Genomic DNA, 57671 nt, shown 5'->3' with positions numbered 1-57671 from the left:
TGGAATGATCTATATAGAGCTGTTTCGCAAAGTTCAATTGTCATTAATCTTAGTAGCCAGGTAGAATTTCCGGAAGGCGATATTGAAGAAGCGAATCATTTTATTGGTGAAGCCTACGCACTTAGAGCTTTATCCTATTTACAACTACAAAAAATGTTTTCGCAACCTTATAATTTCACTACAGAAGCAAGTCATTTAGGAGCGATTTTACCTAATTTTGATTTAGTTGGATTTGAAATACAATTTCCACCAAGAGCTACGACCAATGAAGTTTATCAACGAATTGTAGAGGATTTAGAGACAGCAATACGTCTTATGGATGATAGAAATGGTAATCTGCGATTCACTAAAAATGCTGTGCGTGCTTTATTGTCTAGAGTAATGCTTCATATGGAAAATTGGAGAGCCTCAGAAATACTTGCCACTGAAGTGATTAATTCTTCAGGTATATCTCTTGAAGAGCCTTCGGAATACTTAGAGCAATGGAATTTAGGGGCGAGTCCAGAAAGCCTACTATCGCTAGTCACTGTTCCAGAAGATATACCAGGAGAGGCTTCTTTAGGATTTTTCTTTCTTGGAGATGATGAGGCTTTTGTTACTCAGAACCTCATAGACACTTTTACTGATAGTGATATAAGAAAATCATTATATCCTTTTAATGAAGATCTCGGACAATTTAGAATGGCGAAATTTCCCAACGTAGCAGGAACCGATAATATTCCTGTGATTAGAATTTCTGAAGTCTATCTTCTTAAAGCAGAATCACACGCGAGATTAGGGGAGGATACGCAGGCTCAAGATGCGCTAAACGAAGTAATACAAGCTAGAGATGAAAACGCAGCACCTATAACAGATACGGGTAATACTCTTATTAATAGGATATTATTAGAAAGGAGAAAAGAGCTTGCATTTGAAGGGTTGCGATTATTTGATCTTACGAGAACTATGTCAACTTTTACCAAATTTAGAATTAACGAAGATGATATTATAGTTGATGCTCCTTTTAACTTTACAATATTACCGATTCCTTTAGATGAAATTAATAGAAACACGGCAATTCGTGAATTAAATCAACAAAATCCTGGTTACTAATTTAATTTGAATTATTATGAAATTATTTTTATATGGTTGCATTGCCGCTATGATATTTTCTTTGTGTAGCTGCGATACCGATTCAGAAAATACCCCAATTTTACCATCTCCACAATTTGATTACATTTCTTTTGAAAGTGATAAAATATCTATTGCTGAAGACAATGAAGATTCAATAGCTGTTGCTAGATTTATCTATTCTTCTGCTACTTTGTTTGATCAGGATATGACATTTAATTATGTTATTTCGTCTCCTGCTACAAACGCTGCTCAAGAAGGAGTAGATTATGAGTTAATATCTGATTCATCATCCTTTATCCTCCCTGCGGGAGAGGCAATAGTTGATGTACCTCTTATAAAAATTTTAAATAACAGTATATCTTCCGGAACACGATCCATAGTTTTTACGCTTCAACCTTCAGGTGACTTATCATTAGGAAGACCCGGATTAAGAGCCGCTAAGAGTGTAGAGATTAGCATTCAAGAAGACGATTTATTCGAATTTGGATATACCAGTTTTGAAGAAGTTCCAACTTTTAATATGCTTACTAGGTATCCAAGACCTGCAGAATCACAAGATCCTTTGCCTAATATTCAGGATGCTGATCCTACCTCAAATGTGCCTTATGTAAATTATATCAGTACCAACTCAAGCCAGGAGTTAGGTTTTACCGCTTCTTATGTTTATGCTGATACTGCAGATCCTCCTGTGATAGAAAATGAATACGTTGGGGTATACAATACAACGGTGATTGAGAGTAATGGTAGCATCTTTCAAACTAATCTTGTTGAAGGAAATCAAGCCTTTATTAGCTCTGATTTAGATGGAACATTAACTCTAGTCTTTGATGAGATTACAGGCTTAAACCCTGAGGTTACCGGTGCGGTACTGGATGTGAGCTTGTATTTTGTTAATTCTACCTACGAAGCAGAAGATGGTATAGTTATTTTCTTCGAAACTGATGAGGGGCTCGGCCAGCCATTATTATCTCTATTAGATGATGACGTAGATAGTCGAGTTGGGGTTTGGCAGAACCTTCGTATTCCTATACCTGATGATAGATTAGATACAGGTAGAATTGTAATTACTTTGAAAAATGGAGCCACCTCTGAAATGATCATACTGGATTCTATTTCAATAAAAGGAATCCAGTGATTTAACTTTGAACAACTTGAGTTAGCCCAAAGTAACGAGTTCAATTTATTCTATACACAAGAATGGGTTGGACTCGTTTAATGACTGGCAGGTATGCTTTATTAGTTAAAAAAAGCATAAAAAAGCTTCTAAATTGTGCTTTATCGGTTTTTTTATATTAAGAGTTTTTATTTTAGATCAAAATAATTTTCAATTCGAATGTAATCAATCGCATAGGATTTGCGGGTGACTATTTTAACAATATTAATATGGCTTATCAAAAAATTACGCTGTTATTACTTTTAACGTCTGTAATCACTATCGCACAAAAAAAACCTATTACACATAAGGATTACGATCTCTGGAAAAAAATTAATAAAGTTACTATATCTGATCAGGGTAAATTAATTGTTTCTGTAATAGAAACCACTACGGGAAGAGGAGACGGGTATATCGAAATATATGATACCTCGACAGCAAAAAAAACTACTTTTTTTAACGGTTATGATCCTACAATTTCTTTTGATGAAAAATACGTGGTTTTCAAAGTTAAACCCAAATATGAAGACGTTAGAAATGTTAAGAAAAAAAGCAAGAAAAAGGTCAAAGAAGAAGATTTACCTAAGGATAAGTTGTTCATTTATGATGTGCTAAATATTAGGATTCATGATTCTATTTCTAGAGTATCTCAATATAATTTACCCAAAAAATCATCAAAATGGATGATTATAGAGAAATTTAAAAACAAAAATAAAAAAAACGTTCTTAAAAAAACTAAAATAGAAGACACTACCGCTAAGAAAAAGGTTCCCTTGGATTTTAAACAGAAGTATGGTTTGGTATATACATTTGAAACTAAAAGAAAAGATACTCTTCTACAATTAAAAGACTTAACCATTCCCGAAAAAGGTAATGTCTTTTATTTTTCGAGAACTTCCAAAAGTTCAAAAAAAACAGCTGAAGCAAAAGAAAGAGATCTTGGCGTTTATCAATTCAATGTCGAAAAAGCGATAGAAACCGCAGTAGACACCTCAAAATACTTGTACAGTCAACTTGCGCTCAGTACAATGGGAAATCATTTTACCTATATTTCTGCAAAAGACTCGACTGCCGTAGATTCTCTTTCGTACGAACTTTTTCATTACACTAAAGAAACATTGAGTAAACTGGTTGATTTTTCAGGAAAAAATCTAGTAAAAGGTTGGGAGCTAAGTGGTGATCAGGCTCCATTTTTTTCTGAAAACGAAGAGAAACTTTATTTTTATTCAAAACCGAAAAAGAAATACAACAGAGACACTACACTTTTAAAAGAAGAAATTCCTCAGGTTGATGTTTGGCACTGGCAGGACAAAATGATACAACCAGAACAAAAATCAAAATCCAAAGAGCTAGATAAAAAAGCTTTTCTTTCTTATTATTCTCTTACTAATGATAAAGTGGTACATCTTCAAGATGAGCAGATAGATGAGCTTATTTTTGATAAAGACGAGAATCAGGCCTATATTTTAGGAGCCACAGGAAACCCATACGATATCGAACGTTCATGGAATAGCCCTTGGTCACGGGATTTTTATGTAATTAATACAGTAACGGGTCAGAAACGCTTAGGAATCAAAAACATACCGTTAAGACCCTATATTTCAAAAGATGGCAGATATGCGTTATATTTCGACATTCGTGCGCAACATTGGTTTTCGCTTAATTTACAAACATTAGAAACTCAAAATCTTACCAAAGATATTCAAGTTCCCCTGTATGACGAGGATGATGATCATCCCATGCTACCATATCCACATGGTTTTGGTGGTTTTGATACAGAAGGTCGTGCGTTGATTTTTGATAAATTCGACATTTGGAGAGTGTCTCTAAAAGGCGACAAATCTCCAGAAAATATCACCAAAACTGGAAGAAAAAAAAATATTGAATATAGAACAAAAAAACTAAATCCTGAGTATGAGAACAATGCTTCTTATATTAACAACGGCTTATTAATCTCAGGATTTGATAAAAATTCAAAAGCATCAGGAATATTTGTACTAAAAAAAGGTAAATTAATAGAGAAAATTAAGCCAAAAAACTTTTTAATTAGAAGATTCACCAAAGCAAAAGATGCTGATGTATTGACATTTACACAAGAAAATTTTAATACCTACCCCGATCTTTATTATTCAAAAAAGAGTTTGGATACTTACGAGAAAATTACAGCTATTAATTCTCAGCAAAAGAACTTTAAATGGGGTAGTGCCGAGCTATTTTCATGGACAGCTTATGACGGTACACCTTTAGAAGGGATATTGTATAAACCAGAAAATTTTGATGCATCAAAAAAATATCCCATGATCACTTATTTCTACGAAAAGCGTTCTGATAGATACCATAATTACATAGCTCCTCAACCAAGTGCCTCAACAGTTAATCCAACGTATTTAGTAAGTAACGATTATATTATGTTTGTTCCTGATATTGTCTATAAAGAAGGAGAACCTGGTCCAAGTGCTTATAATTGCGTTGTCTCTGGTGTAGAGGCTGTCGAAAAGCTTGGATTCATAGATACTAATAATATGGCATTACAAGGACAAAGTTGGGGAGGATATCAAGTGGCTTATCTAATAACTGTGACCGATAAGTTTAAAGCTGCAATGGCTGGGGCCCCGGTGAGTAATATGTTTTCGGCTTATGGTGGGATTCGTTGGAAAACGGGATTAAGTAGAGCTTTTCAGTATGAAAAAACACAAAGTCGTATAGGAAAAAACATATGGGAAGGTTTTGATCTTTATGTGAAGAATTCCCCTCTTTTTGGAATTCCTAAAATTGAAACTCCATTATTGATGATGCATAATGATAAAGATGGTGCTGTACCATATTATCAGGGTATAGAAATGTTTATGGGCATGAGAAGACTTCAAAAACCTGTCTGGTTATTAGTTTACAATGATGAAGCTCACAATCTTAAAAAAGTAAAAAATAAACAGGATCTCTCTATTAGAATGATGCAGTTTTTTGATCATTATTTAAAAGGTCAATCAGCACCAGAATGGATGACCAAAGGTGTTTCTCGAACGCAAAAAGGAAAAGATTTTGGATATGCCACTGATAAATAACCAGAATTATTCCATATTGAATTACCGATTAGAATAATATATCAGACAAATATTAAAATTCAAACGTGTGAAATATAAAGTAAGTAAAGAATCCTTGGTTTATAATGGTTTTTTAAAAATTAAAAAGGCTTTGATTACTCACGATCGCTTTCACAATCGTAGTTCTATAACATATAGTCGAGAAGTTCTGGATAAAGGAGCTTTTGCTGCCGTTTTACTATATGAAAAAGATACAGAGCAAATTATTCTTATCAAACAATTTAGATATCCTACTATAAAAGAGGGTAGCGGGTGGCTTCTGGAGATTCCGGCGGGTGCAATAGAAGAAGGAGAAAATCCAGAGCAAAGTGCAATACGTGAAGTAGAAGAAGAAACAGGATATGTCATAAATCAACTTGAGCATGTTTTTAGCTGTTTTTTAACACCTGGCATTTCATCAGAGCAGATGCATTTGTATTATGCCGAAGTCTGTCAAAGTGATCAGAAAAATGAAGGCGGAGGCGCTTCTGATGAAGATGAAGATATTAAAATATGTAAATACCCTATCGATACTATAGTATCGATGTTAGAATCGGCCACAATCGAAGACGCAAAATCTATAATTGCTTTACAATGGTTTTTACTGCATAAATTGGTGAAACTGTAATACGATATGGTATTTCATTCTCATGTGTTTCGATACACAATTACTCGCAGTTTATATCTATAGTTATCATATTCATTTTTTTCCAAATGGGATGATCTATGGATAAGGGGATATAGTATATAGAATGAAATGTTAATTACGTGGTACACAAGTTGTGTCTCTGATGTTTACGCTCGACCTGTTGCAAATCTAACATATCTTGTACCTGAATATGGTAGGGAAGGTGCAAATTTTAATGGAAATTGCAATACTTCTCCAGTCCAATCATTTGGTGCAAGAAGTAAGTTTTTAACTTGTTTTTGTGTTTTACATTGTGTAATTAATAAAAGTATCACAAAAAAAGGTATGGTTTTTGAATAATTCATATTTATTACGTTATAGCGTATTAAACCCGCTTTATGAATTGGAAAATCTATTACGGTTTGAAAATACATAAACCCAGTTCAACCTAATAAATTGTAATATATTAGAATTTTCCTAAATTTGTGTTAATAGCATGGAATACAAAATCTACAAAATGAATAATTTTAAAACACTTTTGCTGCTTTTCTTTCTAATATTTCAAACCGTTCCGGCGCAAACCGAACAAGATCGAAGAGAAGCTGAGATTATCAATATCGAAAAAGATATTGTGGCCAAATTAACCGGTCATGAACCTATTAAGGGCAAAAAGAAGTTGACTAGTAGAGCAAGCAAATCTGAGAGAAAGCTAGTAGCCGATTTTCTATTCGAGTCTCTTAAAGATACGGGTCTTAAACCAGAAAGGCATACATATAACGTACAAGACAAGAAAAAAAATCAATATAACGGTACAAATATTTATGCTGAAATACCTGCTACTAATGGTAGTGATGAATGGATCATTATTTGTGCACATTATGATACAGTAGAAGGTAGTCCTGGCGCAGTTCATAATGCTACTGGAGTGGCAATTGCATACTATGTAGCTAAAAAAATAGCTGAACTACCTACACGAAATAAAAATTTTATGGTCGTATTTTTTGATCATTGGAAAAGCAATATGATTGGAACGCGATTATTTACCAAGAAATTACAAACTGACGGTTATAATGTACATTCTATGCATAGATCAGATTATATGGGTTGGGATAACGATGAAGATCGAGCGATTGAGCTGCTCGCCTCTAATTTAAGTTTAGAATCTCAATACCGCTTAGAGTCACCCGTACCCATCTATAAAAGAATTGTAGCGACGCCAGAAAGTCGTTTTTTCTCTAATTTTGGTTATGATACGGTTACACTAACCGCAGAGCTCAAAAATGCAGATAACTCTCCTTTTGTTCGTCAAAGCGAAGATAAATACACAACGGTCAATTTTAAATATCTCGCCTCAACTACTGAAATAGTGTATAAAGTAATGAGAGCATACGCCACGCAATAATGAAGTGTCATATTTTAAAAGGGTTCTTATGCTAATAAGAACTCTTTTAACTCTTCGTAATTATGTATAGAGATGCTTTTCTTTTTTTTATGAATAATTTCTGCGATCTGTTCGGGTATAGAAATTTCTATATTTAATGTATTTTCAACTACGTCTAAAAATTTTACAGGGTGTGCAGTTTCTAGAAAAATTCCAAATTCATCTTCGCGAATCCCTTTTTCTTTAAGTCCTAGATAACCTACGGCGCCATGAGGGTCTGCTATATATCCTGTGGTATTAAAGATATTTTTCATAGCTTCTTTGGTTTGTTCATCACTAAAACTGTAGGCCGAAAAAGAATGCTTTAATTCTTCAAAATTATGATTAAAAAGTTTTTGTATTCTAATAAAATTACTGGGATTTCCTACATCCATTGCATTAGAAATAGTTGCTTTTGATGATCTAGGCTCATAATTTAAGGTTTTTAAATAGCGTACTACAGTATCATTACTATTTGTAGAAGCGACAAAATGCTTTACTGGTAATCCTAGTTGTTTTGCAACTATACCGGCACATATGTTACCAAAATTACCACTAGGTACCGAAAAAATAATATTTTTTCCTTTATGTTTTACTTGCTTATAGGCGAATAAAAAATAAAACAATTGCGGAAGCCATCTGGCTACATTAATTGAATTGGCAGAGGTAAGTTGTTTCTGATTCGTTATTTCTTTATCCAAAAATGCTGTTTTTACCATATCCTGACAGTCGTCGAAAACTCCATCTGTTTCTAAAGCTGTAATATTTTGTCCTAATGTGGTCAATTGTTTTTCCTGAATAGTACTTACTTTTCCACTTGGATACAGAATAACAACATCAACACCTTGTACTCCCAAGAAACCTTTTGCCACTGCACCGCCAGTATCACCAGAGGTGGCAACTAATACTGTGACATTATTTTTATTATTTTGGTTAAAGTACCCCAGACATCGAGCCATAAAACGTGCCCCTACATCTTTAAAAGCCATGGTAGGACCGTGAAATAGTTCTAGGGTTCCTATACGATCTTCAATAGGGACTACAGGAAATTCGAAGCTAAGAACATCAGCAAGGATAGCTCTTAGTTCAGATTCTGGAATTTCATCTCCAACAAATTGTTGTATGGCCTGGTACGCAATTTCTACAGTATCCATTTCTTCAATATTTTCAAAAAATGAAGAAGGAAGCGGTTGTATATTTTCAGGAAAATATAAACCTCTATCTGGTGCCAAACCAGTAATTACAGCTTCTGAAAAAGATACCTTTGAAGCTTTATTATTTAAACTGTAATAACGCATTTTTCATTTTATTAATTAGTTTACAATTGCAGAAAATTCGATTTCTACTAAAATTTCCGGAGTAATTAATCTAGAAACTTCGATCATAGTAGTCACTGGTTTTATGGCGCCAAAAAACTCATGATGCGCAGTACCAATCTGTTTCCAATTTGAAATGTTAGTACAGTAGATTCTTGTTCGTACAACATCATGTAAGCTCGCATTTAATTTTTCTAACGCATCTTTCGCAATTTTAATAATTTCAACGGTTTGTTCATATTCGTCCTTTCCCTGAGCAGTCGTACCGGCAATCTCTATGTTGTTACCAACTTTAATAGCTCTAGAGTAGCCTACGGTTTCTTCCCATGGAGCACCGCTGGCTATTTTTTTAATTTCTATCATCTTATAAAATAATTTTCACTCCTTCTGTGTTAATTTTAGAAACATGAATATCGAATTCAAGCCCCGTTTTTTTATAAACATGATCGATGCCTTCTGCAACGTTTTTAGCCACTTGTAATCCTTTACTTAATGCAAAAATAGAAGGTCCAGATCCCGAAATACCACAACCTAAAGCTCCTTTTTCGAGCGCAATATTCTTTACTTTTTCAAACTCTGGAATTAAGATAGATCGCAGGGGTTCAATAATAACATCCTCTAAACTTCTACCGATTAACTGGTAATCATTAGTGCACAAACCAGCAACGAATCCACCAACATTTCCCCATTGTTGTATTGCCTTTTGTAACGAAATTTTGTTTTTAATTACTGATCGGGAATCAGAAGTCTTCACCTCGATTTGTGGATGGATTATAGTCATCACGATATCTTTTGGAGTATTCAGTTTTATGATATCCAAGGGGTGATAACTTCGAACTAATGTAAATCCGCCAAAAAGGGCAGGAGCCACATTATCGGCATGGGCGTTACCACTAGCTAATTTTTCTCCTTCCATAGCAAATGAAACGAGCTGTTGCTTGGTAAATGGCCGACCAAGTAAGTAATTCACGGCCCAAACTGCCCCCGCACTACTGGCAGCACTACTTCCAATTCCACTACCTGCTTTAATTTTTTTATAGATTTCTATAGTTGCACCAATGTTTTGGTCATATTGGCGTAATAATGCTTCGACTGCAACTCCGGCTACATTTTTATGGGTTTCTAGCGGAAGATCGGCACCTTCAATTTTGGTAATAGTCACATTTGGGTCTTGTGTTAAGGCAATTACCATTTCATCTCCAACGGTGTCAAGACAACAACCCAAAACATCAAATCCACAGGAAAGGTTAGCAACCGTTGCGGGAGCAAATACTTTTAGGCTTTTTGTAGTCATTCTTTCTTATTTTTTACCAATTCGAATAATATCTGCAAAAATTCCTGAAGCAGTAACTTCTGCTCCGGCACCTGCTCCCTTAACAATTAATGGCTGTTCTGCATATCGATCAGTGTAAAATAATACGATATTGTCACTTCCTTCGAGATTATAAAAAGGATGATCTGGTGAAATGTGTTGTAATCCAACTTTTGCCATCTCATTTTCATATTGTGCAACATATTTTAGTCGACAATTTTGCTCATCAGCTTTTGTTAATAGCTCGTTGAAATGAGATTCATTCGCTTTTAACGAATCAAAAAAATCGTCAACATTATCGGTATCAAGACTTTCTTGCGGTAAGAAGGCATCGTTCTCTATATTTTCCAACTCCATCACTCTACCACTTTCTCTGGCTAAAATAAGTATTTTGCGCGCTACATCGATTCCACTTAGATCAATTTTCGGATCAGGTTCTGTATACCCTTCTTCTTGTGCCTGCTTTACAATATCATAAAAATTTGTACCTTGTTTGTAGTTGTTAAAAACAAAATTAAGGCTACCAGATAGTACTGCTTGTATTTTATGAATAGTATCGCCTGATGCAATCAAGTTGCTAAGGGTGTTTATTATTGGTAAACCTGCGCCTACATTAGTTTCGTATAAAAAAGAGGCATCAAACTTTCTAGATAGATCTTGTAACTCTTCATAATTGCTGTACTCATCTGCACAAGCTATTTTATTGCAAGTTACCACAGCCATACTTTCACTTAAATAATACCTATAGATTTTGGCAATATCGGGATTTGCAGTGTTATCGACGAATATAGAGTTTCTTAGGTTCATTTTTTTGGCAGTTTCGAAAAACTCCTGTGCATTTGCTTTCTTACCTTGTTTTAATAATTCTGACCACTGATTTAGGGCTATCCCCGTTTCCTTAAAAATCATTTTTTTGGAATTGGATAAACCCACAACTCTTATTTTTAGGCGTAATTTATTTTTGAGATACTCATTTTGCTGATCTAACTGTTCTAAAAGTTTGCTTCCAACATTTCCGACTCCGGTGACAAATAGATTTAATTGTTTCGTTTTGACCTCAAAAAAACGCTCATGTAAGGTATTCAATGCCTTTTTGATATCTTTATCTTCAATCACTACCGATATATTTTTTTCGGAAGCCCCTTGTGCAATTGCTCGAATATTTACATTATTTTTTCCTAGAGTACTAAACATTTTACCGCTCAAACCCTGATGCTGATACATATTATCACCTACCAAAGCAACAATTGCGTTATTATTTTCAATTTTGATAGGTTCTAATTTATTTTTAGAAATTTCAAATTCAAAAGTTGTACTTAACACATGTTTTGCCCTTTCGGCATAGTGTGTTTCGATAGCCAGACAAATAGAATGCTCAGACGAAGCTTGTGTTATCAAAATCACATTAATATTTTCAAAAAACAGGGCTTCGAACAAACGTTTTGAAAATCCAGGAATACCTACCATGCCGCTCCCTTCAATAGAAAGTATAGAAATGTGATCAATATGACTAATTCCGGTTACGGATTTTTTTCTGGTTTCAACGTTTCGAGTAATCAACGTACCCTTATCTTTGGGTTCGAATGTATTTTTAATGAGAATAGGAATATTTTTTTCGAGTACCGGATGAATGGTAGGAGGGTAGATCACTTTGGCTCCAAAATGAGAAAGTTCCATAGCCTCGTGGTACGAAATATGATCGACTGGTTTTGCTTGCTTTACAAGCTTTGGATTTGCGGTAAACATCCCACTAACGTCTGTCCAGATCTGTAATTCTTTTGTATTCAAGGCTGCAGCCAGTATCGCTGCTGTAAAGTCAGACCCACCTCGACCCAGCGTAGCAGGTTCGCCATCTGACGTTTTGGCTACAAAGCCAGGAAGTAGACATATGTCATTTTTAAATTGCGATGCGAAGGCTGTGATTCTTTTATTAGTTTCTGTATAATCTACGGCAACTTTCGAATCGGGTGTTTTTACGATGATCTCCCGTGCATCTTTTAATGCGATATCTAGTCCCTTTACTTTGGCAGCTTCTGTAATGATATATGAAGAAAGTAATTCGCCAAAACTTGATATGACAGCAGCAGTTTTTTCTGATAACTCACTTAATAAAAATGCGCCCTCACATAGTGATTCTAAAGTATTAAATTCTGCTTTTACCTTACTCATAATGGCACTTCGAGAAGCTACCGGGATGAGCGTTTTTATGATATCAAAATGGCGTCTTTCTATTTCGGCAAGAGTATCTTTATATTCCTCATTATTACTCGAAGCTTGTTTACCTGCCAAAAGAAGCAGATCGGTTACCCCGCCCAGGGCAGAAACCACGACAAATAAAGATTCACGCTTTGCTTGTTCTTTAATAATAGCTATCACTTTTTCGATGGTTGCCGCATTGGCTACTGAAGAACCTCCAAATTTTAGAACGTTCATAATAAAATTTTGATTGAAATTGATGATGTAAATTTTCTACTGTACCTTACGTTTATGATAAACTTATGTACTTTTTGCGGTGGTGATATATCATATAATTAACCCCTAAGGGTAATATTCGTAGAAGTACCAATAATAGCAGAAATCTCAGATCCAGCAGTAGTTTCTGACAAAAGAGACAAATTTTTGAAGTAAAAGGTACTCATCATTACTAGTTTCTAAAACTGATTCAAATGTATACTTTTTTATTTTTACAGAAAATTAAATACGTATAAACCTTAAATTTTTGTTAATCAGAAGCTATATTTCAAAATTCATTGCATAATTTTTAAAATTGAAATGAAATAGCACTACTTTTTGAAGATATGAAAATATTGTCTGCACAACAAATGCGAAAAGCTGATGAAGCTACGCTTAAAATCGAACAGATAAGTTCTCTAGAATTAATGGAACGCGCTGCCACAAAAGTATTCGATACTATACATCGTCGTCTACAAAGTGCTCCTGTGCATATTCATGTTTTTTGCGGTATTGGTAATAATGGGGGAGATGGTCTTGTTATTTCCAGGTTGCTAGAAGAACACGGTTATTACGTGCGCACATACATCGTTAACTTTAGTGAAAATAGATCAAAAAATTTCTTATCGAATTATGATAGGCTTAAAAGCATGTCAAAAGAATGGCCGACACAATTACGGTCTGAGAACGACCTTCCTACACTTTCACAGCACGATATCGTAATTGATGCCATGTTTGGAATAGGTCTGAATAGGCCTTTGGTGCCCTGGGTAAAGCAATTGATAAAACATATTAATACGTTTAAAAGTTTTGTTATTGCTGTTGACATTCCTTCTGGTTTGTATACCGATAAAGCGCCCGATGATCCAGAAAGTATACTATATTGTGATAGTACAATCACCTTTCAACTTCCCAAATTAGTATTCTTTTTACCAAATACAGGAATATATACCAGAGATATAGAGGTTATAGATATAGGGTTAGATCGAGAATTTCTTCAGCAAAGTGAAAGTGTTGCTCAATTAATCGGTAAAAATGAGGTATTGCCTCTCTATCGTTCTCGTAATACGTATACTCACAAAGGTACTTACGGGCATTGTGTGTTAATTGGAGGAAGTTATGGTAAAATAGGAAGTGTACTACTCTGCACTAAAGCGGCTTTAAAAATCGGTACTGGTCTGGCTACGGCTTATATTCCAGAATGCGGTTATACTACGATGCAAACCGCAGTGCCAGAAGCTATGGTAATCACAGATGATGATGATGAATTATCTGAAATTCATTTGGATTTTGAAGTTTCTGCCATAGGGATCGGAATAGGAATGGGAACGCATGAGAAAACAGTAAAAGCTTTTTATAAATTCTTAGAAAAAAATACTACACCTATGGTTATCGACGCCGATGGCCTTAACATTCTAGCAAAAAATCCTGGTTTTTTGAAAGAACTACCACCAAAAACGATTTTAACTCCGCACCCCAAGGAATTAGAGCGGTTAATAGGTGAATGGAAAGACGATTTTGATAAATTGAATAAAATCAAAGCGTTTTCAACTACATATGACTGTATTATTGTTGCCAAAGAAGCGCATACTATCACTATTTACGAAGATCAATTATATATAAATACCACAGGAAACCCAGGTATGGCCACGGCAGGAAGTGGTGATGTCTTAACCGGAATCATAACGGGTCTATTATCCCAAGGTTATGAACCTTTACACGCCGCGATGTTTGGAGTTTATATTCATGGAAGTGCCGGGGATTTAGCTGCTTATAAACAAGGATTTGAAGCTACTTTGGCAAGCGACATTATTACTAACCTGGGAGCAGCTTATTTGAAGCTTTTTGAACAATCCAAAAAATAGCACCATAGCCCCGTTGCAATCAGGTTAAATATTATGGTTATAGTAACAATTTAATATATAATTTAGAGTTATTTTCGTATATATATATAATCTTAAAAGCAAAAACGATGATCAAAAGGATGTTTATAATAGCAGTTGCTATACTTGCTGTATCATGTTCTAGTGATGATGGACCACCAACATCTACTCTAGAAGTAAATGCATTAAATGTGGTAACGTTACAAGGATCAGCTATTTATCAAGCTTGGTTGAGAACAAACGGTAACACTATTTCTTTAGGAACTTTTCAAGACAATAGTTTTCCAAAGACCTTTAGTGTGTTAACAGAGGATTTAAATAATGCAAATGAATTTTTTATTACCATAGAAAGTAGCGCTAGCAATACCCCTTCAAACACTCGTCTTGCTTCAGCGAGTTTTAACGGCAGTAGTAACACAGCACAGTTAAGTTCGTTGCAAACCATAGGGGATTTTAATGGAATTAGTGGAAACTTCGTATTACGAACCTTTACGGGAGCCACAGCAAATGGCGATCCTAACGGAATTTGGTTTACCAACACCTTAAATGGATCTCAAACCATAACACCCGGTTTAAATCTTCCCCAATTGTCTTCGGGATGGAGTTATGAAGCATGGGTAGTATTACAAGATCGAAACGGTGCTAATCTTAATGTTTCTTTAGGAAAATTTTCTCAAGCTAATCAAAGTGATACTAGTGATATATTTAGTGGGCAAACTGATGGACCTTCTGTTCCAGGTGAAGACTTTCTTAATGAAGCTGCCGGAAATTTAATTAATATTGATGTTCCCGTGAATCTAGCTGGAAAAAGTGGATTTATTACCATAGAACCTACTACCTCTGATAATAGTTCTGAACCATTCTACATCGAATTGCTATCCTTTCAAAATGCGCAAGCTAATGAATTGAATGGTATGAATACAAACAATTTTTTCATTACAGGTAGTGTTAGACGTTAATCATAGCATATGATTTTTCTAATTTGTTTTACATTTTAAAAGGAGCAGGTAAAAGAGCATTTCAAGCCCATTAATTACAATTATTATTTTTACAGACATAGTTATTGATGGGCTATAAGATTGTGTTATTAATCTTGTATCGTCTGCCAGGTAGGTATTAACCAAAGTTTGATTTTAAACAAATCGGTTTTTAAAAATAGCACTTTGGTGCTATCACCTCGAAAGCCCTAGAATACTTTACTTGTAAGCATCGCGTAAAGCAGGTAAAAGAATGTCTATAGAACTAAATACTATAGTTATTTAATTCACCTTCTTGGATGAAAAGTGTTCATCACTTCAGTCAGGTGGGTTCGATCTACATGCATGTAAATTTCTGTGGTTGTAATACTTTCATGGCCCAACATTAATTGAATAGCCCTTAAATCAGCTCCATTTTCAAGAAGATGTGTTGCAAAAGAGTGTCTAAAGGTGTGCGGACTTACTTTTTTTTGAAGTCCGGTTTGTGCTACTAATCTCTTAATGATGGTAAAAATCATGGCTCTAGTGAGCTGGCTGCCTCTACGATTCAAAAATAGCGTATCCTCATGACCTGATTTTATGACCATATGATTTCTTATTTCACGAATATAGATATTGATATATTTCTGCGTGGTGTTACCAATAGGTACAAAGCGTTGCTTATCACCTTTACCTGTGACACTTATAAAACCTTCATCAAAAAATAGATTCGATAATTTTAGTTCGGTCAATTCGCTAACTCGAAGTCCGCAACCATATAACGTTTCAATAATCGCTCTGTTACGCTCTCCTTCAGGCGTACTTAGATCAATTTGTGCAATGATGTTATCAATTTCATCAACAGATAAGGTATCAGGCAGTTTTCTGCCAATTTTTGGAGATTCAATGAGATCCATCGGATTCGTTTCTCTATAGTCCTCGAAAACCAGATAATTAAAAAAACTTCGTAATCCGGAAATAATCCGGGATTGTGAACGTGCATTGACCAATTTTGCCGTTTCGAAGACAAATTGTTGTAAAGTTTCTTTATTTATAGCTAAAGGCGAATCTTTAATTTCTGATTTTTCTAAAAATGTTAGCAATCGTTGAAGATCTAAAGCGTAATTGATAATAGAATTTTCAGAAAGGCCTCGTTCTATTTTTAAATAGTGTATATAATCCTTAATGGCATGATTCCAATTCATGAAGCTAAGATAAAAAGAAAACCATCCCTGATTGGGATGGCTCTTTTAAATGTAAAGATTTTTTATTAAAATTTATAGACCAGACCTAAAGTGATATCATCCAGGTCTAATCCAATTTCAAAAGTGTCTGTAGATTCAGCACCTTCAAAATCTGGCTCTACTGTAACGTATGATAGCGCACCCCAAGCTGCTTCTATAGCTATATTAGGACTAAGAAAATAGTTTATTCCAGGGCTGAAACCGATACCAAAACCATCTGTTTTAAAATCTCCGGTTCCAAAATCAGTATCAGTACTCAAATAACTTATTGCCAGTTCTCCAAAGAATGAGAATTTATCGGCAGGGGTACTATAATATCTACCAAAACCACCTATTTCTAGTGTGTTGATATCTAATTCTTCTACAAATGTATCTTCAATTACCGTATTCTCCAAAGACTCACTCACGTATCCGGCTCTTAATCCAATAACGAAATTGGAATCAACAAAATACCCTACACGAGGTGTTAAAGTCAATGTATTTGACTTTGTGTCTCCTGTTTTAGTTGATCCATAGCCTACGGCACCAGAGATAAAGACATCTCCATTAGCAAATCCTTCAGATCCAATAGCATCCTGAGCTTTTGCAGTTACAAAACTTACTACCGCCATTGCAGTTAACATTACTTTTTTCATGATTGTTGTTTATTAAATATTAGTACTTAACTAGTATTATCTGGTAAAAAACGCTTAAAAGTTTATATTATTTTATGATTATTATTGTAGATTATAATGGTATTGATAATCAATACTATAACTATCAAATTTTGTTAAATTGTGAAAAAAAGTAACATAAAAATTAGTTATATCGACAAAAACTGTAGTTTTGCCGACTAATTTATAATTCAATCATAAAATGAAAAAAATTTTAGTATTTGCAGTTTTAGCTTCACTAGGTATAGTAGCAACTGCGCAAGAAGAAAACATTAGATTTGGAGCCAAGGCAGGAGTAAACTTTGCTAGTATTGGTGGTGATGAGACTGATGATCTTGATGGTCGTACCTCATTTCATCTAGGTGCAATAGTGGAAATTCCAATTTCAGAAAAATTTGCTTTTGCTCCAGAATTGCTTTATTCCTCTCAAGGTGCAAAGTTTGATGATTTTGAGTTCGATTCTACTAGTGGTGAAGAGTTTTCTACTGAAAATACCATTAGGCTAAATTACATTAATGTACCTTTAATGGCTAAGTTTTATGCCGCTGAAGGTTTTAGTCTTCAGGCAGGACCTCAAATAGGATTTTTAACTTCAGCTAAAGAAAAAGTTGAAGGAGAAGGTATTGATGCAGAAGAAGATATCGATGAATTTTACAAAAGTATAGATTTAGGTCTTAATTTTGGTGCAGGATATCAACTACCAGCGGGTATTTTCTTTGATGCTCGTTATAATTTAGGGTTATCTGATCTTGCCGATGACAGGGAAGATGGTGATGACAATAGAATATCCAACAATGTATTTCAAATTTCTGTAGGATATAAGTTCTAATACCTTATTTAAATAACGTTTGTAAAGCATCTTGAATTTTCATCAAGATGCTTTTTTATTTGGCTACATTTAAAAAATAAACCTACTTTTGAGTAGTAATCAAAAATGTTATGCAAAAACAGACTGTTTTATTCATTCTTATGCTTACGTATTCGGCCTTAGTTTTGGCACAACAAGATGAGGATCCCTTGTATACGCGAGCTGGATTTAAAATCGGATTAAATTATGCCAATTTAGCAGGAGATATTGATGACACAGAGGCAAGAATACGTATGCACCTAGGGGCGGTAATCGAATTTCCGGTTTCTTCACGATTCTATGTTCAAACAGAAATCTTATATTCGGCACAGGGCTATACAGTAGATGAAAACGGTATAGATAATAAAGTAAGTCTTAATTATTTGGCACTACCTATTATTGCTAAGTATTATTTTACCCCAAGATTTAGTCTCGAAACGGGCCCTAGATTTGCAACTCTAGCCAGTAGTTCGCAATCAGAAGGAGAAGAAACCGACGCGTTTTTTGATACTTTCGAAAATTTTGATTTTGGATGGAATTTTGGAGTTGGATATAAAGCGGAGAGTGGTTTGTTTTTTCAGCTTCATTATGTTTTGGGCATTAATGAAGTAATCGATACCAATGTTCTAGATATATCGGCAAATACTTCGATGTTTCAGTTATCTGTAGGCTATTTATTCAAAACAAAAAATAACCGAAGACAACAACCGGCTGTACAGCAATAAGGAAGTAAACAACTTCCAAATAAAAATGATAAACGCTACAGATAGAAGTTGACATTACAAAAAATATAACCGGCTAATCTCTAATCCTCAATTTTACAAACATATAGCGAATGAAACTCATCATTATTAATGGCCCCAACTTAAACTTGTTAGGAAAGCGAGAACCGGGAATTTATGGAAATCAGACATTTACTGAATTCTTTACAGCCCTTCAATTTAAATTCAAAGAAGTTGAACTGGCTTATTTTCAATCCAATATAGAGGGAGAAATGATTACCAAAATACAAGAGGCCGATGAGGATTATGAGGGCGTTATCCTGAATGCAGGAGCCTATACGCATACTTCTATAGGAATTGCTGACGCGATCAAGGCTATTACTACGCCTGTTGTAGAAGTTCATATTTCAAACACTTTCGGAAGGGAAGAATTTCGACATCAATCCTACATATCACCCCATGCCAAAGGTGTTATTCTAGGATTCGGATTGCAAAGCTACGTACTTGCCATTCAAAGTTTTATAGATCAAAAATGAATCAGACCTATATGAATTGGAGTAGTGGTAAGGATGCTGCTCTTTCGCTATATCATATACAAAAACAGAAGAAATTTCATGTTTCTGAACTAGTTACGACTATAAACCAAGATTACAAACGGGTCTCAATGCATGGTTTAAGAATAGCATTACTAGAACAACAAGCCAGGCAATTGGGTATATCTTTGAGAACCATACCTTTTCCTGCACAGGTATCTATGGAAACCTATACTAAAACCATGGCCATTGCCGTAAAAGCTCTAAAAGAAAGTGGATATACACATTGCGTTTTTGGTGACATTTTTTTGGAAGATTTGCGTGATTATAGAGAAAATGAGTTAAAAAAAGTGGGTATTCAACCGATATTTCCACTTTGGAAACGAGATACAAAAGAGGTCTTTCAGGAATGTATACAGTTAGGATTTAAAGCCATCACTGTTTGTGTAAATGCAAAGTATCTGGATGAGTCTTTCTGCGGAAGGATTTTGGATCAACAATTTTTAAATGATTTGCCAGAAAATGTAGATCCTTGTGGTGAACATGGTGAATTTCACACCTTTGTTTTCGACGGTCCCATTTTTAGCAATCCTATCCATTTCGAAATAGGAGAGAAGGTACTTCGTAGCTATCAACCGGCAACAGATACTAAAGACGATTGTTTTACAGATAACCAGGATCATAGTTGGGACACTTCTTTCTGGTATTGTGATCTTGTGCCTAAAAGATAAAAGAGGATGTCTAAAAAGTTGTCATTCCGAGAGAAGCGAAGGAATCTGTTGAACTTAAATTTTTGATAAACAGATTACTTCAAAATTAAAATTTTTCGTAATGACGTTTTTTAATACTTTTTAGACACCCTCTTTAGTGTATACAAATAAGATTTTCTTCTTTATTACAAGTGGATGACCTCGTCATACGCATCGGCCACAGCTTCCATCACTGCTTCACTCATTGTAGGGTGTGGGTGTACTGCTTTAAGTACTTCATGTCCTGTAGTTTCTAATTTTCTACCTAAAACTGCTTCGGCAATCATATCTGTGACTCCTGCACCAATCATATGACACCCCAACCATTCACCATATTTGGCATCAAAAATAACTTTTACAAAACCGTCTTTTGTACCCGCAGCACTGGCTTTACCTGATGCAGAAAAAGGAAATTTACCAATTTTAAGGTCAAAACCAGCTTCTTTGGCTTGCTTTTCAGTCATTCCGACACTGGCGATTTCAGGAGAAGCATACGTACATCCTGGTATATTACCATAATCGATAGGTTCTACATGCATACCGGCGATTTTTTCTACACAGGTTATTCCTTCCGCAGAGGCTACATGAGCTAAAGCAGGGCCTTTTACCACATCTCCAATAGCATATACTCCGGGGATATTGGTTTGGTACCAATCATTGACTACGATCTTATCTTTATCAATTGCTATTCCTAATTCTTCAAGACCAATATTCTCGATATTGGTTTTAATACCAACAGCAGATAAGAGAATATCTGCTTCTAATGTTTCTTCGCCCTTTTTAGTTTTGACTGTAGCTTTTACACCCTCGCCACTGGTATCTACACTTTCTACAGAAGCATTGGTCATTACCTTAATACCTGATTTTTTAAAGTTTCGCTCGAATTGCTTAGATACTTCTTCATCTTCTAACGGAACCAAATTGGGTAAGTATTCTACGATTGTAACTTCGGTACCCATGGCATTATAGAAATGAGCAAACTCAACTCCAATAGCTCCAGATCCCACAACAATCATTTTTTTAGGTTGCTTTGCCAGAGTCATTGCATCGCGATAACCAATCACTTTTTTACCATCTTGTGGTAAGTTAGGAAGTTCTCTGGATCGAGCACCGGTTGCAATGATAATATGTTTGGCTTCATGCTCACTTGATTTTCCTTTTGAATCTTTGACACTAACTTTATTGCCTGATATGAGTTTACCGAAGCCCTCGATAACGTCAATTTTATTTTTTTTCATCAAAAACTGAACTCCTTTACTCATTCCTTCGGCAACGCCACGACTACGTTTTACCACAGCATCAAAGTCTTTATCAAATTTTTCTATGGTAAGTCCATAATCTGAAGCATGCTTTAGATAGTCAAAAACCTGTGCACTTTTGAGTAGTGCTTTTGTTGGAATACATCCCCAGTTCAAACAAACTCCGCCAAGGCTTTCTTTTTCTACAATTGCAGTTTTAAAACCTAGTTGCGAAGCTCTTATAGCTGTAACATAACCCCCGGGGCCGCTTCCTAAAACGATGATATCATATGTGCTCATAAATTCCAATTTTTTGAAGTCACGAATTTAAGGATAATTGTGCGAACCAAAAAAGGAATTACATATTCCCTAACAATCAAACATTGGATAAATTAAAAAACGCTTTTTTCATAGAAAAAAGCGTTAAGATATATTAAGATCTTTAATGTTATTGCTGTTGAATTGCCATTTTTGGAATAGTTTTCGATTTTAGCTGTAAAGCGGAAGATAAAGCATCATAATTCTGAATATCAATACCATTATCTTCTGCAAAAGCAGAAGGTAGAACAACTATCCTAAATATTTGATTGGTTGTAAATTCTGGTCCCACTAGATTACCATCTGCCACGTCAAAATTTAAAACAATTTCTACATCATCAATAGTGAAATTATATCGATAATTTAAAAAACCGTCCACACTATTTGTTGTTTCATTGAAAAAGAAGAAAGAAGCAGTAGGCAAAGGTTCCCATAAAGGTTCACCATTAGCTGTTCCTTCTCTACGAAATACTTGAACAACATCCGAATCAAAAACTTCAATATTATTATCAATAAAAGAAAAGGTTACTGCAAAATCAGGCGCTCCAAAAGTTACGGGATCTAAATCTATTGTGGTTCCGATAGTATCAAAATCGATAGCATCATCATCGTTTGAGCAGGAAGTTAATAGTAGCGTTGTAAAACAAACTAATGCGAAAATTTTTTTCATAATGAATAATATTAAATAGTTCTAATTTAATTATCAATAAGTGTTCCAAAATTTGGTTACGAATTATCAAAATCAATGCTTACCGAGTTTACACAATATCGCTGACCGGTTTGGGTAGGGCCATCATCAAAAACATGACCCAGGTGACTACCGCAATTGGCACATAGGATCTCTGTACGTATCATCCCATGAGAGGTGTCTCTTACGTATTCAATACTTCCATCGATAGCTTCGTCAAAACTTGGCCAGCCGCAACCCGAATCAAATTTAGAATTACTTTCAAATAAAGCAGCATTACAGGCCATACACGTATACGTTCCTTTATCAAAGTGCATATTGAACGCGCCGGTAAAAGGTCTTTCAGTTCCTTTTTGTCGTAACACTCGATATTGTTCTTCAGATAACTGTGCTTTCCACTCGGCCTCCGATTTTTGTATGGGATACTTACTCATGTTTTGTGTTTTTAGGCTCGAATACCAATGCATCACCATTGATACAATGTCTCATTCCTGTAGTTTCTCTTGGACCATCATTAAATACATGTCCCAAATGACCCCCGCATGTACTACATAACAACTCAGATCGAGCATATCCTAGTTTATAGTCTACATCTTTGTCGACACTACCTTCTATAGCTCGATCAAAACTAGGCCATCCCGTACCACTATCAAATTTGTGTTCACCTTCATACAGAGGTGTTTTACAACCTGCACAATAAAATGTACCCGGTTTATAAATTTTATTTAATGGGCTCGAAAATGGTCTTTCGGTACCTACTTGTCGTAAAATATAGAACTGCTCTGGTGATAATATTTCTTTCCATTCAGCCTTTGTTTTTGAGACCGGATATGTTTTTGTTTCGGTATTCTGATTTTTTTGAGCCGTTCCACTACAGCTCATTAGTTGAAAACCTATAAATAACATGAATAATTTTTGCATAGCGCATCATTTAAATACTGAACTGGTTTAAACTTTTTTCAATTTGCTAAAAAAATGCCGTTTTGCACTTACATTTTATAATTTTTGACTTCCGTAGCGCCGCTATGCAAGTAAAAAATCACTTCATCTAAGCACAAAATCTTTTGCAATCGCACCATCTGGCACCTTCCTATCGGTCGGTCCTGCTTAAATCAAAAAAGTTTAAACCAGTTCACTAAATTAAAGTATTGGTCGAAAAAATATGTGTTTTAATACATAATATTGTGTGAATATCCGTAATTTAACCTAAACGATTTGCGTCAAGCTGAATACTGAAACGAGTTCAGCACAGGTTTGTTTCAGCTTCTCATCCTTAATTTACTGAAAATAAACTTCATGAGATCCTGAAATGAATTCAGGATGACTTCTCAGTTAAATTTTGGGTATACTAAAGAACAATCAATTAATATTGTTATTCATTTATAAATTCGATAATCTTATGAATTACTCTTTTATCCCCTAGAATTTTTCGATGCCCCAATTTTTCAGTTAGTAAAAGTTCTTTATTGTCAAGAGCTTCTGCAATTTCGTGCGCAGCGCTATAGTGCACATCTACATCGTTTTTATCGTGTATCACCAGAGTAGGTGTTTTAACGTACTTTGCCGATGTTGCTCCAGAATAATTATCAAGATCTTCTCCAAATCGGGAGTCAAAATATGATTTTAATAAGCGGGCTACTTTTTTATCCAATTGTAAATTTTTCGCAAAATTCTTAGTGATAGCAGTAATGCTATTAGCAGTACCTATAATCACCAGTTTATGAATAGAAAAACCAAACCGAGTTGCTCTTAGTAGTGACATTCCGCCTAATGAATGCCCTACCGCAGCATGAAACGGACCATGAGTTTTTTCTAAATGATGTATTGTTTCAATAAAGTGCGGCATCATTGTTCGTTTTCCTGGTGATTTGCCATGTGCCGGGGCGTCAAAACTTACAGTACTGTACCCCTGCTTTAGAAGTTGATCGGCTATTTTTGAAAGTTGTGTTCCGCTGCCAGACCAACCATGTACTAATAGGATCTTTTTATCTGAAGTTCCATAGTGATACACCATGACATTCCGGTTTATTTTTTCTATATACACATACGCTTTTTTACTTTTATGATACATCTTTTTTTCTCGCTCTGGCATTTTATAGCCAAATGGAGTTAAAAAAATTCGAGCTGCAAATCGCGACGCTAAAAAAGGAGAAATCCAATTTAAAAATTTACCCGTATACAAGATTGGTTTTGGTAACAATAACGCCTGAACCGGAATCAAATCTTTTTGCGTTGAATCCATGAAATAGTTGAAAATTTTGAGTTCAAAAGTACTAGAACACCAGGTTTTAATATGAAGAATTAAGAACAATTAACATTCTACAATATTATTATGCTGAAATATAATTAAGGAATTGTTTCGTATACCCTATAAAAGTGCTTAATTTTGTAGCTTATTTTTAATAAAGCCCACGTTTGTCACAAATAGAGATAGAAAAGAAAGAACGAAAAGTTCTGTATGATTACCAGAAGCGTGATATAGACAAAATCTTTAGTCGCGTCGAAGAATTTCCTGAACGTTATAATTTACTGTACCAATTACCCACCGGTGGAGGTAAAACGGTTATATTTTCAGAAATTGTGAGGCGTTACATAGAAACTACCAAAAAAAAGGTAGTTGTACTTACACATAGAATAGAGCTTTGCGCTCAAACCTCTAATATGCTTACCGAATTTAGGGTGAAGAACAAGATCATCAACAGCGCCGTTAAAGAGTTGTACGATCAAGGTGAATATATGTGTTTTGTTGCTATGGTAGAGACGCTAAATAACCGACTTAATGATGATCAATTAGAGCTTACCGATATAGGAATGGTTATTATTGATGAGGCACATTACAACTCGTTCAGAAAATTGTTTAAATTTTTTGGTAATTGTTTTATTCTTGGAGTCACAGCTACGCCGCTTAGCTCTAATATGAAACTCCCTATGAAAGACAATTACAATGAACTCATCGTGGGAGACACTATCACATCTCTAATTACTAACGGTTTTTTAGCAAAACCCGTTACCTACACCTATGATGTTGGTTTAGGTTCTTTAAAAATAGGGATGAATGGTGATTATACCGTTAAATCGTCTGAGGAGTTATATACAAATATGATGATGCAGGATAAGCTTTTAAAGGCTTATGAAGAGCGTTGTAAAGGTAAGAAAACACTTATTTTCAATAACGGGATCAATACCTCTATCTACGTATATGATACTTTTAAAAGGGCGGGGTATCCTATTCGACATCTTGATAATACCAATAGCAAACAAGAACGTGAAGATATTTTGACCTGGTTTAAAAATACAGATGATGCTATTTTAACATCGGTAAGTATTTTAACGACAGGTTTTGATGAACCAACCGTAGAGAGTATTATTTTAAATAGAGCGACAAAGTCGTTGACGCTGTATTTTCAAATGATTGGTAGAGGGTCACGTATTTTACCCACCAAACCCGAATTTACTATCGTCGACATGGGTAATAATACGGCAAGATTTGGATTGTGGAATGCCGAAATTGATTGGCAATCTATATTTCGATCTCCTGATTTTTATTATGATAATTTGGTAGGTGATGAAGAAATTGAAAGAAATTTCAAATACATTATGCCTGATGATATAAAAGAAGAGTTTGGCAAATCGTCTGACATTGAATTTGATGTTGAAGAAGAGTATTCTAAAACCAAGAAATTTAATCTAAGAAGCCTTACCGTTTTAGAAAAATCTATAGAACAGCACGCCAAAATGTGTATTGAAAACAGTGAAGATGTTTTTGATGCCCGTATTCTTAGTAGATTACTGGATAAAGATATCGAATTTAGGGTGAAAAGATATTCGTATTGTATTAGTAAAAGTACCAAAAACTATAGAGATTGGTTAGAAGAGGATTACAAAAGAAAACTTAGATCCAAAATCAATCAGTTATTTATGGAATAGTGAGTGGATCTTCTTCTATGAAACGAACATTAAAAAATTTTAAAAATTACTTCCCCATAGGGAATGTATAAAATTTTTAATGTGAGAGCATAGCGGTTACATACGTTCTTAATTTTATAATTAATTCATTTTCAAATAATTAAAAAAATTTAAACGTATGAAACCCTCATGGAGGGATTAGGTATGGCAAGGTAATCGCCTCTACAAAAGAAAATGAATAAAAAATAGGGAAGTAAGCTTAAGGAAATGTTCAAGAATTTTGGCTAAAAAATTTGAAGTCAATCCGTTAAACATAGTTTATTCGTATGAAATTTCTAAAAGATATACCTACCAAAAGATTAGCGGTAAAGTTGAGACCTTCTGCTGAAAAAATGGTAAAAAGAGGACATCCTTGGGTTTTTGCTGATAGTATTAGTAAACAAAGCGCAGAAGGAAAAGCAGGAGATCTGGCTATTGTTTACGATACAAAAAAGAATACTTTTCTTGCCTGTGGTTTCTACGATCCTTTTTCTCCCATAAGAATTAAACTTATTCAATTTAAAAATCCAGCAAAAATTAATGATCAATGGTTTGCAAATAAGATTGATAACGCCTACAATCTTAGAAAGCCTTTATTAGAGACTGATACCAATAGTTACCGACTGCTCTTTGGTGAGAATGACGGTTTTCCAGGTTTTATTGCAGATGTTTACGATTCGGTTTTAGTGATTAAACTGTATTCTCATATCTGGTTTCCTTATCTTAATAGTATACTATCTTATTTACTTAAAGTATCCCAATGTTCGACTATGGTATTGCGATTAAGTCGATTATTACAATCCAACGGAAATATCTACAATTTAAAAGATGGTTCGATTCTATTTGGAAAGCTTCAAAATGAAGCTGTGATTTTTAGAGAACATGGCGTATTATTTTCAGCAAATGTGATTAAGGGCCATAAAACCGGATATTTCTTAGATCATCGGCATAATCGAAAAAGAGTGGGGGAGCTTTCTTACGACAAAACAGTGCTGGATGTATTTTCGTATGCCGGAGGGTTTTCGGTACATGCCCTCTATAACGGTGCTACCGAAGTCTTAAGTCTTGATATTAGTAGACAAGCCCTGGATATGGCTGTTAAAAATGCATCTTTAAATCATCATAAAGGAAAACATCATACTATTACCGTAGATGCATTTGAAGGTCTTCAAAATTTGATCGATGATCAAAAAAAGTTTGATGTAGTAGTTATTGATCCACCTTCTTTTGCAAAGAGAGAAAGTGAAATATCAAAGGCACTAAAAAGTTATGCAAAACTTGCTAGACTGGGTTCAAAATTAGTTAATAATCAGGGTATTTTGGTATTGGCATCATGTTCTTCGCGAGTACTGGCTAAAGATTTTTTTGAGATCTGTGAAGAAAATATAAGCAGTATGGGGCGTACCTATATGATATTGGAAAAAACATACCATGATATTGATCATCCTGTCAATTTTGCAGAAGGAGCCTACCTTAAGTGTGCTTATTATTGTTTAGATTGAGATTGCTGGTGATAATTTATATTTAAATTATGAATCAGATCACAAATAAATAAGTATAAAATTTGAATTCGACATAAGTATCTAAGACTACTAAAAGCCATTAAATTGAGTGATTTTTAAAAATAAAGCTAAAAAAAAAGAATATCCGTAAAGACTCGGGGTTTTACTTCACCTTAAACTTGTTTCAGGATCTCAATTCATAAAGTATTGAAATATTGTTATTTATGAGATACTGGAAGAAATGCAGCATGACACAATTTTGGCAGTAGTACGTATAACGGATATTTGAATATTTAAAAAATCGAATACAGGCTTAATTCATGGATTTTACTCTATTTGTTAAATAAATGAGCAGTATTGACGCTAAGCCATTTGAAATAATAATAATTTTATTAAGCTAAAAACCGAATTACAACGTTATACGATAACAGTATAATTAGTTAGACTATCTTCAAATTTAAGTCTTAAACTATGCCCTTTATCTTTGGTAATCTTGGGTACTTTTTATTTAAGTTTATATCTATTAGGAATTGTTTTTTTGCAAATTGAAAAAATTTATACCAATTTATAATTAAAACTAACTTTTAAAACCTCTATATATAATGAATACCCCAAAAAAGTATAGCATCAATAATCCATTGTATTCTTTTATCTCTTTATTCTCAAAGGACTCTAAAACTATCAACTATTTTATAAAATACTGGGATCTTATTACCCCAGATAAAAATAAATATCTAATTAAAGAGGGAAATTTTTGCAATTACTTATATTTTATAGAACAAGGTGTTGTAAAGAAATATTATAATTCAGAAAAAGGAGAAGTAATTACCAAAATCGGAATAGATAACTCATTTGTTGGGTGTTTAGACTCTTTTTTTATGCAAAAGACCAGCATGTACAATATTAAAACTATAGAAAAATCAATAATTCGTAGACTGTCTTTTAACGATTTTAGTAGTATGCGAGATGAACATCCTGATTTTAATAAAATCATTATTAAAATTATGGAATCTAATTTTAGCAAATTAGAATCGCTCGTTGCCAATCTTAAAAAGGATTCTGCAAAAGAACGATACAAGGCTCTGCTCTCTGAAGAGCCCACTATGTTCTTAAAAGCACCCCTTAAGGATATAGCTTCTTTTTTAAGGATGTCTCCAGAAACATTGAGTAGAATTAGATCAGATTTTTAAAATTCGATTTCTTGATTTAGATCAAGTACATAATTATTATAAATGACTACATTTGAGATGTAACTAATTTACTTTTAAAACCATGAAAACTTTCTCAAATCATAAAAATCAAAATTATTGGATAGACACAATCGTATTTCAATTTTTTTGTGTTATCCAATCCTATTATCTTCAAACTTCTTCTTTAAAACTTGAAACAATAAATACATCTGTATGTTTTTTCAAGGTTCTGTTAACGCGTAATCATATGAAGAAATACAAGTTGCTGCAAAAATAGCAATACAACGAAGCTAGAAGAAAAGCACAATAACTATCTAAACAGAATAAAGGATTTTACCAACTGTTTTTGAAAATCAATCAAAAATTCTTAATAGTAACTTTTTAACAAAAGTAACAATGTTATGATATTATGTGAAATCTTTCGATTGATTTTTATCCATATTAACACTACAATCAACTAGCTGCTTTGTCTTAAGAAAGTAGAGCTTACGGTATTCTTATAATTTTTTTGAACTTCAATTTTATTAATTCTTTTTAACTCTTAAAATCTTTAATTATGAATTTTAAAACTGGTTTTATTTACAATTTGGTCATATTTCTTGGCTTATTATTATTATTTTCTTCTTGTGAAGAAGAACTAGAATCGGATACTATCGATACTATTTCGAAAACTGCTGATTTCACAGAAGGAAATGCAGATTTTTCAAAATATGTAGCTATTGGTAACTCGTTATCGGCTGGCTTTTCAGATTGGGCTTTGTATAGAAAAGCACAAAGTTTTTCTTTCCCAAAATTACTTTCAGATCAACTTAAGAAAGTAGGTGGAGGCGCATTTAAACAACCCTTATGGGGTGATAATTTAGGTGGAGCTTTACTTGGCGGACAGCAAATTCTAGAAAATCGTTTGGTTCTAAAAGGTCAAACTACCATACCAGTTCCGCTTCCTGGGGGAAATGTGGTGCAAACAACGGTATACGATATTAGAAGGGCTGCCGCTACACCAACTACTAGGATATCAAATATTCTAAAAGGACCTTTTCAAAATCTAGGAGTACCAGCAGCCAAAAGTTACGAATTTTTAGCACCGGGATATGGTGATATAAACGGACTAAGCTCTAATCCCGCAACTGCTAATCCTTATTTTGTAAGATTTGCTTCAAAACCTGAAACATCGGTTCTAGGTGATGCACTGGTACAGTCACCAACATTTTTTACTTTATGGGTAGGAAATAATGATGTTTTACTTTATGCTATTTCTGGAGGTGATGGCGTCGATCATAACGAAACTGGAAATACTAATCCAGCTACTTATGGATTTAATGATATTACTAATGTAAATGTATTTAGATCTTCTTTAAATAGTCTGGCTAATGCCCTAACCAAGGATAAGGCAAAAGGGGTAATAATCAATATACCTGATGTTACCACGATCCCATATCTTACTACAGTGCCTTTTAATGCATTAAATCCCAAAATACCAAGAATAGGTTCTAGAATTAATCGTAAAACAAATAACACATATCGATTATTAAATAGAGTATTTCAGAGAATAAACCGTACTAATAGAAAATTAAAACTTCTATCATCAAAGCGAATTAATCCAGTATTGATTAAAGATGAATCTCTTAAGAATATTAGAATTGAAATCGTAAGAGATTTAATTACGAATGAAGGTTTGAAACTAGAAGAAGCTTTACCGTTAGGCGTATTGTATGCACAAGCTAGACAAGCCAATAGAAATGATCTACTGGTTTTGGAGGCTGCAGAGGCGTTAGGAAAGGAAAAAATATTACCAAGTATTAATTTGCCAGATGGTAGCGGTACTATACCGGCAACGTTAGGTTTATATCAAGGAATTACATTTCCTCTAGAAGATATGTTTGTTTTAACTTCTAACGAAATCAGAAAGGCAAGAAATGCGCAAAGGCAATATAATCAGATCATTAGAAATATAGCAGACAAGAAAAATTTGGCATTTTTCGATGCTAACAACTTTACAAAGCAATTAACAGGAGGAGGAATCTCTGCAGGAGATGTTAGAGTTACTTCAGAATTCGTTAAAGGAGGAGCTTTTTCCTTAGATGGTATTCATATTACTCCAAGACTAAATGCTATAATTTCTAACAAAATATCTAAGGCAATAGAAGATAAATATAAAGCGAAATTACCAAGATATAATCCTGCGAAATTCAAGACTATTTTACCGCTTTAAAAAAATAACCTATACTTAATTAAATTGCACAAAAATTGAAGTTCAATTAATGGTGTATTCTAAGTTCAATCCTGGGATACACCATTTTTAATATAAATATATAGTATTTGTATTGATTATTGTTTCTTCTTACTCAGGAAATATTTTGTTGACTGGATACTAGAAATTTAAATGCTCCCAGGCTTACCTGGTCATAAAATTAATTTCCAACCCATATATGATGAGCTCGCTGTGAGGTTAGTTTACTATAAAAGTTATAAAATCTCTAAAGAAGAAATAAAGTTAAGATATGAAGTGGTTATTACTAAAAAAAGATTGTCGTTTTATGTTGCAACGTAAAACGACAATCTTTTTTATTTCTTTTGATATCTTATACTCAAATTAAGATTAGAAGTATAAATTTGAATTAATTAGAAGCAGTTAGTAACGCAAAAAACTTATCCATGTTAGGCAATAAAACGATTTTGGTACGTCTGTTAATTGCCATATTTTCTTCTGAATTGTTTTCAACTAGTGGTTTATAACTACTTCTTCCTGAAGCTATTAATTTTTCAGGAGCAACACTATAATCTTTCTGTAATTTTCGTACGATAGAAGTAGCTCGTTTTACACTTAAATCCCAGTTATCCTGAACCACCGCATTACTAATAGTACGTGGATCTGTATGTCCCTCTACCATAACTTCAATACTAGGCTCTGAATTAATTACACCAGCAAGTTTTTGTAAAATGTCGTTGGCTTTGTTACTCACACGATAGCTTCCTGTTTTGAACAACATTTTGTCTGAAATAGAAATCATGACAACAGTATTATCGATATTGATAGAAATATCTTCGTCTTCTTTAAGACTATCATCCAAAGAACTCTTTAAATTATGAGAAACTGCCAGATTCATCGAATCTTTTAATGTCTTTGCCTGCTGTAATTTATTAGGATCGACTTTAGTAAGTACTTCTCGCATTTTTTCTTTTGAATTGTTAGAAATTGCTGCGATATCATCTACCATTACCATTTTGGTATCACCTTCCTCTTTTAAAGAATTGATTTTAGCATTGTAATCTGCTACTCTAGCTTCAATCTTTGCGAATTTATCTTCTAATTCATCCTTTTCTACCGCAGTTTTTTGTAATGTACTACGTGTGTCTTGCAATTCTTGCTCTAGAGCTACGTATTTTTTCTTTGAAACACAAGAAGTCATAACTACGACTCCTGATAAAATAATAAGTTTAAACGATTTTTTCATGGTTATTTAATTAATAATTACGTTTTGTTAACTGTAGGTTTTTTTATTTATTGCTTATACAATTATTAATGTTTTCACATTCATTTCTTAATAATGCGTTAAGAAAATTTATAGGTCGAAGACAGATACTGATAATTTACAATGGTAATGGCTATGGGACCTCCGCATTTTAGATCCATAGGAAATTGAAGCAGAAATCGATATTTTTTCAATAAAGCAACAATATATTGTAACAACATATTATTTTTACGGTTCTAAATTATAATGTGATTTACACTTTTTTGATTTAGGCGAAAACGTGTAAACCAGTTCCATAGAAAAAAAGAGATTTGCCCTGATCTATCTTAAAATTCTAAGGTTAGCATATGTTTTTTATAGTACAAAGGCAAGTATCTTATATAGTGATGGCTATATTTTGGTTACTGGTAATGACGAGTCAATCATATAGTCAACAAAGTAGTAGAACAACAAGTATACATCATTACGAGAAGCTTTTTATCAATGGGAAAACCCTACAGTTTCCAGTGTATTCGAATAGTATTTCTAATAATAAGCCCGCTCTCGATTTTAGGAAAATTCATCAACAAGATTTTGAAAAATATTGGGATAATGTGCGATTTAATCCGTATTACGGAGAAAATGTAAGTATTCCTTTTCAGTTAGATTTCGATGAAAAAAAATTCTCTTCACCCGTTGATAAAAAAATGGTAGTTACCTCACGATATGGTTGGAGAAAAGGGCGACCGCATCACGGTATTGACATTGATCTATGGGTGGGTGATAGTGTGAGGTCTATATTGCCAGGTAAAGTGAGATATGTAGGCTATCACGGTGGTCACGGAAATACTGTAATAGTAAGACATTATAATGGATTAGAAACGGTATACGCCCATTTATCCAAATTCTTGGTTAAAGAAAATGACGAAGTTAAAAGTGGTCAACCCATTGCAAAGGGTGGAATAACGGGAAATGCGCGAGGTAGTCATCTACATCTAGAGGTTAGATATCACGGCAAAAGTATTAATCCTGAGTACCTATTCGATTTTACTGATAAAACACCTGTACGGTCTAATGTTTTTATGGTTACTAGAAAATGGACGACCCCTCATTATCATAGATCCAATAAAAAAAGTAGAATAGTCGTACATACTTCTTTACAAGATATAGATCTGTATAAAGAAGAACAAAAGAAAATCTATACAGTCAAAAAAGGGGATACATTATATAGAATTGCAAATAGACACGGAATAGCCATTACAGAAATATGTAAAATCAATGCAATTCGAAAAAACCAGGTTTTAAAAATAGGACAGCAGCTCATAGTGAGCGCGGCACAATAATACCAAATTCATGAAAGTGTAGAAACCGGCAAATACCTATTTATAATCTCTAAAAGATGATTCTTTGAATAGGGCTTCAAAATATAATCGTTTAAACCGGCATGAATAATTTGCTTATTTAATTGAGTAACATCTACCGCTGTAAGCGCAATAATTGGCGTTTTTAGATTAAATTTACGTATTCGTTTTGTAGTACCAATACCATTTAGTTTTGGCATATTAATATCCATAAGAATAATATCATAACGATTATTCTCTGCCAAAGTAATCGCATCAAAACCATTATCAATTGTGGTACATTCAAAATTTTCTTTAGATAGCATTTTATCGGCTACCAATAGATTTAATTTGTTATCGTCTACAATTAATGCCTTTAGTTTTGTACTGGTAGAAGAGCTTTCAAAAGTCGTAGTATTGTCTATTTTTTTTATTCTTTCAAAATCTACAACAAAAGCATATTCAGAACCGTTATGCGGACTATTTTGTATGATTACCTCACCTTGTAGTGCATCGGCTAGTCTTTTTAAAATTTTTGAATTAATTCCAACACCCAAGTAAGACTTTTTAGCATTGCCAATGTCAATAAATTCCCGGTAGATTGATTTTTCGTCTTCTTTAGTCACCTGAGCCCCATCGTGATTAACTTTAAAAGAAATGGTACTAGAAGCATTTTTGTTTTTAATAAGATGAACTGAAAAATATACATTTCCGTTTTGGGTAAAACGTAAAGCGTTACTTAATAAATTCATTAATATTTGACAAAGAATTGCAGGCTCCCCCACAACATTTTGATCAATTTCTGAATCAAAATCAAAATGTAATGTGTTATCACTATTTTCTGTAGCGTAGCTAAAAGAATCTACCAAATTTTGAGCAAGTTCTTCTATGTTAAATGATTTGTTATTGATTTGAATATCCTTCGCTTCTAGATAGTTTACATGTAATACAGTATTGATGAGGGTTAACAGATAATCTCCTGAAAATTTGAGCGATTTTAGTTTTTTGTCGCTTGCGAGTTCTGGATATTCCTGAGCTATTAAATTTGTAAGCCCCATAATACCGTACAGCGGAGTTCTGAGTTCGTGACTAAGTTGCGAAATATATTCGTGTTGTGAAAGCAGTTGCTCTTCGGTTTTCTTTTGTAAAGAAAGTAATTCTTCATCTTTACTTTTAACCTCTTTTTTTGCACGCTTATATTGTATCAACAAAAACACAAACATAGCCACAAATATACCTCCGATAATATATTCGATCATAGGACTCCTTTTGTTACAAATATAAGATTAATCGTACAAGAAGTAAGGTGCAAACCATCCAAAAATTAAAACAATCCAAAGTTTTACAGGTAATTAACAACCTTACATGATAGAATTTATATCTTTATAAATGATAAAATGATGTATATACAAGGATGAAAAAAATATGGATATTGCTTTTTGGTTTAACCAGTAACTTTTTGATAGCGCAGATCGAAAATACTTCTTCTATTCGTATAGATCGAGAGTCAGCGCCAGAAATGAGTAAATTTTCACTTTCTGGTGATGTGTCTACCTCAAAATCGAACAAAGATTTTACTTTGTATACTGCTCCCAAAGAACTTAAAGAGTATTCGCGCCGTAATCGTCAACCCTTTAGTATGAACGGTGATGACGGATTTTATAAACCTGAGGTAGAAGGAACCCCCAAATGGTTTAAAAAAGAAAAGGAAATTAAAGACGCTTACAAAAGCGATCAATATTTTGGAGATTTTAAAAGTGGAGGACGTTTTGTTAGATTGATTTATCGGGACCACGGGTCTGTTGATGGGGACTTGGTAAGAATTTTTGTAAATGACGACGTCATAGCTTCTAAAGTCTTTCTTTCTGCTTCGTTTCAAGGTTTAAAAATTGATCTGCTTAAAGGATTTAATAAAATCGATATTCAAGCTCTTAATCAGGGAGAATCTGGGCCTAATACCGCAGAGTTTCATCTTTATGATGATCAGGGGGTACTTCTCGCAAATAATGAATGGAATCTTACCACTGGTGTAAAAGCTACGCTTATTGTTGTAAAAGAACAATAAGCAGATCATTTTAGTAATGTCTATCCCTTCGTTCATTTCAACATAAAAAAATCATAAAAGCTAAATCATGGCTTTAACGGGCACGATACATTTACCTGATTAAAATTGATAATTACTATAATTTAATTGCGATATTTTCAAAATAGATCCTAATTACAAAAATGTATTAATTTATTTTGAAGATCTAGGGGATGCCTTTAGCGCGTTAGAGTCAAGTTCTAGTTTTTCTAAACGCTTTTTAATTAGGTCAAGATCATTAGATAAAGCAGAGATGTCGATATTCTCCAATTCTTTGTTTCTAAACATTTGTTGGCTCATAGAAAATAAATAATAAGGGTTAACATCAAAAATTTCAACAATACTTTTCAAAACCTCATAACCGGGCTTGGTTCTTTTTCTACTTCCGTCAGATTGAAGCCTACCACTGGTAATACTATCAATAGTAGTACTTGTAACTCCAATTTTAGCAGCAAAAGAATTGTTCGATAAATTTAATTCCTCAATTATTTCCTTTAATCTTTCGTGAATATCCATGGTATTAACGTAATACTAATCTTACATTAAAATTCTGTAAAATGTTTTATAATTCCGTAATATGTTGGTATATTTATGGGGTAAATATCTTTCTTCTAAAGTATTTAAAATATATGAACTTAAAAATTATTCTGAGTTAAAAGACTGAAAAGAAAGAAAAAATTATAGCTTATGATACTTCAACGTTATTATGAACAGAAAAAACAGAAAATTCATGAGATGGTTTACCCTAATCGTCAAATAAATACTACTGTTCGTTTATTCAATGACGAGGTTTTTAAAAATGATTCGTTAGAATTTCCTCTTATTTTATTCAAATACAATACTGTAGAATGGAGCACCTCTTCAGAAAAAGAGTATAAAGCCGACGTAGATTTTAGCATTTTTATAGTGATGCAACCTTCATTCGAAAATGATTATATCGAAAGTTTTGAACTAGCTTACAAAGTTGACCAGGCCATTTTACTACATCCCAACAGGTCTGAAATTGAAAAAAATAAAGAAGATCTTAGGACTGGTGTAACCGATACAGAATTAGTCACTAATTCTTCTTTAAAAGTAAGAGAGCGACAATACACACTCGAAAACGAATACTGGGAAAAAAGCAATTTCTACATATGGGAGATTAATTATAATACTACCTTAATAGAAAAAGCGTATAAGAAGAGATACACTATGATTACCAATACATTTTTCGAATCATCTGATATTGATAATGGTGAAAAAGAAACTTTGCTTAGGCAAGATTTAAAAAAATTAGGGTATGATCTGGATGATTACTACCAAATGCAATATAACGGTAAAGATTTACTGATTTATAAGGATATTAATGAACAGCTAACCTTTAATGACATAAAAGAAATTCAATTAAATAATCAATAATAGTTAATCAAAAATCTAATTCATTCAATCATGAAAAGAAAAAATAGCTTACTCGAAAAAAGAAGAATATTTGTCCAGAATTATGTTTTACAAAACCAACATAAGCAAATGAAGTTGATCGTTGCAGAACTTTCTGAACGTTTATTTTTATCAGAACGCACCATATACAATATCTTAAATCAGAATCCAATTTTAAGTGAAGTGGCATAAATTACTGAAACTACTGTATTTGAGCAGCTGTTTTTTGGTTTTTTTTGATAGACGAAATTATTTTTATCATCAATAATAGCGTTTTGCTTGTCAAAATTTATATAACTAAAAAATTATAATATGGGTGTTTTATTCAATGACGTAGTCATTACCAAATTATCAGGGGGTCTGGGGAGAAGGACTCCGGACCAAGACATGATTTCGGGCTTGTTGTTTGACGGTCCAGACACTTTTGTAAAAGATGATGATGGAGATGATACAACCGAGGTACTATTAGAAGATGATGAATTATATAGATTAGCTTCAGTAGATGATGCTGAAGGTCTCGGAATTACATCTTCATATGATACAGCAGGAGTATCAATCTATTACCAAATCTCCCAATTTTTTAGGCTAAATCCGTCGGGTGATCTTTTTATTATGAAATCAGACAAAAGTACGTATGCAACTTTAGTAGAGGAAGCAGAAACAATGTTGTTGAAGGCAGATGGTCAAATACGACAATTAGCAGTTATTCATAGTAATACAATAACTTTTGATGCTACAAAAACAGCTATCGGCAAAGCGCAAGTAGTCGCTTCAGAAGCTTTTACTAATCATAGACCTGTAGAACTATTCTTAGAAGGTAAGGGGTTTAATGCATCAGCAACCAGTTTTGATGATTTATCAGAATTGAATGCTGAAAATGTATCTCTTGTAATAGCTATGGATACCGAGAAAGCAAAAGAAGATACCTATAAAAATACTGCAGCGGTAGGAGTATTGTTAGGTGCGGTTTCAAAAGCTAAAGTTTCTGAAAATATAGCATGGATCGAGAGGTTTAACCTTACAGGAGACGGATTTAGATCAGTTGGTTTTGTAGGTGGTGAAACACTGAATTCTGAAGGAGTACAAAAAACGTTGGACGAGTCTAAGTATATTTTCACCAGAACTCATATAGGAATTGGCGGAATTTATTTTAATGATAGCCATACCTGTACCGAGCCCACTTCAGATTTTACCTTTATTGAATCGAATAGAACCATTCATAAAGCTGCAAGACTGTCAAGAGCAGCATTATTACCTAAAGTAAATGCACCAGTGTTAGTTGATCCCGAATCTGGAACACTACCACCCTCTGTAATTAAAGGGTATGAAACGTTATGCAGATCTGCGTTAGAAAGAATGGTGGCCAATGGTGAAGCTTCAGAAATTGATGTATTTGTAGATCCACTACAAAATATTCTTGCAGATTCTATTTTAAAGGTACAAATAGAAGTAGTACCAACCGGAACAGCCAGAAGGATTGAAGTAAGCTTAGGATTCAAAAATCCTTTCGGATTAACTGAGTAATTAAAAATAAAATTTGTTAAAATGACACAAGTACCATTAATAAACGGACAAAGACACAGTTGGTCATCCATAGAGGTAAATGTATTAGATAGGATTGTTACAGGGATCACTGCAATTAGTTACGATGATGCTCAGGTAAAAGAGAACCACTATGGGGCTGGCGATATGCCGGTTTTTAGAGGAAGGGGTAAATATGAAGCGAAAGCATCTCTAACTTTATATAATTACGAAGTCGAAGCCATACAAAAGGCATTACCTAAAGGAAAAAGACTACAAGACGTACCCATTTTTGATGTAAAGGTTAGCTTTCTAGATGAAACCGACGATGTAATTACTCACGTCATTCGAAATTGCGAGTTCAAAACCAATAAGAGAGATATGAAACAAGGAGATACCAAAGTTGAAGTTCAATTAGACCTCATCGTATCTCACATAGAATGGAATTAATACAAGGATTTTAAAGTCTCAATAATTTTTATTGAAGCTTGATGTTCTAAAAAACTAAGAATTATGGAACCTACAATAGAATTAAATAATACCGCTAAAGTTATCGACGGTAATATTACCGAATCACAATTGCATACCTGGAAAAATAAGTATGGAAAGCTAATTAAGGTCGAAGTCGAGAACGATGAAGGAGAAATGTGTTTTGCATATTTCAGAAAACCTACTATGTCTACCAGAGCAGCGGTATTGCAAACATCAAAGACCGATGAGTTTAAAGCTCTTGAGGTATTGTTTAAGAATTGTTATTTAGGAGGTAACGAAGAAATCGTACAAGATGATGACTTAAAACTTTCTGTAATAACCGCTTTCGCAGATTTGACACAACCCAAAGAGGCTAAGGCAAAAAAGATTTAGCTCCTTTCCTTATTTCTGATGAAGAGGGAAAGGACGAACTTTTAAAAGCTGCAGCTCTTATACGCTATTACTTTAAGATAGACCCCTATCAGCTTTCAGATGAAGAGTTTTATCGTCATCTGGGAGAAGTGATGTGGTTACAAGAGTATTTAGATAAAAAACAAGAATATAATATGGCAAATGCCATAGCAAAAGTGTTTGGCGATGAACAATAGCTCAAATGATAAGGTTAGTCAGGCTATAGATAAACTTAATGTTACTTTAAAATCAATAAAAGTATCCTTGGATTCTTTAAATGGTACTTCTACTAACATTTCTAAGTCTATTGAAAAAGTAGTAGGTAAACCGGTCCTAGATGGAGCTAGTGGCGAGGTTGTTAACTCAGAAAAACAAATAGCTGGAAATATAGATTTTTCTTCTATAATATCTTCTCTAACTAAGCTAGAAAATTCTGTACTAAAGTTTTCAACAGCCATTAAAAACCCAATAAAAACTTTTAAAAACGCATGGGAAGACGCTATTATAGAAGTACTTTTTTTGGCATTTAAAACCCAAATAACTTTTAAAAATGTATGGAAAAGTATAAGTGGGGGAGTATCTAATGCAGCAAACTCGATTGTAAAAGTTTTTACAAATATCGGAAATCACGCTAGTAAAATAGGTTCTAAAATAATGGCTAACTATTCAAGATATGGACCAACCTTAGGAACACTTGTTAATGGATTTAAAGGAGTAACTTTTGTGCTTACAAATACTTTTGGAACTGCTTTTGATATGATGGATAAAGGTCTGATGGCTTTTTTGGAAGGAGGAATGAACGCGCTCAGCAAAATAAATTGGACGAATATAAAGAAAGCTTGGAGAAGTGGAGTAACCTCTGTCACAAATGGAGCTTTGAGTATTATTAAAAAGTTTAAGAAAACTGTTGAAAGTTTAAAGATTAACCCAAAGGCCATAGGTAAAAGTTTAGAAAATGGTTTTAAGATAATCAATGAAGGAGCATTAAAAGCAAAAAATGGCTTGACTAGTTTAAAGGATGGTTTGTCAAGTACAACAAAAATTTTAAAAGATGCGGGAGTTGAGTCAAAATTCTTGAATGGAGCTGTTACTGGTTTAACTGCAGTAATTACAATTATGTCTACAGCACAACAGCTTGCAGCTGGAGCGCAATGGGCATTAAATGTAGCAATGAATGCAAATCCGATAGGTTTAATAATCGCAGGTGTTGTTGCATTAGTGGGAGTCGTAATGTATGCCTGGAATAATTTTGAAGGATTTAGAGGTACTATTATTGGTATGTGGGAAGTTTTAAAATCTTTTGGCACAGTAATTAAAGATTATGTAATCAATAGATTTAAAGAACTTCTCTCCGGAATAACAGGAATTGGAGCAGCTATTCTTAAATTTTTTAAGGGAGATTGGGAAGGCGCATGGCAAGTTGGAAAGCAAGCAGTTACAGAATTAATTGGAGTTGAAAGTGCTAATAAGGCAGCGGAAGAATTTGTCGATGCTGGTAGAAATGCCGTTACTAATTTTAATAAAGGGTATAAAGAAGGAGTAGATAATAATTTTAGATTCTCGGTTCCTGAAAGTCTCAACCCCAATAAGAAAAAGGAAGAGAAAAAGTCTGCAATTATTGAAAGTTCCCCTGTAAAGGTTCCAGCAGGGTTCAATAGTGCAGGAGGTTCTATGAAAATGTCAGGAAAAACTATTAATGTTCAATCTCTTGTAGAAAATTTAAATATAAACGTAAATAATTTGAGGGAATCATCGGCAGAAGTAAAAGATCACGTCAAAAAAGTTTTATTAGACGCTTTACGAGATACTGAAATTGCTGTTATTCCTAAAACTAATAGATAAGCAGTTAATGAGTTTTTCATATAACATACCTAATTTACTAAATTCATTAAAGATTTCGCAAAGTCGAAGTCTGGTGAGAAATGTAACCAACATTTTAACTAGTAGTTCGAAAGACGATTATGTATCTAGTTTAAAAAATTTGACAGAAGAATTCTTTTTAGAACCTATCAAAGACCTTACAGAAATTGATGAATTCTTTATGTCGGGTGGATCATTTAGCTTACCCGTATTTGCACCATTAATTATCGAAATTCCTAGAGATGAAATTTTAAATATCAAAGGACTTCGTGGTACTAGTAATTTAGAATCTGATGATGAAAGGTTCATTACAGAATTAGCTGGTGCTGCTTTTGGATTTAGAATAGATGGTGTATCTATTGCCGTAAGCAGAAGTAAAAATATAGTTACTACTGCGGTGCAAGGTAGAAATTATACAGTAAAAGAATTCATTTCTAATGGAGATCACACTATAACTGTAAATGGTGTTTTAGCAAGTCAAGGTAGAGGTTATCCAACTAACCAAGTGGTACAATTGAGAAATATTCTTGATAGTAATCGATCGTTAAAAGTAACTAATGCTTTATTGCAAAGAATGGGTATTCTTGAACTCGTAGTTACTGATTATGAATTTCCTAGTAACGAAGGGCTTAAGAATATTCAGCCTTTCAGCTTTAATGCACTTTCTGAGCAACCCCTCGAAATCAAAAAGCAACAAGCAGAAAAATCTTTAAAATCAACATTAGAGAACATTAAAGAATCTTCTTTGAAAGGTTTAGCGTCTCGTTTATAAAAATAGTTATGTTAGAGTTGGCTTGTTTGATTAGGGTTTATGAAGTAGATGAAAATGGTAAATCTAATGGAGAAACAATAGATATTACTTTTGCTAATGAAATTGAAATCGAAAGTACATGGAGAGAGTTTACTGATACTGCGACTATTTTGTTACCACGATTTGTAGATGCTGACATTAAAGATCTCGATAAACAAAAAGAAAATTTTAGAGATCGTCTTTTATTATGGGCAGAATACCACCCGCCCATTGAGATTTACTTGGGGTATGGTACTCCAAAGCATTTAGCATTTAAAGGAGTGATACGCGACATAAAAGGAAGAGTACCGGTTGAGTTGATTTGCGAGGATTACATGTACTATTTTAAAACAGGATTGGTAGAATTTTCAAATGATGACACTACTTTACAAAAATTAATAGATGATTTCCCTACGGTAATTGATGAAACAATTGATAAAAAGATTCAAATTGACGCAAAGGATATTAGAATAGGAACTTTTATTACCGAAAAGCCAATGTCTCCTGTTAAGATTTTAGAGAAGTTGCGGGATGATTATGGGCTTTATAGTTTTATTCGGTTTGATGATAATGGTAATACAAGCTTAGTTATAGGCAAAGAGTATGACGAAGTAAATACTAAATTTAATGGCAATTTTATATTTTATAATAATGTGATAGAAGATGAGCTTGAATATAAATTAGAAAAAGATATACAGGTACAAGTAGAATATATTGCAAAAGGTAAGAACGAAGCAGATGAAGTTAGAATAGTTAGTCCAGAAGATGCATTTGAAAGAGATGTGGAAAAATTTTCTTTTGAATTTTTTTTACCAGCAAACACTAAAGATTTTTCTGATAGTAAGCAGAAAAACCTACTTATAAGTAATTTACAACTTTTAGCACAACAAAAGCTAGCGACTATAAAATATGATGGTTTTAGAGGTAGTTTTACAACTTTTGGGGATGTTTTTTTTGAAGATGAAAAGATGGAAGCCAACATAGGAGGTTTTGTAAAACACGGCAATTACATTCAATTTAAAGAACAAGACTTAATTTTTGGTGTACCTGAGGATAAAAAAAATCAAATGTATTTTGTAGATGGCGTAGGCTATTCATTCGGGCAAGGTGGATTTAGACAAAAAATTCAACTAGGCAAAGAGAAGATTGAAAAATCTTTTACTCGTGTTCTACCGTTTTAGAAGAATTCATTAAAATTGGTGTGATTTTTTCTAACTTTTTACGGAGTTCTTTTTGTAAAAAAGGTATACTATCAAATTCTGCAATTTCTTCCTCCCATCCATCATAAATTTTAAGATTTCCTTGTCCTTCTAATAAACCTCTTGAGTAAAATTTTTCTTCCAGTAGACTACCGTCTTTTAAAAACTTTTTTAATACTCCATGAGGTTTTCCTTGAAGAAAATAACCTACATTCTCTAATTCTCCAGTACTGTAGAAGCTCATTTTTTTAATGAGTTTTCCAAAATTATTGAAAAAATTGATTACGTTCAGCTTTCCTCTTTTGTAGAAAACTTCAAATCTTCGTCCTTCCTCCTTGTTCAAAAAGAATATCATTGTAGGAATACCTTTCTGATCATAAAAGATATTGATATCCGGTTTTCCGTTCGAGTACGCAAGAACGTGTTGTTCTACTTGATTAGCGTTATAATTGTAATATCTTACGTATTCTTGACTAATTTCATTATCAATTCTAGATACTGCTTTAATTTGTCCTTTTTCATCATACTCTATAGATTTTATCCACTGTTTACCATTATAAATACGCTCTTCTTTGATGCTTCCATCCTCATACGTTTCGTATATTTCGTTTCTGATTTCTGTATGAGGTTCTTGCCCAAAAACTAAAGTTGAATATACTATAAATAGAAAAAGAATTATATTTCTCATGGTTGCTATTTATTCTCTAAAGTTAATTCAATAATCCTCTTTCTCAAAGTTTGTGCCACAAGAATAACCTTAACAAAAAAGATAAAACCTAATTTTTTTGGTAAAATTCGAAACAACTGAAACTACTGTAATATGTTCTAAAATTAATAACAAAGATGATACTATAATAGTATTTTTCGATTTTTTAAAATTATACTATTTAATATTTACTATGAGTGAAATTGGTGATATAATCAAAAAAATAGCTAGCCAAGTTGATACTGTCACCACTTTTGCGGCTATTGTAACAGATAACGAAATAAAAGAAGTAGATGGTAAAAAGGAATATGCGGTAACCGTAAGAAAGTTGGCCAATGTTGGACAGGAATACGATAATCTTCAAACAGAATTAGATTCATCATACAAAAGTGATTCAGTAAACACAAAGGATAATGACAAGTCTAATATCGATCCTACTAGAAAAAGCAATTTTAAAATAGAATACAAAAACGTACGATTAAAATCGACCATTAACGATATTAATCAAGGTTTGATAATAATTCCCAAATTAGGAAGTTGGGTACTGGTCTCTGTAATTGATAATATTTCATCAAAATTATTCATTTCTCAATTTTCTGAAATCGATAGCATTCTGGTAAAAATTGACAAATCACTAAAACCTAATGCATCTAACGATAACGAAGAACCAGAATATTTCGAAGTAGATTTTAATGCCAATACTTTCGATATGAAATTTGGGGATCTTTTTGAAACCCATATTAATAAAGAGCAATTCAACATTAAATTTTTACAACCAAAAGAGAATGATGAGAATTCACCGCAAAAGATACTTTCAGAAGTGAATTATGTAAAAGATAACTTATACATCACTTTTTTGGATGATGATGAAAAACCAAGAGCAACGGTACATGCAGATCAGGAAAATCTAAATGTTAGTTTTCTGGAAAATGAAGAGGAGACACTTGCCACAAAATTGAATAAAGAAAAAGTTACTATCGAAGTTGCAGACGGTTGCACAGCAGTAATTGAAAAAGATAAAGCTTCTATTACTACTAATGGTGGTACCGAAGAAATAAGTATTGATAAAAATACAGGGGTTACTTTGAAAAGTGGTTCTAATATCAATATAGATGCAAGTGGATCAGTTACTATTTCTGGTAGTAGCGTAAATATAAATTAAAAACTATGACAGCATCAACAGAGTATTTGAAAAATGGAGATCAACTTGAATGCAATCAAGGAAGTGCACCAGCAAATTTAACCACTACGAATGGAAAACAAGTGACTATAGAAAGTAAATCTTGTGCCAATGAAACCGATAAGATTGTGGGGGCTAATATCCCAACTTTTGGAACATGTAATGTTCTTAGTGGGCCGTGTGCTCCAGTGGTAACAAATTGGCTAGCCACTAAACCTGATGTTAATATAGGAGGATCGAAGGCTCTTTTGAAGTCGTCAACTATTCCTTGCACTGTTGGAGGTATTGTAAAACCAAAGTAGCCTTTTGTAAATCTACTGCAAACACAGGAAGGCCTTAATGAAAACCTTGATATCTCATAGAGTTTCAGATATTTTTATAGAGAATTTTAATATTTCATAATGGATGATTTTGTGATAAACAACGATATTATAGTTGAAGATGGTGATTTCAAAATTGGAGAATCAAGTCAACAACATGTAGAGCACATTTTATTATCTCATAAAGGTGCTTATAAAGAATATCCCCTTTTAGGAGTAGGTATTGCAGATTTTTTAAAAGGCAATACAACTGTGAATAGATTACGACTTGAAGCCGAGATAGAGAAACAACTGATTCACGATAATTTTAACGTAAGAATTATTGATGTAACAAATATTGAAAATATTGTAATCGATGGCAACTATTAAACCACAGGAAAATCAGACCATTTTTGATATTGCACTTCAAGAATATGGAGGAGTAGAAGGAATTTTTAGCCTCTTAGATGATAATGGGTTTTACCAGGTTGATAGAGAACTATCGGTATATGAAGATCTGAGAATCAACAGTAGTCCCACACGAAGAGATATAAAAGCATTTTACGTATCCAGAAATATTTTACCTGCAAATGGTATTTCGAAAGAGGATTTAACATTACTTGATGTACAAGATCGACCAGATGGGATTGGATATATGACCGTAGAAGATGATTTTATTGTTCACTCGTCTATAGATCCAAAATAAAGAATAAACTTAAAAGCTAGCATCGTACTATGGCACGTACCATTACAGAAATACAACAGATCATTCTTACCGAAAAAGAAAAGTATGTCGAGTTAGATGTTTTAAATAGTACTTCAAAGACCGCTATTTGGAGGTTATGGACTTTTATAATTTCAACAGCGATTTGGTTACATGAAAATATAGTTGAACGTAATGCCTTACTATCAAGACCACACACCTTAAACTGGTACCGTGAACAAGCCTTTAGCTATATACCAGGGGCAGACCTAATTTGGAAAGACGGATATTTTCAATTTGATACTAATGGCATAGGAGATGTCGAAGCTGCAAAACTTATCAAATATTGTTCTATTTCTGAGAGATTATTCAGTGATATATTTACAGATGATCAAGATGTCACTCAAAATACAGAGGAGTTAATCAAAGAATACTATTACAACCAAGTAGGAATTGTTACTATTAAAGTTGCCAAAGAAGAAGGGGGGATCCCTGCTCAATTAACTACGGGTGAAAGGCTGCCATTTATCGCATTTATGAATGAAATAAAAGATGCTGGGACACAACTACGTATTATTTCAACTGCCGGAGACAAAATACGAATAGTGATGGAAGTTTATGTAGATCCTTTAGTCATTTATACTCAAGGAGTAAATGCTGGTGCTTTGATTAGTGATTCTTCAATAAAACCGTTAGAGGATGTAATATTGAGTTATCTAAGAAATCTTGAATTTAATGGCGCTTTTGTTCCAACATTTTTAATTGATAGAGTTCAAAGCGTACCAGGTGTTAAACTCCCTCTCTTACGTCAAGTAAAAATAGCCGCATTTAATCAGGATTTTTCTTCGGGCAACACGGTGTATGATGATACTGATAATAGAAAAGAAACCTCTTTTTTTGTACCAACTTCGGGATATTTCAACACAAATTTTGATACAACCAATGACGAAGGTATATACATAACGTATTATCCATACAACCTACAAACAGATCCTAGCTTTAATATTTGATGTATGCAAAAAACGTATCCAAAGTATACCACCATTGATTGGAAGCGCACACTACTGATGTTAATTCCTCCTGTCTTAAAAAAGAGAAAACATGCGCTATGGTTACAGGCACTTTTAAAACCTTTGAGTGAGACTTATGAAGACACGCTTTATAAGATGCAACACAACGGACAAGTGATTTATATGGAAAAAGTTTTAAATGAGCTATTTAATAAAAGGCGCAACTATGAACGTTATCCATTCACAAGTCAAAAGGCTCAAAATGGTCTTATCTTTATCGATGATGCAGATCGTCCTGCGGTTCAATATTTGTATACAAATGATGAGATCAAAGCTGGATACGATCCCATATTGATCTACACAAATAACCCAGATGATAATCAAAAAGAGTTTAACTACTTTTTATATTTATCGAGTGATTTGGATTTGAGCAGTACCGAGTATTTCAACTTTAGAATCAACATACCTTCTGATATTCTTGAATCTAAAAATGCTATTCTAAACGAGATAAAGTCATTAAGTACTACTTCGGTACAAACTCCTATAAAAGATAAAATGCTACAAAACGTTGATAAGAAATTGAGTTTTGAACCGGGTCATTTGTATACCAATCATCCAAATGCGGTTAAAATAACCACTCCAAGATTTCATAAAGTGGTTAATTTCTACAAATTGGTAGCGAAGAGTTATGAAACCAGAAAATACGAATATTCAAATTTAAGTAACGCACCTTCAGTTAAAAATAAAGAATAAAGAATAATGAAAAGAGTCAATTTTGGACATAAAGGAGGGTTTCCTTTAGAGCAGGAAACTTTAATTCACTTGCAAAGGGCTTATGCAGATGATATGTTAGAAGCATTATTGAGTCAGTGGGGAATTGATCCAAATCAAAACTATTTAGTTAAAGAAGCTAGTACGAGCGAAGACGGATGGATAGTTTCAACCTTTACGAGAGAAGAAATAAATGCACAAACTGGGAATACGTTTACAGTTACCAAACCAGAACTACTTCGGTTAAAATTTAATGGTGGTACAAAACCGAACGTAGAAATTATTGATTTACGTAAAAACACGGGGAATCTTGAATATGCCGATGGTCAAACGAAAAGAGTATACGAAGAGTGGGTTGGGCAGTATGTCACTACTCCTTCAGATCCAGATAACGTGGTCATTACCGGGTTAATTACACTTAAAACCATCATCGCATTAACCACAGATATTTCAAATATTACTACGGTAATCAATGACGTAAAGGAAGACTATCTACCTAGAGATGGATCCAAAGCAATGACAGGGGATTTGTCTTTGGGTGAAGATAAACCAAATCTTACCATAGGAGAGGAAGGAAACAAATTAATTTTCAGAGGTACATCCGGCAATACTGATGGAGTTTATATGAGTAAAATTACTCCATCTTCAGATGTATCTCAACTTAGAATTACAATAGGTGATAACGCGCAGTCAGGCTCAAAAGATGCATTGACTATAGGCGGTTCTGTATCTGGAGGAACTTCCTGGTTAGAAAGATTTAGATTTCAAACCGACGGTCGTGTAGGAATTGGAGTCGATAATCCAGTTAGAAACCTAGATATAGACGCAGGGAATAGTTTTCTGCGATTTAGAAATTTACCTCTAGTTACGGTTAAGGAAGAAAAAGCATTGGTTATCAACACCTCTGGTGATGTGGGAATATCTAGAGAAAGTATTTTAACACCTAATGCAACTGAAACAGTAAGAGGAAAGGCTGAAATAGCTACTCAAACTGAAACCGATGGTTCTACCGATGATTCACGTTTTGTTACCCCCAAAAAATTACATAATCGAATAGCTACTACGTCTAGACGAGGTATTGCAGAATTAGCAAACTTTAATGAAGCTATAGCCGGTACAGATAATTCGAAAATAATGACTCCACGTCGAGTACGTGATTATTTATCTTCTAATTTAAAATTTACATATGGAAGTCTTACAACCAGAAATAGAAGCCAACAAGGATATCGGGATTGGAATACAAATTATGCAGATGTTTTTCCGCCATCTGGATTTATAATGTCCAATCTTTTGGCATTTATACCAAGTATGCGTTGGATTCAATATAGTGGTGATGTCGATGGGAATGATTTATTGTATTGTAGATATCAAAGAAGAACAGATAGAGTGCGAGTAATTGCTCAAAATTCAGAAAATAGAGGCAGTTCCTCTATAAATTATTTAGCAATATGGAGAAAGTAGAAGTATATTTTCAAGTAGAAAACGGTAATATTGTTGGATACCATAGTGATGAAATTGATAGCAAAAATTTACCTAAAGGAACAAAAATGGTTAAGGCAGACGTCGAAAACCCTGAGTTGTTGTTAGGTCTAGAAGAAAAGTTTATTAAAGAAGAAAATATTGAAAGACTCGAACATGAGTTTGATACAGTGTTTATTGAAAATCAAAAAATTCCTGAACAACAGAGTATTAAGAAAAGACTTAAATCTTTACTACTAGATATTCAACTTGCAGAAGAATTGGATGAAAATGTATCTGATCTAAAAAAAGACTTTGAAAAGCTAAAACAAGAATATAAAGCACTAAAAAAAGATTCGATAACCAAAGTAGATGCAGGTCGATCGAGAACAATTACGTTACCGAATAATAAAACCAATCTGAATGGTGATGTTTTTCCAGAAAAAGGAGAAATAAAATCAATCACCTGGTCTAAAATAAAAGGTAGTGGAGGAAAAATAAAAGCCCCCGATCGCTTAAGCACTACAGTTACTGATCTAAAAAGAGGGTATTACGAATTTAAGCTCTCTGTGACTAATGATCAAGATAAAATAATATCAGATATCGTTAAAGTTAAAGTACAAAGAAAAAATAATGAAGATGATGACGATTAGTGTTAAAACCACATAAATAACCTTTTATCTCTTTTAATCATATTATAAAGCTTTATTGTATTCTTAAGTAAAATACATCAACTGATGAAGTAAGCCATAACCATAAGGATGATATTTACCCACATGATTAAATGGCGATTCTGTCTGACTATTAAAAAACAATAAAAAGAAACAGATGAAACAACCAAAAGAAAAGCTTAAATCCTATTTTGAAACAGGTGATAAACCTACACAAGATGAATTTGCTGATCTAATAGATAGCTATCATCATATTGATAACGGTTTATTGGTAACTGATGTAGATACTCTTGACGACGGAAATGAAAAGATAACTTTTTCTAACGGAGCATCTGTTTTGGTTCAAGCCTCAACGCCTATTTCATCTTCAAATAATAAAATTAGAGTCATCGATCTAGGCGTTATCAATCCATTTCGTGGAGTGGTCTACAGGAATCGCGATATGGTGCTAGCTTCAGAAAAATTAGCTATAAAAGAAACTAAGGATAACTTGAGAATAGCACCTTCAGACTATTTTTTTCGAAATCAAATAGAGCGAGAGATTGTTAACATTATCAATAATTTTGATCCGCCGCTGGTAGTTGCAGATGACGAAAATATTGTTTTCGAATTTGATATTGGTGATACAAGTGATGGCGAATTTCTACCTAACCTTAGTTTATAATCATTTATTAGCATGAGATCAAATAGTTATTTTTTAAAATCAGGAAAAGGTACGTATGGAGAAGGTCATACACAAATTGCTCCAAAAGATATATACGTTAACCATATTTCATATAACGATAATACAACTATTCGCGAGGGGATTAAGCAAAAATTTAATCCAACACTAGGAAATTTTTCTAACGAATATTCAGTTCAAAACACTAGAGCTTTTTATTCACTAATTGGTGATGTTTTAACGTTTTCTATTTCTTTTAACGACATCAATACCCTGGTGCAAACCCCTAGTCAATTTATTATTAATCTTAGGTTGCCTTATGCAGCCGAAGTACATACACCCTTACAAATAGGAAGAAGAACGAATATTGATGCAGATCTACGTTTTGCAGAAATTCTTAGAGGGCAAACAATTATAGCATTTTATGATACTTCATCAAAGAGGATTTCTAATGTTCTAATAGATAATGGAGAACTTACATTGTCAGGATCATTTATATTAGGAAGTTTATTCTCATAGTTCAGTTTGAACATCCAAAAGCGGCAATAATTTATCGCTATCGGCTTCAATCTACCTTTCAAAATGTAACGGAGATAGATCTAACGGCTTTTTAAAACAAAATCATATATCAAAACTTAGGTTCATTTAAAATCCTCAGTTTCAAAAAATGAAACTGGTGGTGTGTATTATTGCATATTATTAACAAAATAAAACAATACTACTATGTCAAAAGAAAATTTTGATACCAAATTAGCGGAACTAGAACGTTTACCCCAAGAGGTTATAAAAGCACCGGCACAACCTGTAGATGTAACGATACAGGAAGCCGAAAACCTGTTTATTTGGATACAAGATGATAAAGAAGTTTTAATGAGTAAAGGTTTAGACTGGGAAATATTTGTAGCCGATCTTCCTGTACGCACAGGTGCTTGCCGATATGCACAAGCACTATGGGTTAAAGAGCGCTATAGCCAAGAGGAAGCGACCAAATCCTGGAAAAAAGAATCACCAAAAGCTTACGAATTCAGGGATGACTTATTGGCCGATATGAGATTTGCTTTTAGAAAACGACCAGATGTATTGAATCGTGTTCGCGAAATAGCTAACGGAGAGGGCAACGCTGATATGATCCAAGATCTAATGGATATTAGTGTTCTAGGCAAAGCCAATGTATCTGAACTAGAAAAGATCAAATACGACCTAAGGGTATTAGATATTGCAGAACAAAAATCAGATAAACTTGCAGATTTACTAGCCAAAGCAAACGGTGCTTCACTCGATAACTCTCAGGCCAAAGACATTCGTGATCGGGCACTCACGCATCTTAATGAAGCTATAGATGAAATTAGAGATACTGGTAAATACGCCTTTCGAAAAGATCCAGAGCGTTACAAAGGGTACATAAGCAGATATCGACGTAGGTGAGACTGTTTATAGTTGATGGTCAATAGTCGATGGTTGATGGTTGATGGTTGATGGTTGATGGTTGATGGTTGATGGTTGATGGTTGATGGTTGATGGTTGATGGTTGATGGTTGATGGTTGATGGTTGATGGTTGATGGTTGATGGTTGATGGTTTGACCGAATTGGATACTTTTTAAGCACTTCTATTTTTTAAACCCGCTTTATGCATTAGAATTTCGTTATGAGGTTTGAAAATGCCATAAAACCAAGTGTTTTCTAAGTTTCGGCATAGCACCGCTACGGTGAAATTTGAAAATACAACGTAGTGCTTAGTTTTGCAGCAGTTTAATAGCCGTAATAGATTTTCCAATGCATAAAGTGGGTCAAAACTTCAGATTTAGTAAAAAAGCGAAAAAAACAAAAATTAATTTGTAAATCCTTGATAAACAATAATTTAAATTATTAAGCTTACTCTGATTTGTAATAACAAACCCAAATCTATATTCATTTTACTTGACCTGGTGGACTACCAATATCAATTTCATTCATATTCCAGTCAAAAATCTTATAATTAGTAATATGAGTTTCTTTTTTTAAATAAACTTGAATATCATTTATCGAGACGAATTCTTTGAACAGCTCATAATCATCACTTTCAAACCATACAGATTGAAATCTTAGCGTATAGATTTTATTCTTCTTGCGTTGATCGGTCTCTTTTCTTTCGTACTCTAGATTAGCTTTTTTTTCGTTTACCTTTAGGATTTCTAAATCTCCATTGAGTATATTGGGATATTTTCGTAAAAGTAAACTTATTCCTTTTAAATACTCGTCATTAATAGTTTTACCATAAGCATAGTAGCTTTCCCAAAGTTTATTTGAACCTTCTGCTTCCATTTTTGATCTTCGATCCTCTAGACTACCATATAATTGTTCTCTTTGTTCTTCATAAGATTTAAAAATAATATTGTCAGGTTCAAGGTGGGTAATATAATAATCATTGATAGAAATCCATATATACGATGAGCATATCATTTCAACGTATATCCTGATAGCTAGATTGTCTTTGTTTGCAACATAGTTTATACCATATCCAAATTGTTCATATTCAAAATCGGAAAATCCATAATCCTTAATAAAGCTAAAATACGCTTTCAGGCTTTTTTCTATATCAATTGTTATGTTACTTTCTTGATCAGAAGCAGGTTTTTCAAAAAATATATCTGTACGGATTACATATTTATTACCTTTAATAATCCGGCAACCTTTATGTTTTATTTCGTGTTCAAAAATTAAAGCAGTTCCAACCTCCGGATGAATAGAAAAATTTTCAAATTCTGTAGCTCCTCCTTCAAAATCACCATTAAGATATACCATAAAGGTTAACCTACTTTCCTTCCAATCATGAATTTTTACTCTACCATCCCTATGCTTATTGAACCGCTCACCGATATCATACTTGTAAAATCTAAAACGCTCATTTACAGAAGTAGGGACCCAGTCTTCATATCTTTCTTCTACGAAAGGTTGAATTCGTTTCCAAAATGTTTCTGCTAGCACTTTATCAGTAATAGTAACTCTTTGATTGTTTCTAATACCTTTGATCATTTTAGGCCCTTCTGAAGTGGCTACTGTTGCTTCTTCATAACCTATTTTCTCACTACGCCTAATGAATTTATTACATTCTGCTTCAGAGAGAAAATTTTTAATGACATAAACTCCATCTGCTATTATTTCCTTCTTCATAACTAGGTTTGTACTATTATTACATTATTTTTTCATGCACTTTTTTACATCTTTAAACCATGTGGTTTTATAATCAGGATTGGCAAAAAAATGCCCCTCTTCAAAAAAATAGTGTTTCTTTATTCGTTTGATCGTTTTAGTATATCCAATAAATAATATCAATGAAATTAAAAAAGGAATCAATGATATGAGCAACCATGATAAAGGAAATTGAAAAACAGTATTAGAAATATTGTATGTAAGCATTAGAAAAAATAAAAAACCAATAAAATAAACCGCTGAAAAACATCTTTTAATTTTCTGTTGTAGTTCTTGTAAAGCTCTAAATCATCTTCCAAATCGTCTAATAGATTTTTTGGAACCGGTTTTTTAGTAAGACTCTTATTTTTAGGTTGTTTTATCATTTACAAGGTTACATTGATGGACTTAAGAAAAAACACCTCTTTTTAATATTATTGTTTCCTTCGATTTTTAATGTAAAGAAAAAGTGTTCAATCAAAGCCGGAAGGAGTAAGTATACTGCATAAAAAACAGGAATCAAGGCAGCCACTCCTATCACCCTCAACATAATCAAAGCAAATCGGGCATAACCTCCCCCATAACCAATTAGAATGAGCAAGCCTATTATAAAAACTGTGATCGCCAACCAGGGTAATTCTGTTTTAGTAGTATTCTTCATGTCCATTTTCTTTAAGTTACAAAAAAAAATTGAGTTTTATGATATGGTTAATGTTAAGCTTCTGTAATTTATTTATTTAGCTAAAATTGATGAAATCATAACAAGAGTGATGACAAAACTGCTTTTAAAATCACTATCTTAAAAACGAACAGCATAATAACCATTTTTTTTGAATAGTTAGTAATTTCAACAAAAGTGAGTATGAGTACAACTTTTAATAAGAATATTTTACCTGAATTTGACAGTATAAAAGATAGTGGTGAAGATATTATCTGGTCGGGGAAACCTATCTTTATTCCCTATGCACTAGAAGGAATTGGCAAAAGACTTATTCCTATTGCCTTTGGGGTGATTTGGATTTTAGTAAGTATGAATAGCGCACCCGAAGGTACTAATGGAAGATTCGAGTATTTTTCATTGATTGGTTTAATCCCCATAGCGCAAGGATTATACCCACTTCTAAACAAACTATTTTCTTACCCAAATACTATTTACGCGTACTCAAACAAAAGAGTGATGATACGCACAGGTTTTATGGGTACCGACTTTAAAATTATAGACTATGACAAAATTTCGGATATTGAAATTACTGTGAATATGATCGAAAGAATGTATGATGTGGGAACAATCCGGTTTTTTAGTGGAAGAACAAAAACATACGAAGGAACTACTACGAAAATTTATGATAAATGGCTGGGAATTAAAAATCCTTATGAAATTTTCAAATTGGTAAAGCAAACATCCTTAGATATTAAAACGGATATTCATTATCCAAATGCTCTAAGACCAGAGACTAATACTGGTTATCGAACGAAATACGAAAGAGAACAACAATAGCTTAGACTTTTTGTATATTCTTTTATAACTTAAGCAAAAAGCTATACTTTTTTATTTGAGTTGTTTTACATCAGAAATAGTATAAGTATTAAGAACATAAAGAAAAAAATTCTTAATTTGTATGTATGCAGTTTTCAAACGAAAGACAATTAAGCATTACCCAAGAAAAAATTGAAACCCTCAGGAGGTTAACATCAGAATTAGCTGAGCTTGAGAAGAAACAAGTCTCTAAAATGGTTATTGATTTGGGTCTTAAAAAAATATTACTAAAAGATCAAAGAGAACTTAATGCTTTAAGTAGATTTTCTTTGACTTCTATCTTTACTTTTATATTGGGGATAAGAGCAAAAAAGTTCAAAGAAAAAAAGCAAAAAGTTTTAGCCGCTAAACTTGATGTTGAAACATCGCAACAAGCTCTTAATTTGATAGATCAAAGAGTTAAAGAGATTCAACATAAAATCAGCTCGATGGCCGACATAGATGACAAGTATAAGCAACTTCTCAAAGAGAAAGAACACTATTTATTTGAACATAATATCTCAATATCATTAGAAATTCACTCTATATTGGAGAAGATAAGTACTATTAAAATAGAATGGGAACAAGTATCTGAGACTATTAAAATCACCGATATAGTTTTAGCTAAAATCAGGAAACTCCAACCAATACTAAACGGAGCAGAAAACTGGGCCATATATGATATGTTTGGTGATGGTGGGGTATCAAAAGGGGTTAAGTATTCTAAAATTGATGGTGCAAAAAAACTCATTGCTCAAATTCAGACTTATCTGACCACTTTGGTGAATGAATGTAAACACATAGGCATCGACTATATTGTCAAAAAAGACATCACCATTAAAAGGTTTTCTAAATTCATAGATATCGTGTATGATGGATTAGTTACAGGATCTGATATTAAAAGAAAAATTACAAAATCAAAGAAGAATATCAAAGAGCTTGAAGAAGATATTTTTCGAATCAGGAGAGACTTACTTCACAACAAAAATAAACTGGAAATGGATAAAATAGCCTATGAGCATAAATATGAAGCCTTACTTTGTGATAGTGTGTAATTATGAGTATTTAATTATAAAATTCTAAGAATATTACCTTTAATTTGAGTGTAAAGTGAAGTTTTGTTTTTTGAATGATTTTATCGTACTTTATTGAAAATCCACCACAATATGGAAGCGATTCAAAAAACACATGAATATCAACTTGATAAGTACACTTTCCAAGAACCTTATGAAACTATTACTGCTGTTGATAAAGCAGTTTTGGATATCCTGTCTTATAATTATAAATCAAATATCAATGCAAACAGCGGTAACCGGGAAAAATTACAGTTGATTTTAAGTTTTTTGAAAATTGAAAACATATTTAAAGAATTTTCTATTAAAAAAAATATTAAGGAAAGTACATACACCGAACTTCGAGGCAAAAGTGGATATGCCGTACTGGATACCTTTTTAATAATTCAATTAACTTCTGACCATGCTGATAAATATCAAATATACGAAGGATACAAAAAGTTCATTGATTATATGTCAGATTTTGAGGAAGAACTCAAAACAAATTATGAATCACAAAATAAACAGGTAGCTAGAAAATGGAAAAGAAAACAGGAGCAAGAATTTAAAGAAGCTGATAGAGAAGTTCGTATTATTAGTTTTATTTTTCTTATTTTAATTACTTTAGTTTTTATATATGGATGTTAATTTTTTGACTTTCTACCTCTCGCTTAAATATCTAATAGATGCTGCAAAAATTTGAAGTTTATGAAGAATAAGATACTGAAAAATAGGTGTTTTCAGGATGCTTCTCTTCAAATTGAATAATTTTTAAAATATTATTTGTCTGTAAGCATCCGAGCAACTACGTTACAGGAATTTCTTGATATCCTGGCAGCAGTTCTTCAAGTTTTTATAAGTTATGGTGTAGTAGCCACTACTTGATCTGACAGTTGTTACTTATCCGACATCATGCCTTTGCGCTAAATTTATTTCTTTCTCAACTACCTCTTGATTTATGGAGGCAGTTTGTGAAAGAAATAAATTTTCT

Annotated in this window: 57 protein-coding genes (1 of these 57 running past the window's edge); 39 read left to right on the top strand and 18 right to left on the bottom strand. The window is 33.3% G+C overall.

Annotated elements, in window-relative coordinates; translation table 11 throughout:
- From J8281_RS15240 to J8281_RS15225, 4 genes are all read left to right on the top strand, one after another.
- Window positions 1–1092: the 3' portion of a RagB/SusD family nutrient uptake outer membrane protein gene (locus J8281_RS15240; protein ID WP_210198512.1), read on the top strand. The gene continues 315 nt to the left of window position 1, outside the view; only the last 1092 of its 1407 coding nucleotides appear in the window; the start codon falls outside the window, past its left edge; its stop codon occupies window positions 1090–1092.
- Window positions 1093–1108: 16 nt separating this feature from the next.
- Window positions 1109–2248 (top strand): hypothetical protein, encoded by a 1140-nt coding sequence (locus J8281_RS15235; RefSeq protein WP_210198511.1) that lies wholly within the window; start codon window positions 1109–1111, stop codon window positions 2246–2248.
- 248 nt (window positions 2249–2496) lie between these two features.
- On the top strand, window positions 2497–5328 hold the full coding sequence (locus tag J8281_RS15230) for a S9 family peptidase (protein WP_210198510.1): 2832 nt from the start codon (window positions 2497–2499) through the stop codon (window positions 5326–5328).
- A gap of 67 nt (window positions 5329–5395) precedes the next feature.
- Window positions 5396–5974, top strand: a complete 579-nt coding sequence (locus tag J8281_RS15225) for an NUDIX hydrolase (protein WP_210198509.1) — start codon at window positions 5396–5398, stop codon at window positions 5972–5974.
- Window positions 5975–6141: 167 nt separating this feature from the next.
- Here J8281_RS15225 and J8281_RS15220 read toward each other — a convergent pair whose 3' ends face one another.
- Window positions 6142–6339, bottom strand: a complete 198-nt coding sequence (locus J8281_RS15220) for a hypothetical protein (protein ID WP_210198508.1) — start codon at window positions 6337–6339, stop codon at window positions 6142–6144.
- 152 nt (window positions 6340–6491) lie between these two features.
- Here J8281_RS15220 and J8281_RS15215 point away from each other — a divergent pair, with 152 nt between their 5' ends.
- Window positions 6492–7376, top strand: coding sequence for a M28 family metallopeptidase (locus tag J8281_RS15215; RefSeq protein ID WP_210198507.1), 885 nt, complete (start codon window positions 6492–6494; stop codon window positions 7374–7376).
- A gap of 26 nt (window positions 7377–7402) precedes the next feature.
- On the opposite strand, the gene thrC is transcribed toward J8281_RS15215, so the two are convergent.
- From thrC to thrA, 4 genes are read right to left on the bottom strand one after another with little or no spacing between them, the layout of a single operon-like run.
- Window positions 7403–8692, bottom strand: a complete 1290-nt coding sequence (gene thrC / locus J8281_RS15210) for a threonine synthase (protein ID WP_210198506.1) — start codon at window positions 8690–8692, stop codon at window positions 7403–7405.
- A gap of 15 nt (window positions 8693–8707) precedes the next feature.
- Window positions 8708–9073 (bottom strand): RidA family protein, encoded by a 366-nt coding sequence (locus tag J8281_RS15205; protein WP_210198505.1) that lies wholly within the window; start codon window positions 9071–9073, stop codon window positions 8708–8710.
- Window position 9074: 1 nt separating this feature from the next.
- On the bottom strand, window positions 9075–10004 hold the full coding sequence (locus J8281_RS15200; RefSeq protein WP_210198504.1) for a homoserine kinase: 930 nt from the start codon (window positions 10002–10004) through the stop codon (window positions 9075–9077).
- A 6-nt stretch (window positions 10005–10010) separates the two neighbouring features.
- A complete protein-coding gene (gene thrA, locus J8281_RS15195) occupies window positions 10011–12455 on the bottom strand; it encodes a bifunctional aspartate kinase/homoserine dehydrogenase I (protein WP_210198503.1) in 2445 nt (814 codons plus the stop codon).
- Window positions 12456–12820: 365 nt separating this feature from the next.
- On the opposite strand from thrA, the gene J8281_RS15190 reads away from it, so the two are divergent.
- A complete protein-coding gene (locus tag J8281_RS15190) occupies window positions 12821–14338 on the top strand; it encodes an NAD(P)H-hydrate dehydratase (RefSeq protein WP_210198502.1) in 1518 nt (505 codons plus the stop codon).
- 107 nt (window positions 14339–14445) lie between these two features.
- Window positions 14446–15315, top strand: coding sequence for an anti-sigma factor (locus tag J8281_RS15185; protein ID WP_210198501.1), 870 nt, complete (start codon window positions 14446–14448; stop codon window positions 15313–15315).
- A 305-nt stretch (window positions 15316–15620) separates the two neighbouring features.
- Here the strand turns inward: J8281_RS15185 and xerD are convergent, their stop codons facing one another.
- Both xerD and J8281_RS15175 read right to left on the bottom strand, forming a co-directional pair.
- Complete coding sequence (gene xerD / locus J8281_RS15180; RefSeq protein WP_210198500.1) at window positions 15621–16517, bottom strand: site-specific tyrosine recombinase XerD; 897 nt, start codon at window positions 16515–16517, stop codon at window positions 15621–15623.
- Window positions 16518–16582: 65 nt separating this feature from the next.
- A complete protein-coding gene (locus J8281_RS15175; protein WP_210198499.1) occupies window positions 16583–17191 on the bottom strand; it encodes an outer membrane beta-barrel protein in 609 nt (202 codons plus the stop codon).
- Window positions 17192–17411: 220 nt separating this feature from the next.
- Here J8281_RS15175 and J8281_RS15170 point away from each other — a divergent pair, with 220 nt between their 5' ends.
- From J8281_RS15170 to J8281_RS15155, 4 genes are all read left to right on the top strand, one after another.
- Window positions 17412–18038 (top strand): porin family protein, encoded by a 627-nt coding sequence (locus J8281_RS15170; protein ID WP_210198498.1) that lies wholly within the window; start codon window positions 17412–17414, stop codon window positions 18036–18038.
- Window positions 18039–18148: 110 nt separating this feature from the next.
- On the top strand, window positions 18149–18781 hold the full coding sequence (locus tag J8281_RS15165; protein ID WP_210198497.1) for a porin family protein: 633 nt from the start codon (window positions 18149–18151) through the stop codon (window positions 18779–18781).
- A 110-nt stretch (window positions 18782–18891) separates the two neighbouring features.
- Window positions 18892–19314: a type II 3-dehydroquinate dehydratase gene (gene aroQ, locus J8281_RS15160; protein WP_210198496.1), complete on the top strand. Its 423-nt coding sequence runs from the start codon at window positions 18892–18894 to the stop codon at window positions 19312–19314.
- Window positions 19311–20042, top strand: coding sequence for a diphthine--ammonia ligase (locus J8281_RS15155; protein ID WP_210198495.1), 732 nt, complete (start codon window positions 19311–19313; stop codon window positions 20040–20042). The genes aroQ and J8281_RS15155 overlap by 4 nt, the downstream gene beginning before the upstream one ends.
- 164 nt (window positions 20043–20206) lie before the next feature.
- Here the strand turns inward: J8281_RS15155 and lpdA are convergent, their stop codons facing one another.
- From lpdA to J8281_RS15130, 5 genes are all read right to left on the bottom strand, one after another.
- The gene (gene lpdA, locus J8281_RS15150; RefSeq protein ID WP_210198494.1) at window positions 20207–21598 is read right to left on the bottom strand and encodes a dihydrolipoyl dehydrogenase; all 1392 of its coding nucleotides are present in this window, start codon (window positions 21596–21598) and stop codon (window positions 20207–20209) included.
- Window positions 21599–21746: 148 nt separating this feature from the next.
- The gene (locus tag J8281_RS15145; protein ID WP_210198493.1) at window positions 21747–22286 is read right to left on the bottom strand and encodes a hypothetical protein; all 540 of its coding nucleotides are present in this window, start codon (window positions 22284–22286) and stop codon (window positions 21747–21749) included.
- Window positions 22287–22342: 56 nt separating this feature from the next.
- A complete protein-coding gene (gene msrB, locus J8281_RS15140; protein ID WP_210198492.1) occupies window positions 22343–22738 on the bottom strand; it encodes a peptide-methionine (R)-S-oxide reductase MsrB in 396 nt (131 codons plus the stop codon).
- On the bottom strand, window positions 22731–23225 hold the full coding sequence (gene msrB, locus J8281_RS15135; RefSeq protein ID WP_210198491.1) for a peptide-methionine (R)-S-oxide reductase MsrB: 495 nt from the start codon (window positions 23223–23225) through the stop codon (window positions 22731–22733). The genes msrB (J8281_RS15140) and msrB (J8281_RS15135) overlap by 8 nt, the downstream gene beginning before the upstream one ends.
- Window positions 23226–23676: 451 nt before the next feature.
- Window positions 23677–24546, bottom strand: coding sequence for an alpha/beta hydrolase (locus J8281_RS15130; protein ID WP_210198490.1), 870 nt, complete (start codon window positions 24544–24546; stop codon window positions 23677–23679).
- 173 nt (window positions 24547–24719) lie between these two features.
- Here J8281_RS15130 and J8281_RS15125 point away from each other — a divergent pair, with 173 nt between their 5' ends.
- The 4 genes from J8281_RS15125 (at window position 24720) to J8281_RS15110 (ending at window position 31153) form a co-directional block, all read left to right on the top strand.
- On the top strand, window positions 24720–26231 hold the full coding sequence (locus tag J8281_RS15125; protein WP_210198489.1) for a DEAD/DEAH box helicase: 1512 nt from the start codon (window positions 24720–24722) through the stop codon (window positions 26229–26231).
- Window positions 26232–26536: 305 nt separating this feature from the next.
- Window positions 26537–27751 (top strand): class I SAM-dependent rRNA methyltransferase, encoded by a 1215-nt coding sequence (locus J8281_RS15120; protein WP_210198488.1) that lies wholly within the window; start codon window positions 26537–26539, stop codon window positions 27749–27751.
- A gap of 602 nt (window positions 27752–28353) precedes the next feature.
- A complete protein-coding gene (locus J8281_RS15115; RefSeq protein WP_210198487.1) occupies window positions 28354–28941 on the top strand; it encodes a Crp/Fnr family transcriptional regulator in 588 nt (195 codons plus the stop codon).
- A gap of 556 nt (window positions 28942–29497) precedes the next feature.
- On the top strand, window positions 29498–31153 hold the full coding sequence (locus J8281_RS15110) for a G-D-S-L family lipolytic protein (RefSeq protein WP_210198486.1): 1656 nt from the start codon (window positions 29498–29500) through the stop codon (window positions 31151–31153).
- Between the two features lie 406 nt (window positions 31154–31559).
- Here the strand turns inward: J8281_RS15110 and J8281_RS15105 are convergent, their stop codons facing one another.
- Window positions 31560–32396 (bottom strand): OmpA family protein, encoded by an 837-nt coding sequence (locus J8281_RS15105; protein ID WP_210198485.1) that lies wholly within the window; start codon window positions 32394–32396, stop codon window positions 31560–31562.
- A gap of 365 nt (window positions 32397–32761) precedes the next feature.
- Here J8281_RS15105 and J8281_RS15100 point away from each other — a divergent pair, with 365 nt between their 5' ends.
- Window positions 32762–33736 (top strand): M23 family metallopeptidase, encoded by a 975-nt coding sequence (locus J8281_RS15100; protein ID WP_210198484.1) that lies wholly within the window; start codon window positions 32762–32764, stop codon window positions 33734–33736.
- Window positions 33737–33744: 8 nt separating this feature from the next.
- Here the strand turns inward: J8281_RS15100 and J8281_RS15095 are convergent, their stop codons facing one another.
- Entirely contained in the window at window positions 33745–34992 is a 1248-nt protein-coding gene (locus J8281_RS15095; RefSeq protein ID WP_210198483.1) for a response regulator, read from the bottom strand.
- Between the two features lie 155 nt (window positions 34993–35147).
- Here J8281_RS15095 and J8281_RS15090 point away from each other — a divergent pair, with 155 nt between their 5' ends.
- Window positions 35148–35798, top strand: coding sequence for a hypothetical protein (locus J8281_RS15090; RefSeq protein ID WP_210198482.1), 651 nt, complete (start codon window positions 35148–35150; stop codon window positions 35796–35798).
- 171 nt (window positions 35799–35969) lie between these two features.
- Here J8281_RS15090 and J8281_RS15085 read toward each other — a convergent pair whose 3' ends face one another.
- Window positions 35970–36332, bottom strand: coding sequence for a helix-turn-helix domain-containing protein (locus tag J8281_RS15085; RefSeq protein ID WP_210198481.1), 363 nt, complete (start codon window positions 36330–36332; stop codon window positions 35970–35972).
- Between the two features lie 171 nt (window positions 36333–36503).
- On the opposite strand from J8281_RS15085, the gene J8281_RS15080 reads away from it, so the two are divergent.
- From J8281_RS15080 to J8281_RS15045, 8 genes are all read left to right on the top strand, one after another.
- The gene (locus J8281_RS15080; protein ID WP_210198480.1) at window positions 36504–37214 is read left to right on the top strand and encodes a hypothetical protein; all 711 of its coding nucleotides are present in this window, start codon (window positions 36504–36506) and stop codon (window positions 37212–37214) included.
- A gap of 30 nt (window positions 37215–37244) precedes the next feature.
- Window positions 37245–37424: a hypothetical protein gene (locus J8281_RS15075; protein WP_210198479.1), complete on the top strand. Its 180-nt coding sequence runs from the start codon at window positions 37245–37247 to the stop codon at window positions 37422–37424.
- A gap of 120 nt (window positions 37425–37544) precedes the next feature.
- Entirely contained in the window at window positions 37545–38756 is a 1212-nt protein-coding gene (locus J8281_RS15070; RefSeq protein WP_210198478.1) for a DUF2586 domain-containing protein, read from the top strand.
- A 21-nt stretch (window positions 38757–38777) separates the two neighbouring features.
- Window positions 38778–39203, top strand: a complete 426-nt coding sequence (locus J8281_RS15065) for a hypothetical protein (RefSeq protein ID WP_210198477.1) — start codon at window positions 38778–38780, stop codon at window positions 39201–39203.
- A 63-nt stretch (window positions 39204–39266) separates the two neighbouring features.
- A complete protein-coding gene (locus tag J8281_RS15060) occupies window positions 39267–39617 on the top strand; it encodes a hypothetical protein (protein ID WP_210198476.1) in 351 nt (116 codons plus the stop codon).
- Window positions 39618–39821: 204 nt separating this feature from the next.
- Complete coding sequence (locus J8281_RS15055) at window positions 39822–41477, top strand: hypothetical protein (protein WP_210198475.1); 1656 nt, start codon at window positions 39822–39824, stop codon at window positions 41475–41477.
- A 7-nt stretch (window positions 41478–41484) separates the two neighbouring features.
- Window positions 41485–42267 carry a DUF6046 domain-containing protein gene (locus J8281_RS15050; protein WP_210198474.1) on the top strand — a complete coding sequence of 261 codons (783 nt, stop codon included), beginning with the start codon at window positions 41485–41487 and terminating at the stop codon, window positions 42265–42267.
- A gap of 8 nt (window positions 42268–42275) precedes the next feature.
- Window positions 42276–43466 (top strand): hypothetical protein, encoded by a 1191-nt coding sequence (locus tag J8281_RS15045; protein WP_210198473.1) that lies wholly within the window; start codon window positions 42276–42278, stop codon window positions 43464–43466.
- Here J8281_RS15045 and J8281_RS15040 read toward each other — a convergent pair.
- Window positions 43444–44172, bottom strand: a complete 729-nt coding sequence (locus J8281_RS15040; protein WP_210198472.1) for a hypothetical protein — start codon at window positions 44170–44172, stop codon at window positions 43444–43446. The genes J8281_RS15045 and J8281_RS15040 overlap by 23 nt on opposite strands.
- Window positions 44173–44383: 211 nt before the next feature.
- Here J8281_RS15040 and J8281_RS15035 point away from each other — a divergent pair, with 211 nt between their 5' ends.
- The 11 genes from J8281_RS15035 to J8281_RS14985 all read left to right on the top strand — a co-directional run bounded on the left by J8281_RS15035 (window position 44384) and on the right by J8281_RS14985 (window position 52368).
- A complete protein-coding gene (locus J8281_RS15035) occupies window positions 44384–45352 on the top strand; it encodes a hypothetical protein (protein WP_210198471.1) in 969 nt (322 codons plus the stop codon).
- Window positions 45353–45357: 5 nt separating this feature from the next.
- Window positions 45358–45672 carry a DUF4280 domain-containing protein gene (locus J8281_RS15030; RefSeq protein WP_210198470.1) on the top strand — a complete coding sequence of 105 codons (315 nt, stop codon included), beginning with the start codon at window positions 45358–45360 and terminating at the stop codon, window positions 45670–45672.
- 99 nt (window positions 45673–45771) lie between these two features.
- On the top strand, window positions 45772–46059 hold the full coding sequence (locus J8281_RS15025) for a hypothetical protein (protein ID WP_210198469.1): 288 nt from the start codon (window positions 45772–45774) through the stop codon (window positions 46057–46059).
- Window positions 46046–46375, top strand: coding sequence for a hypothetical protein (locus J8281_RS15020; RefSeq protein ID WP_210198468.1), 330 nt, complete (start codon window positions 46046–46048; stop codon window positions 46373–46375). Before J8281_RS15025 ends, J8281_RS15020 begins: the two co-directional genes overlap by 14 nt.
- Before the next feature lie 29 nt (window positions 46376–46404).
- Window positions 46405–47382, top strand: a complete 978-nt coding sequence (locus J8281_RS15015) for a hypothetical protein (protein WP_210198467.1) — start codon at window positions 46405–46407, stop codon at window positions 47380–47382.
- Between the two features lie 3 nt (window positions 47383–47385).
- A complete protein-coding gene (locus J8281_RS15010) occupies window positions 47386–48135 on the top strand; it encodes a hypothetical protein (protein ID WP_210198466.1) in 750 nt (249 codons plus the stop codon).
- A gap of 6 nt (window positions 48136–48141) precedes the next feature.
- Window positions 48142–49614 carry a hypothetical protein gene (locus tag J8281_RS15005; protein WP_210198465.1) on the top strand — a complete coding sequence of 491 codons (1473 nt, stop codon included), beginning with the start codon at window positions 48142–48144 and terminating at the stop codon, window positions 49612–49614.
- Window positions 49602–50264 carry a hypothetical protein gene (locus J8281_RS15000; RefSeq protein ID WP_210198464.1) on the top strand — a complete coding sequence of 221 codons (663 nt, stop codon included), beginning with the start codon at window positions 49602–49604 and terminating at the stop codon, window positions 50262–50264. The genes J8281_RS15005 and J8281_RS15000 overlap by 13 nt, the downstream gene beginning before the upstream one ends.
- 175 nt (window positions 50265–50439) lie before the next feature.
- Window positions 50440–50946 (top strand): hypothetical protein, encoded by a 507-nt coding sequence (locus J8281_RS14995; protein WP_210198463.1) that lies wholly within the window; start codon window positions 50440–50442, stop codon window positions 50944–50946.
- A gap of 12 nt (window positions 50947–50958) precedes the next feature.
- Window positions 50959–51462 carry a hypothetical protein gene (locus J8281_RS14990; RefSeq protein WP_210198462.1) on the top strand — a complete coding sequence of 168 codons (504 nt, stop codon included), beginning with the start codon at window positions 50959–50961 and terminating at the stop codon, window positions 51460–51462.
- A 204-nt stretch (window positions 51463–51666) separates the two neighbouring features.
- Complete coding sequence (locus J8281_RS14985) at window positions 51667–52368, top strand: hypothetical protein (protein ID WP_210198461.1); 702 nt, start codon at window positions 51667–51669, stop codon at window positions 52366–52368.
- A 484-nt stretch (window positions 52369–52852) separates the two neighbouring features.
- Here the strand turns inward: J8281_RS14985 and J8281_RS14980 are convergent, their stop codons facing one another.
- Together J8281_RS14980 and J8281_RS14975 are read right to left on the bottom strand one after the other, a co-directional pair.
- Window positions 52853–54094 (bottom strand): 2OG-Fe(II) oxygenase, encoded by a 1242-nt coding sequence (locus tag J8281_RS14980; protein ID WP_210198460.1) that lies wholly within the window; start codon window positions 54092–54094, stop codon window positions 52853–52855.
- A gap of 412 nt (window positions 54095–54506) precedes the next feature.
- Entirely contained in the window at window positions 54507–54773 is a 267-nt protein-coding gene (locus J8281_RS14975; protein WP_210198459.1) for a hypothetical protein, read from the bottom strand.
- Window positions 54774–54974: 201 nt separating this feature from the next.
- Between J8281_RS14975 and J8281_RS14970 the strand changes: the two genes are divergently transcribed.
- The 3 genes from J8281_RS14970 (at window position 54975) to J8281_RS14960 (ending at window position 57328) form a co-directional block, all read left to right on the top strand.
- Complete coding sequence (locus J8281_RS14970) at window positions 54975–55610, top strand: PH domain-containing protein (RefSeq protein WP_210198458.1); 636 nt, start codon at window positions 54975–54977, stop codon at window positions 55608–55610.
- Window positions 55611–55735: 125 nt separating this feature from the next.
- Complete coding sequence (locus J8281_RS14965) at window positions 55736–56683, top strand: hypothetical protein (protein ID WP_210198457.1); 948 nt, start codon at window positions 55736–55738, stop codon at window positions 56681–56683.
- A 111-nt stretch (window positions 56684–56794) separates the two neighbouring features.
- Window positions 56795–57328, top strand: a complete 534-nt coding sequence (locus J8281_RS14960; RefSeq protein WP_210198456.1) for a hypothetical protein — start codon at window positions 56795–56797, stop codon at window positions 57326–57328.
- Window positions 57329–57671: the final 343 nt, after the last annotated feature.

It is taken from the genome of Aquimarina sp. U1-2, assembly GCF_017897595.1.
Taxonomy (GTDB): Bacteria; Bacteroidota; Bacteroidia; order Flavobacteriales; family Flavobacteriaceae; genus Aquimarina.
The sequence above is the reverse complement of the archived record's forward strand: the minus strand, read 5'-3'. Positions and strand labels throughout refer to the sequence as shown.

Bases quoted from the DNA above. Each gene is read 5' to 3' on its own strand.
- J8281_RS15235 (WP_210198511.1), top strand. From the start codon at position 1,109: ATGAAATTATTTTTATATGGTTGCATTGCCGCTATGATATTTTCTTTG.
- J8281_RS15230 (WP_210198510.1), top strand. From the start codon at position 2,497: ATGGCTTATCAAAAAATTACGCTGTTATTACTTTTAACGTCTGTAATC.
- J8281_RS15220 (WP_210198508.1), bottom strand. From the start codon at position 6,339: ATGAATTATTCAAAAACCATACCTTTTTTTGTGATACTTTTATTAATT.
- J8281_RS15215 (WP_210198507.1), top strand. From the start codon at position 6,492: ATGAATAATTTTAAAACACTTTTGCTGCTTTTCTTTCTAATATTTCAA.
- thrC (WP_210198506.1), bottom strand. From the start codon at position 8,692: ATGCGTTATTACAGTTTAAATAATAAAGCTTCAAAGGTATCTTTTTCA.
- J8281_RS15205 (WP_210198505.1), bottom strand. From the start codon at position 9,073: ATGATAGAAATTAAAAAAATAGCCAGCGGTGCTCCATGGGAAGAAACC.
- J8281_RS15200 (WP_210198504.1), bottom strand. From the start codon at position 10,004: ATGACTACAAAAAGCCTAAAAGTATTTGCTCCCGCAACGGTTGCTAAC.
- thrA (WP_210198503.1), bottom strand. From the start codon at position 12,455: ATGAACGTTCTAAAATTTGGAGGTTCTTCAGTAGCCAATGCGGCAACC.
- J8281_RS15190 (WP_210198502.1), top strand. From the start codon at position 12,821: ATGAAAATATTGTCTGCACAACAAATGCGAAAAGCTGATGAAGCTACG.
- J8281_RS15185 (WP_210198501.1), top strand. From the start codon at position 14,446: ATGATCAAAAGGATGTTTATAATAGCAGTTGCTATACTTGCTGTATCA.
- xerD (WP_210198500.1), bottom strand. From the start codon at position 16,517: ATGAATTGGAATCATGCCATTAAGGATTATATACACTATTTAAAAATA.
- J8281_RS15175 (WP_210198499.1), bottom strand. From the start codon at position 17,191: ATGAAAAAAGTAATGTTAACTGCAATGGCGGTAGTAAGTTTTGTAACT.
- J8281_RS15170 (WP_210198498.1), top strand. From the start codon at position 17,412: ATGAAAAAAATTTTAGTATTTGCAGTTTTAGCTTCACTAGGTATAGTA.
- J8281_RS15165 (WP_210198497.1), top strand. From the start codon at position 18,149: ATGCAAAAACAGACTGTTTTATTCATTCTTATGCTTACGTATTCGGCC.
- aroQ (WP_210198496.1), top strand. From the start codon at position 18,892: ATGAAACTCATCATTATTAATGGCCCCAACTTAAACTTGTTAGGAAAG.
- J8281_RS15155 (WP_210198495.1), top strand. From the start codon at position 19,311: ATGAATCAGACCTATATGAATTGGAGTAGTGGTAAGGATGCTGCTCTT.
- lpdA (WP_210198494.1), bottom strand. From the start codon at position 21,598: ATGAGCACATATGATATCATCGTTTTAGGAAGCGGCCCCGGGGGTTAT.
- J8281_RS15145 (WP_210198493.1), bottom strand. From the start codon at position 22,286: ATGAAAAAAATTTTCGCATTAGTTTGTTTTACAACGCTACTATTAACT.
- msrB (WP_210198492.1), bottom strand. From the start codon at position 22,738: ATGAGTAAGTATCCCATACAAAAATCGGAGGCCGAGTGGAAAGCACAG.
- msrB (WP_210198491.1), bottom strand. From the start codon at position 23,225: ATGCAAAAATTATTCATGTTATTTATAGGTTTTCAACTAATGAGCTGT.
- J8281_RS15130 (WP_210198490.1), bottom strand. From the start codon at position 24,546: ATGGATTCAACGCAAAAAGATTTGATTCCGGTTCAGGCGTTATTGTTA.
- J8281_RS15120 (WP_210198488.1), top strand. From the start codon at position 26,537: ATGAAATTTCTAAAAGATATACCTACCAAAAGATTAGCGGTAAAGTTG.
- J8281_RS15115 (WP_210198487.1), top strand. From the start codon at position 28,354: ATGAATACCCCAAAAAAGTATAGCATCAATAATCCATTGTATTCTTTT.
- J8281_RS15110 (WP_210198486.1), top strand. From the start codon at position 29,498: ATGAATTTTAAAACTGGTTTTATTTACAATTTGGTCATATTTCTTGGC.
- J8281_RS15105 (WP_210198485.1), bottom strand. From the start codon at position 32,396: ATGAAAAAATCGTTTAAACTTATTATTTTATCAGGAGTCGTAGTTATG.
- J8281_RS15100 (WP_210198484.1), top strand. From the start codon at position 32,762: ATGTTTTTTATAGTACAAAGGCAAGTATCTTATATAGTGATGGCTATA.
- J8281_RS15095 (WP_210198483.1), bottom strand. From the start codon at position 34,992: ATGATCGAATATATTATCGGAGGTATATTTGTGGCTATGTTTGTGTTT.
- J8281_RS15090 (WP_210198482.1), top strand. From the start codon at position 35,148: ATGAAAAAAATATGGATATTGCTTTTTGGTTTAACCAGTAACTTTTTG.
- J8281_RS15085 (WP_210198481.1), bottom strand. From the start codon at position 36,332: ATGGATATTCACGAAAGATTAAAGGAAATAATTGAGGAATTAAATTTA.
- J8281_RS15080 (WP_210198480.1), top strand. From the start codon at position 36,504: ATGATACTTCAACGTTATTATGAACAGAAAAAACAGAAAATTCATGAG.
- J8281_RS15075 (WP_210198479.1), top strand. From the start codon at position 37,245: ATGAAAAGAAAAAATAGCTTACTCGAAAAAAGAAGAATATTTGTCCAG.
- J8281_RS15070 (WP_210198478.1), top strand. From the start codon at position 37,545: ATGGGTGTTTTATTCAATGACGTAGTCATTACCAAATTATCAGGGGGT.
- J8281_RS15065 (WP_210198477.1), top strand. From the start codon at position 38,778: ATGACACAAGTACCATTAATAAACGGACAAAGACACAGTTGGTCATCC.
- J8281_RS15060 (WP_210198476.1), top strand. From the start codon at position 39,267: ATGGAACCTACAATAGAATTAAATAATACCGCTAAAGTTATCGACGGT.
- J8281_RS15055 (WP_210198475.1), top strand. From the start codon at position 39,822: ATGAACAATAGCTCAAATGATAAGGTTAGTCAGGCTATAGATAAACTT.
- J8281_RS15050 (WP_210198474.1), top strand. From the start codon at position 41,485: ATGAGTTTTTCATATAACATACCTAATTTACTAAATTCATTAAAGATT.
- J8281_RS15045 (WP_210198473.1), top strand. From the start codon at position 42,276: ATGTTAGAGTTGGCTTGTTTGATTAGGGTTTATGAAGTAGATGAAAAT.
- J8281_RS15040 (WP_210198472.1), bottom strand. From the start codon at position 44,172: ATGAGAAATATAATTCTTTTTCTATTTATAGTATATTCAACTTTAGTT.
- J8281_RS15035 (WP_210198471.1), top strand. From the start codon at position 44,384: ATGAGTGAAATTGGTGATATAATCAAAAAAATAGCTAGCCAAGTTGAT.
- J8281_RS15030 (WP_210198470.1), top strand. From the start codon at position 45,358: ATGACAGCATCAACAGAGTATTTGAAAAATGGAGATCAACTTGAATGC.
- J8281_RS15025 (WP_210198469.1), top strand. From the start codon at position 45,772: ATGGATGATTTTGTGATAAACAACGATATTATAGTTGAAGATGGTGAT.
- J8281_RS15020 (WP_210198468.1), top strand. From the start codon at position 46,046: ATGGCAACTATTAAACCACAGGAAAATCAGACCATTTTTGATATTGCA.
- J8281_RS15015 (WP_210198467.1), top strand. From the start codon at position 46,405: ATGGCACGTACCATTACAGAAATACAACAGATCATTCTTACCGAAAAA.
- J8281_RS15010 (WP_210198466.1), top strand. From the start codon at position 47,386: ATGCAAAAAACGTATCCAAAGTATACCACCATTGATTGGAAGCGCACA.
- J8281_RS15005 (WP_210198465.1), top strand. From the start codon at position 48,142: ATGAAAAGAGTCAATTTTGGACATAAAGGAGGGTTTCCTTTAGAGCAG.
- J8281_RS15000 (WP_210198464.1), top strand. From the start codon at position 49,602: ATGGAGAAAGTAGAAGTATATTTTCAAGTAGAAAACGGTAATATTGTT.
- J8281_RS14995 (WP_210198463.1), top strand. From the start codon at position 50,440: ATGAAACAACCAAAAGAAAAGCTTAAATCCTATTTTGAAACAGGTGAT.
- J8281_RS14990 (WP_210198462.1), top strand. From the start codon at position 50,959: ATGAGATCAAATAGTTATTTTTTAAAATCAGGAAAAGGTACGTATGGA.
- J8281_RS14985 (WP_210198461.1), top strand. From the start codon at position 51,667: ATGTCAAAAGAAAATTTTGATACCAAATTAGCGGAACTAGAACGTTTA.
- J8281_RS14980 (WP_210198460.1), bottom strand. From the start codon at position 54,094: ATGAAGAAGGAAATAATAGCAGATGGAGTTTATGTCATTAAAAATTTT.
- J8281_RS14975 (WP_210198459.1), bottom strand. From the start codon at position 54,773: ATGAAGAATACTACTAAAACAGAATTACCCTGGTTGGCGATCACAGTT.
- J8281_RS14970 (WP_210198458.1), top strand. From the start codon at position 54,975: ATGAGTACAACTTTTAATAAGAATATTTTACCTGAATTTGACAGTATA.
- J8281_RS14965 (WP_210198457.1), top strand. From the start codon at position 55,736: ATGCAGTTTTCAAACGAAAGACAATTAAGCATTACCCAAGAAAAAATT.
- J8281_RS14960 (WP_210198456.1), top strand. From the start codon at position 56,795: ATGGAAGCGATTCAAAAAACACATGAATATCAACTTGATAAGTACACT.